This window comes from Frankia sp. CcI49, from assembly GCF_001983215.1.
Classification (GTDB): domain Bacteria; phylum Actinomycetota; class Actinomycetes; order Frankiales; family Frankiaceae; genus Parafrankia; species Parafrankia irregularis.
The window spans coordinates 1-57,671 of record NZ_MOWP01000007.1 but is presented as its reverse complement, the minus strand read 5'-3'; the positions used below and the strand labels follow the sequence as shown (position 1 = coordinate 57,671).

General features: G+C 72.5%; 47 protein-coding genes (1 of these 47 running past the window's edge). 28 read left to right on the top strand and 19 right to left on the bottom strand.

The window, feature by feature from the left end:
• Positions 1–810 carry the 3' portion of an anthranilate phosphoribosyltransferase gene (gene trpD, locus CcI49_RS06620; RefSeq protein WP_054566698.1) on the top strand. Its footprint begins 384 nt before the window's first position, so only the last 810 of its 1,194 coding nucleotides appear in the window; the start codon falls outside the window, past its left edge; the stop codon is at positions 808–810.
• Positions 811–1,154: 344 nt separating this feature from the next.
• On the opposite strand, the gene CcI49_RS06615 is transcribed toward trpD, so the two are convergent.
• From CcI49_RS06615 to coxB, 3 genes are read right to left on the bottom strand one after another with little or no spacing between them, the layout of a single operon-like run.
• Positions 1,155–1,556, bottom strand: coding sequence for a cytochrome c oxidase subunit 4 (locus CcI49_RS06615; RefSeq protein WP_054566697.1), 402 nt, complete (start codon positions 1,554–1,556; stop codon positions 1,155–1,157).
• Positions 1,553–3,250, bottom strand: coding sequence for a cytochrome c oxidase subunit I (gene ctaD / locus CcI49_RS06610; RefSeq protein WP_054566696.1), 1,698 nt, complete (start codon positions 3,248–3,250; stop codon positions 1,553–1,555). The genes CcI49_RS06615 and ctaD overlap by 4 nt, the downstream gene beginning before the upstream one ends.
• Complete coding sequence (gene coxB / locus CcI49_RS06605) at positions 3,247–4,164, bottom strand: cytochrome c oxidase subunit II (protein ID WP_035954322.1); 918 nt, start codon at positions 4,162–4,164, stop codon at positions 3,247–3,249. The genes ctaD and coxB overlap by 4 nt, the downstream gene beginning before the upstream one ends.
• A 426-nt stretch (positions 4,165–4,590) precedes the next feature.
• Here coxB and CcI49_RS06600 point away from each other — a divergent pair, with 426 nt between their 5' ends.
• Entirely contained in the window at positions 4,591–5,757 is a 1,167-nt protein-coding gene (locus CcI49_RS06600; RefSeq protein WP_076825053.1) for a cysteine desulfurase family protein, read from the top strand.
• Positions 5,757–6,017, top strand: a complete 261-nt coding sequence (locus CcI49_RS06595) for a sulfurtransferase TusA family protein (RefSeq protein ID WP_076825052.1) — start codon at positions 5,757–5,759, stop codon at positions 6,015–6,017. Before CcI49_RS06600 ends, CcI49_RS06595 begins: the two co-directional genes overlap by 1 nt.
• A gap of 99 nt (positions 6,018–6,116) precedes the next feature.
• Here the strand turns inward: CcI49_RS06595 and CcI49_RS06590 are convergent, their stop codons facing one another.
• Together CcI49_RS06590 and erpA are read right to left on the bottom strand one after the other, a co-directional pair.
• The gene (locus CcI49_RS06590; protein ID WP_054566693.1) at positions 6,117–7,097 is read right to left on the bottom strand and encodes a carbohydrate kinase family protein; all 981 of its coding nucleotides are present in this window, start codon (positions 7,095–7,097) and stop codon (positions 6,117–6,119) included.
• Between the two features lie 252 nt (positions 7,098–7,349).
• Positions 7,350–7,712, bottom strand: coding sequence for an iron-sulfur cluster insertion protein ErpA (gene erpA, locus CcI49_RS06585; RefSeq protein ID WP_054566692.1), 363 nt, complete (start codon positions 7,710–7,712; stop codon positions 7,350–7,352).
• Positions 7,713–8,382: 670 nt separating this feature from the next.
• Here erpA and nadA point away from each other — a divergent pair.
• The 3 genes from nadA (at position 8,383) to CcI49_RS06570 (ending at position 11,287) form a co-directional block, all read left to right on the top strand.
• On the top strand, positions 8,383–9,570 hold the full coding sequence (gene nadA / locus CcI49_RS06580) for a quinolinate synthase NadA (protein ID WP_076825283.1): 1,188 nt from the start codon (positions 8,383–8,385) through the stop codon (positions 9,568–9,570).
• The gene (locus CcI49_RS06575; protein ID WP_076825051.1) at positions 9,570–10,202 is read left to right on the top strand and encodes a DUF3043 domain-containing protein; all 633 of its coding nucleotides are present in this window, start codon (positions 9,570–9,572) and stop codon (positions 10,200–10,202) included. Before nadA ends, CcI49_RS06575 begins: the two co-directional genes overlap by 1 nt.
• Positions 10,203–10,309: 107 nt before the next feature.
• Positions 10,310–11,287 carry an aldo/keto reductase family protein gene (locus CcI49_RS06570; protein ID WP_054566691.1) on the top strand — a complete coding sequence of 326 codons (978 nt, stop codon included), beginning with the start codon at positions 10,310–10,312 and terminating at the stop codon, positions 11,285–11,287.
• A gap of 67 nt (positions 11,288–11,354) precedes the next feature.
• Here CcI49_RS06570 and CcI49_RS06565 read toward each other — a convergent pair whose 3' ends face one another.
• The 3 genes from CcI49_RS06565 to CcI49_RS06555 form a co-directional block, all read right to left on the bottom strand.
• Positions 11,355–11,906, bottom strand: a complete 552-nt coding sequence (locus tag CcI49_RS06565; RefSeq protein WP_054566690.1) for a TetR/AcrR family transcriptional regulator — start codon at positions 11,904–11,906, stop codon at positions 11,355–11,357.
• 137 nt (positions 11,907–12,043) lie between these two features.
• Complete coding sequence (locus tag CcI49_RS06560; protein ID WP_076825281.1) at positions 12,044–12,532, bottom strand: nitroreductase/quinone reductase family protein; 489 nt, start codon at positions 12,530–12,532, stop codon at positions 12,044–12,046.
• Between the two features lie 180 nt (positions 12,533–12,712).
• The gene (locus tag CcI49_RS06555; protein WP_054566689.1) at positions 12,713–12,925 is read right to left on the bottom strand and encodes a hypothetical protein; all 213 of its coding nucleotides are present in this window, start codon (positions 12,923–12,925) and stop codon (positions 12,713–12,715) included.
• Between the two features lie 339 nt (positions 12,926–13,264).
• Between CcI49_RS06555 and CcI49_RS42450 the strand changes: the two genes are divergently transcribed.
• Positions 13,265–13,441, top strand: a complete 177-nt coding sequence (locus CcI49_RS42450) for a hypothetical protein (protein ID WP_198955462.1) — start codon at positions 13,265–13,267, stop codon at positions 13,439–13,441.
• Between the two features lie 35 nt (positions 13,442–13,476).
• Positions 13,477–14,973 (top strand): bifunctional adenosylcobinamide kinase/adenosylcobinamide-phosphate guanylyltransferase, encoded by a 1,497-nt coding sequence (locus CcI49_RS06550; protein WP_076825050.1) that lies wholly within the window; start codon positions 13,477–13,479, stop codon positions 14,971–14,973.
• A 119-nt stretch (positions 14,974–15,092) separates the two neighbouring features.
• On the opposite strand, the gene CcI49_RS44085 is transcribed toward CcI49_RS06550, so the two are convergent.
• Complete coding sequence (locus tag CcI49_RS44085) at positions 15,093–17,450, bottom strand: WD40 repeat domain-containing protein (protein WP_076825049.1); 2,358 nt, start codon at positions 17,448–17,450, stop codon at positions 15,093–15,095.
• Positions 17,451–17,664: 214 nt separating this feature from the next.
• Between CcI49_RS44085 and cobT the strand changes: the two genes are divergently transcribed.
• Complete coding sequence (gene cobT, locus CcI49_RS06540) at positions 17,665–18,771, top strand: nicotinate-nucleotide--dimethylbenzimidazole phosphoribosyltransferase (protein ID WP_347280106.1); 1,107 nt, start codon at positions 17,665–17,667, stop codon at positions 18,769–18,771.
• Entirely contained in the window at positions 18,768–19,607 is an 840-nt protein-coding gene (gene cobS, locus CcI49_RS06535; protein ID WP_083473244.1) for an adenosylcobinamide-GDP ribazoletransferase, read from the top strand. The genes cobT and cobS overlap by 4 nt, the downstream gene beginning before the upstream one ends.
• 39 nt (positions 19,608–19,646) lie before the next feature.
• Here the strand turns inward: cobS and gcvT are convergent, their stop codons facing one another.
• Complete coding sequence (gene gcvT, locus CcI49_RS06530) at positions 19,647–20,759, bottom strand: glycine cleavage system aminomethyltransferase GcvT (RefSeq protein WP_076825279.1); 1,113 nt, start codon at positions 20,757–20,759, stop codon at positions 19,647–19,649.
• A gap of 239 nt (positions 20,760–20,998) precedes the next feature.
• Between gcvT and CcI49_RS06525 the strand changes: the two genes are divergently transcribed.
• The 4 genes from CcI49_RS06525 to CcI49_RS06510 all read left to right on the top strand — a co-directional run bounded on the left by CcI49_RS06525 (position 20,999) and on the right by CcI49_RS06510 (position 26,806).
• Positions 20,999–22,588 carry a leucyl aminopeptidase gene (locus CcI49_RS06525; RefSeq protein WP_076825047.1) on the top strand — a complete coding sequence of 530 codons (1,590 nt, stop codon included), beginning with the start codon at positions 20,999–21,001 and terminating at the stop codon, positions 22,586–22,588.
• A gap of 329 nt (positions 22,589–22,917) precedes the next feature.
• Complete coding sequence (lpdA, locus tag CcI49_RS06520) at positions 22,918–24,300, top strand: dihydrolipoyl dehydrogenase (protein ID WP_076825046.1); 1,383 nt, start codon at positions 22,918–22,920, stop codon at positions 24,298–24,300.
• Positions 24,301–24,384: 84 nt separating this feature from the next.
• Positions 24,385–25,803, top strand: a complete 1,419-nt coding sequence (sucB, locus tag CcI49_RS06515; protein WP_076825039.1) for a 2-oxoglutarate dehydrogenase, E2 component, dihydrolipoamide succinyltransferase — start codon at positions 24,385–24,387, stop codon at positions 25,801–25,803.
• Between the two features lie 91 nt (positions 25,804–25,894).
• Positions 25,895–26,806, top strand: a complete 912-nt coding sequence (locus tag CcI49_RS06510; RefSeq protein ID WP_076825037.1) for a TIGR01777 family oxidoreductase — start codon at positions 25,895–25,897, stop codon at positions 26,804–26,806.
• 10 nt (positions 26,807–26,816) lie between these two features.
• Here the strand turns inward: CcI49_RS06510 and CcI49_RS06505 are convergent, their stop codons facing one another.
• Positions 26,817–28,745 carry a protein kinase gene (locus CcI49_RS06505; RefSeq protein ID WP_083749348.1) on the bottom strand — a complete coding sequence of 643 codons (1,929 nt, stop codon included), beginning with the start codon at positions 28,743–28,745 and terminating at the stop codon, positions 26,817–26,819.
• Between the two features lie 136 nt (positions 28,746–28,881).
• Between CcI49_RS06505 and CcI49_RS06500 the strand changes: the two genes are divergently transcribed.
• The 5 genes from CcI49_RS06500 to CcI49_RS06480 all read left to right on the top strand — a co-directional run bounded on the left by CcI49_RS06500 (position 28,882) and on the right by CcI49_RS06480 (position 33,123).
• On the top strand, positions 28,882–29,604 hold the full coding sequence (locus CcI49_RS06500; RefSeq protein WP_076825035.1) for a peptidase E: 723 nt from the start codon (positions 28,882–28,884) through the stop codon (positions 29,602–29,604).
• Between the two features lie 96 nt (positions 29,605–29,700).
• A complete protein-coding gene (gene lipB, locus CcI49_RS06495) occupies positions 29,701–30,402 on the top strand; it encodes a lipoyl(octanoyl) transferase LipB (protein WP_076825274.1) in 702 nt (233 codons plus the stop codon).
• Positions 30,399–31,391, top strand: coding sequence for a lipoyl synthase (lipA, locus tag CcI49_RS06490; protein WP_076825033.1), 993 nt, complete (start codon positions 30,399–30,401; stop codon positions 31,389–31,391). Before lipB ends, lipA begins: the two co-directional genes overlap by 4 nt.
• 218 nt (positions 31,392–31,609) lie before the next feature.
• Positions 31,610–32,053 (top strand): hypothetical protein, encoded by a 444-nt coding sequence (locus CcI49_RS06485; protein ID WP_054566676.1) that lies wholly within the window; start codon positions 31,610–31,612, stop codon positions 32,051–32,053.
• 230 nt (positions 32,054–32,283) lie between these two features.
• A complete protein-coding gene (locus CcI49_RS06480; protein ID WP_076825031.1) occupies positions 32,284–33,123 on the top strand; it encodes a DUF4191 domain-containing protein in 840 nt (279 codons plus the stop codon).
• 138 nt (positions 33,124–33,261) lie between these two features.
• Here CcI49_RS06480 and CcI49_RS06475 read toward each other — a convergent pair whose 3' ends face one another.
• Positions 33,262–33,738: an RDD family protein gene (locus CcI49_RS06475; protein ID WP_235497891.1), complete on the bottom strand. Its 477-nt coding sequence runs from the start codon at positions 33,736–33,738 to the stop codon at positions 33,262–33,264.
• Positions 33,739–33,919: 181 nt separating this feature from the next.
• Between CcI49_RS06475 and glnA the strand changes: the two genes are divergently transcribed.
• Both glnA and glnII read left to right on the top strand, forming a co-directional pair.
• Positions 33,920–35,344 carry a type I glutamate--ammonia ligase gene (gene glnA, locus CcI49_RS06470; protein WP_006542203.1) on the top strand — a complete coding sequence of 475 codons (1,425 nt, stop codon included), beginning with the start codon at positions 33,920–33,922 and terminating at the stop codon, positions 35,342–35,344.
• Positions 35,345–35,863: 519 nt separating this feature from the next.
• Entirely contained in the window at positions 35,864–36,919 is a 1,056-nt protein-coding gene (gene glnII, locus CcI49_RS06465) for a glutamine synthetase GlnII (protein WP_054566673.1), read from the top strand.
• A gap of 149 nt (positions 36,920–37,068) precedes the next feature.
• Here the strand turns inward: glnII and CcI49_RS06460 are convergent, their stop codons facing one another.
• Together CcI49_RS06460 and CcI49_RS06455 are read right to left on the bottom strand one after the other, a co-directional pair.
• The gene (locus tag CcI49_RS06460; RefSeq protein WP_076825029.1) at positions 37,069–40,284 is read right to left on the bottom strand and encodes a bifunctional [glutamine synthetase] adenylyltransferase/[glutamine synthetase]-adenylyl-L-tyrosine phosphorylase; all 3,216 of its coding nucleotides are present in this window, start codon (positions 40,282–40,284) and stop codon (positions 37,069–37,071) included.
• Entirely contained in the window at positions 40,281–41,639 is a 1,359-nt protein-coding gene (locus CcI49_RS06455; protein ID WP_006542200.1) for a glutamine synthetase family protein, read from the bottom strand. Before CcI49_RS06455 ends, CcI49_RS06460 begins: the two co-directional genes overlap by 4 nt.
• A gap of 239 nt (positions 41,640–41,878) precedes the next feature.
• On the opposite strand from CcI49_RS06455, the gene CcI49_RS06450 reads away from it, so the two are divergent.
• Both CcI49_RS06450 and CcI49_RS06445 read left to right on the top strand, forming a co-directional pair.
• Positions 41,879–43,672, top strand: coding sequence for an NAD+ synthase (locus CcI49_RS06450; RefSeq protein ID WP_054566671.1), 1,794 nt, complete (start codon positions 41,879–41,881; stop codon positions 43,670–43,672).
• Between the two features lie 276 nt (positions 43,673–43,948).
• On the top strand, positions 43,949–44,710 hold the full coding sequence (locus CcI49_RS06445) for a hypothetical protein (protein ID WP_241839932.1): 762 nt from the start codon (positions 43,949–43,951) through the stop codon (positions 44,708–44,710).
• Between the two features lie 79 nt (positions 44,711–44,789).
• On the opposite strand, the gene thrS is transcribed toward CcI49_RS06445, so the two are convergent.
• Entirely contained in the window at positions 44,790–46,766 is a 1,977-nt protein-coding gene (gene thrS, locus CcI49_RS06440) for a threonine--tRNA ligase (RefSeq protein ID WP_076825269.1), read from the bottom strand.
• A gap of 263 nt (positions 46,767–47,029) precedes the next feature.
• A complete protein-coding gene (locus CcI49_RS06435) occupies positions 47,030–47,674 on the bottom strand; it encodes a TetR-like C-terminal domain-containing protein (RefSeq protein WP_054566668.1) in 645 nt (214 codons plus the stop codon).
• A gap of 501 nt (positions 47,675–48,175) precedes the next feature.
• On the opposite strand from CcI49_RS06435, the gene panB reads away from it, so the two are divergent.
• Complete coding sequence (gene panB / locus CcI49_RS06430) at positions 48,176–49,219, top strand: 3-methyl-2-oxobutanoate hydroxymethyltransferase (RefSeq protein ID WP_076825028.1); 1,044 nt, start codon at positions 48,176–48,178, stop codon at positions 49,217–49,219.
• 71 nt (positions 49,220–49,290) lie between these two features.
• Here panB and CcI49_RS06425 read toward each other — a convergent pair whose 3' ends face one another.
• Complete coding sequence (locus tag CcI49_RS06425) at positions 49,291–50,139, bottom strand: helical backbone metal receptor (protein ID WP_083749346.1); 849 nt, start codon at positions 50,137–50,139, stop codon at positions 49,291–49,293.
• A 77-nt stretch (positions 50,140–50,216) separates the two neighbouring features.
• Positions 50,217–50,900 carry an NADPH-dependent F420 reductase gene (npdG, locus tag CcI49_RS06420; RefSeq protein WP_076825027.1) on the bottom strand — a complete coding sequence of 228 codons (684 nt, stop codon included), beginning with the start codon at positions 50,898–50,900 and terminating at the stop codon, positions 50,217–50,219.
• 564 nt (positions 50,901–51,464) lie between these two features.
• Here npdG and CcI49_RS06415 point away from each other — a divergent pair.
• Positions 51,465–51,683, top strand: a complete 219-nt coding sequence (locus CcI49_RS06415; protein ID WP_076825025.1) for a hypothetical protein — start codon at positions 51,465–51,467, stop codon at positions 51,681–51,683.
• 35 nt (positions 51,684–51,718) lie between these two features.
• Here the strand turns inward: CcI49_RS06415 and CcI49_RS06410 are convergent, their stop codons facing one another.
• Positions 51,719–52,963 carry a tyrosine recombinase gene (locus CcI49_RS06410; protein WP_083749345.1) on the bottom strand — a complete coding sequence of 415 codons (1,245 nt, stop codon included), beginning with the start codon at positions 52,961–52,963 and terminating at the stop codon, positions 51,719–51,721.
• An 82-nt stretch (positions 52,964–53,045) separates the two neighbouring features.
• Here CcI49_RS06410 and CcI49_RS06405 point away from each other — a divergent pair, with 82 nt between their 5' ends.
• The 3 genes from CcI49_RS06405 to CcI49_RS06395 form a co-directional block, all read left to right on the top strand.
• A complete protein-coding gene (locus CcI49_RS06405; RefSeq protein ID WP_076825023.1) occupies positions 53,046–53,804 on the top strand; it encodes a hypothetical protein in 759 nt (252 codons plus the stop codon).
• The gene (locus CcI49_RS06400; RefSeq protein ID WP_076825020.1) at positions 53,801–54,715 is read left to right on the top strand and encodes a PKD domain-containing protein; all 915 of its coding nucleotides are present in this window, start codon (positions 53,801–53,803) and stop codon (positions 54,713–54,715) included. The genes CcI49_RS06405 and CcI49_RS06400 overlap by 4 nt, the downstream gene beginning before the upstream one ends.
• A gap of 114 nt (positions 54,716–54,829) precedes the next feature.
• The coding region (locus tag CcI49_RS06395; protein WP_158230718.1) for a TIR domain-containing protein at positions 54,830–57,671 on the top strand (2,842 nt) is incomplete at its 3' end.

The window sequence follows — 57,671 nt, the reverse complement described above, 5'->3', positions numbered from 1 at the left end:
AGCGGCTCGGCGGACGTCCTCGCCGAGCTCGGTGTGGTGATCGACCTGCCGCCGGCCGGCGTCGAGGCCTGCCTGGCCGCGGCGGGCATCGCGTTCTGCTTCGCCCCGGTCTTCCACCCGGCGATGCGGCACGTGGGGAGCATCCGCAAGGAGCTGGGGGTGCAGACGGCGTTCAACATCCTCGGGCCGCTGGCGAACCCGGGCCGGCCCGGCGCGCAGACGATCGGCGTCGCCGACGCGCGCCTCGCCCCGATCGTCGCGGACGTCCTGGCCGACCGGGGCACCCGGGGCCTCGTCTTCCGCGGCGACGACGGACTGGACGAGCTGACCACCGCCACCGCGTCCACCGTCTGGGTCGTAAACGCGCCCACGCCGGCCGCAGCCGGCACGGGCGGCTCCGGCCGGCCCGGGGAGCCCGGCGGACCCACCGGAGCCGGTGGCGCCGAGATCGGGGCCGAGATCGGGGCCGGGGCCGGGGTCCGGTCGCAGGTACGCCGCGACCGTTTCGACCCGCGCGACCTCGGCATCACTCCCCCGGACGCGACCGCCCTGCGCGGCGCCGACGCGACGTACAACGCGGCGGTGGTACACACCGTCCTCGGCGGGGAGACCGGGCCGGTGCGCGACGCCGTCCTGCTCGCCGCGGCGGCGGCGCTGGTCTCGGCGGCCGGCCCGACCGACGCGCCCATCACCGAGCAGATCGCCGCCCAGCTCGGCCGCGCCGCCGAGTCCATCGACTCGGGTGCCGCCGCCGAGACCCTGCGCCGCTGGGCCGAGGCGAGCCAGCAGGCGGCCAGGGCCCGGGGCTGACCGGGCCGCCCGGCAACGGGGCGTAGGGGCACTTGACGGTCCGCAGCGCTTGACGGTCGTCCGCAACGCCTGGCGGTCCGCAGCGCCTGGCGGTCCGCAGGAAGGGAGGATTTCGGTTGCTGCAGCAGCCAGAATCCTCCCTTCTTGCTCCGTGACAGCGGGGGCAGCGGCAGGGGAAGCCCGAAGCTCGGGATTTCTGCGGCGGGCTCCAGAACAACCAAGATCCTCCGCTCCTGCACGGAGTGGACGCGGTTTCGCATCTTCCGCGGTAAACGACAGGGGCCGCGGTCCCGGGATGGTCACCCCGGGACCGCGGCCCCTGCGCGGTCGACGATGGAGAAGGATCAGTCCTCAGGCAGCGGCGGGCGCCAGAAGTTCTCCATGACCAGGCAGACGGCGCTGACGAAGGTCATCACCGCGCCCAGGATGGTCATCCAGATGCCGAACGCCAAGCCCATTGCGGCCACGGACGCGCTCGCGGCGAGGAAGAACGGGTAGTAGCTGCCCGGGGTGAAGTGCCCGAGCTCGCCCGCCCCGTCAACGATCTCCGCATCGGGCAGGTCCTGCGGGCGCATGCCGATCCGGCGGCCGGTGAAGACCAGGTAGCCGCCGATCAGCAGGCCCATACCCGCGCACAGGGTGAGTGCGGCGGTCCCGGTCGGGTCCTTCGCCCAGAACCAGTAGACCAGCGCGGCCGCCCCGGCGAAGATGCCGAAGAAGTTGAAGATGAAGCCTTCTACCTTCATCGCGCGGCTCCCTGCCCGAGTTCCGGTGTGGCGTGCCCGACGACACCTGGGTGGTGCGCGTCGAAGGCCGGGCGCTCGGAGCGGATACGCGGCAGCGACCGGAAGTTGTGCCGAGGCGGCGGGCACGAGGTGGCCCACTCCAGCGAGTTCGCGTGCCCCCACGGGTCGTCAGCCGCGGCGATCGGACCCTTGCGGTAGGAGTACCACAGGTTGTAAAGCAGCGGCAACGTGGAGAGGCCCATCAGGAACGAGCCGGCCGTCGCGACGGTGTTCAGCGTGGTGAAGCCGTCATTCGGGCTGTAGTCGGCGAACCGCCGCGGCATGCCCTCGGTGCCCAGCCAGTGGAACACCAGGAAGGTCGCGTTGAAGCCCAGGAACAGCGACCAGAAGTGCAGCTTCGCCAGCTTCTCGTTCATCATCCGGCCGGTGACCTTCGGGAACCAGAAGTAGACGCCGGCGAAGGCGGCGAACATGAGGCCGGCCACGACATAGTGGAAGTGCCCGACCACGAAGTAGCTGTCGCTCACGTGGAAGTCGATCGGCGGGCTGGCCAGCAGCACACCGGTGAGACCACCGAACAGGAACGTCACGAGGAAGCCGACCGCGAAGAGCATCGGAGCCTCGAAGCTGAGCTGCCCACGCCACATCGTGCCGATCCAGTTGAAGAACTTGATGCCGGTCGGCACCGCGATCAGGAACGACAGGAAGGCGAAGAAGGGCAGCAGCACGGCGCCGGTGACGAACATGTGGTGCGCCCAGACCGCGACGGACAGGGCACCGATGCCGATGGTGGCGAACACCAGGCCCTTGTAGCCGAACAGCGGCTTGCGGGAGAACACCGGGATGATCTCACTGATAATCCCGAAGAACGGCAGCGCGATGATGTAGACCTCGGGATGCCCGAAGAACCAGAACAGGTGCTGCCACAGCATCGCGCCGCCGTTCTCGGCGTCGAAGATGTGGGCCCCGAACCTTCGATCCGCGGCCAGTGCCAGCAGCGCGGCCGCCAGCACCGGGAACGCCACCAGCACCAGGATCGAGGTGACCAGCAGGTTCCAGCAGAAGATCGGCATCCGGAACATCGTCATGCCCGGGGCGCGCAGGCACAGGATGGTGGTGATGAAGTTGACGGCACCGAGGATGGTGCCGAGACCCTGCACCGTCAGGCCGAGGACCCACAGGTCGGAGCCGACGCCGGGCGAGTACTGCGCGTTGCTCAGCGGCGCGTACGCGAACCAGCCGAACGACGCCGCGCCCCCGGGGGTCGCGAACCCGGCGAAGACGGTGAGGCTGCCGAACAGGAACAGCCAGTACGACAGCGCGTTCAGCCGCGGGAACGCGACGTCCGGCGAGCCGATCTGCAGCGGCACCAGGTAGTTGGCGAACGCGAACGCCAGCGGCGTCGCGAACATCAGCAGCATGAGCGTGCCGTGCATGGTGAAGTACTGGTTGTACTGCTCGTTCGAGAAGTACTGCAGGCCCGGGCGGGCAAGCTCCGCCCGGATGAAGATCGCGAGAATGCCGGCGATGACGAAGAACGCGAACGACGTCAGGAAGTACATGATCGCGATGTCTTTGTGGGACGTCGTCCGCAGGTAGCCGAGCAGGTTCGAGATCGGCGGCTTGTAGTTCGGGTCCGCCGAGTCGTGAGCGTGCCCGGCCGGCCCGGCGGGCGACTCGTGCAGAAGGGTCACTGGACACTCCCGGTGGTGGCGCCGGAGGACGGTGCCGCGCTGATCGCGGCGGTCTCCCGTTCCTCGATGAAGCGGTCGTACTCGGCACCGGGCACGACCTTGACGTAGAACGTCATCCGGTCATGGTCGGTACCGCACAGCTCGGCGCATCGACCGACAAAGGTTCCGGTCTTCGTCGCGGTGAGCTCGAACTGGTTGACGCGCCCGGGGACGACGTCCCGCTTGAACAGGAACTCGGGCACCCAGAACGAGTGGATCACGTCCGGCGACGTGAGCACGAACCGGACGGACCGGCCCTCGGGCAGCACCAGCACCGGGGCCTCACCGGGCCGGCCGGTGACCTCGACCTGGTTCGTGCCCGGCGTCTTGCCGGTGTCGAGGTACTGGAACTGCCAGTTCCACCGGAAACCGATCACGTTCACCGTGACGTCGGGGTCGTCCGAGAGCTTGGTGATCTCGGTCTCGTCACGGGCGGTGTAGTAGAAGAGGCCCGCCACGATCACAACTGGCACGACGGTGTACAGGATCTCGACGGGCAGGTTGTACCGGACCTGGCGCGGCAGGACATCACTGCGCTTCCGGAACACGATGACCGCGTAGAAGATCAGAGCCCATACGAACACACCGACGGCCAGGGCTGCGATCACCGAGCCCTGCCACATGTTCAGGATCCGCGGGGTGTGGTTGGTCACACCATCTGGGAATCCAAAGTTGGGAACGTCGCAGGCGGTCGCCAGCAGGCCTACGGCCGCCAGCGTGGCGCCCATGCGCGCTCCCGCGCGACGCCGGGCCGGCCGTCGGTGTCCAACCCGACGGCTCGCCGGCTCGTCCGCGTCAGCGGTGTCAGCCGGGGCCATCGGCGTGTCCTCGACATCCGCGAGCGACGGCCGGGTCCGACCGAAGGATCTCCTCACCAGGTCCTGCCTCCCACGACTAGCGGCCGCGTCGGCGATGGACGGATCGCAAGCTCCGCCATCGCCTCGCGACCGCATAGAAACGCTTCGCGGGCCGGCCGGTCCAACCGGCCTCGCTGCTTCGTCTTCCGACTGTCTTCGACACGCTGTAGATGGTGCGGCAGCAGCGTATCCCAGCAGCGGTCGAGCTTCTCGCCGCAGGCCCCGTCCGGAGCTGTGAGACGCGACCCGCGGGGCAACGTGGACAGGCCGGAGTGCCCTTGATCCGGACCGCCGGCGGGGCCCGACCGGACCCCCGGCGGTGCTTTCCGCCATCTGCTTTCTTCACGACACCCCGCAAAGCCTTTCCCGTTCCCTGCACGAATGCGGCGACACCGCTGTGCTGGGGGCACCCGGATGCCCCGCAACGGGCGTAGCGTCACTCTCGTGCCGGCATACCTCGACCACGCGTCGACCACGCCGCTGCATCCGGTCGCCCGGGAAGCGCTGCTCGCCGCGATGGACGACGGCTGGGCCGACCCGGCCCGGCTCCACCGCGAGGGGCGTCGCGCGCGGATGTTGCTCGATGCCGCCCGCGAGACCGTGGCCGGCGTGCTGGGTGCCCGCGCCCCCGAAATCAGCTTCACGGCCAGTGGCACCGCCGCGGCCCACCTGGCACTTCTCGGTACCGCGGCGGCTCGCCGCCGGGCCGGCGGGGTGGTCGTGGTCAGTGCCGTGGAACACTCCAGCGTCCTGCACGCCGCCCAGCGCCACGAAGGTGCCGGCGGCGAGGTCGTGACGATCGGGGTGGACCGGCTCGGCCGCGTCGATCCGGCCGCCTTCACCGCCGCGCTCGACGCCCGCCCGGACACGGCGGTGGCGGCACTGCAGCACGCCAACCACGAGGTCGGCACGGTCCAGCCGGTCGCCGAGGTGGCGCAGGCGCTACGGGCGCGGGGCGTGCCGCTGCTCACCGACGCCGCGATGACGCTGGGGCGGGTCCGGGTCGATCTGCCCGAGCTGGGTGCGGACCTGCTGACCGCGAGCGCGCACAAGTTCGGCGGGCCGCCCGGGGTGGGCCTCCTCGTGGTCCGCACGGGAACCAGGTGGGCCGCGCCGGGGCCGGCCGACGAGCGCGAGTACGGGCGGGTCCCCGGTTTCCCCAACGTTCCCGCCGTGGTGGCGACGGCGGCCGCGCTGGCCGTGCGCGCCACGGAGATCGACGCCGAGGCACCACGGCTGGCGTCCTACGCGAACCGGCTGCGCGAGCGCCTGCCGGAGCTGGTTGAGGACGTCGAGCTGCTCGGGCCGGGCGGCACCGATCCCACGGTCGCCCTGCCGAATGTGGTGGCCTTCTCGTGTCTGTACGTCGCGGGCGAGGCGCTGCTCGCCGAGCTCGACCAGGCCGGCATCGCGGTCAGCTCCGGATCGAGCTGCACCGCCGACACCCTGACGCCCAGCCACGTGCTGGTCGCGATGGGCGCGCTGACCCACGGCAACCTGCGGGTCTCCTTCGGCCGGGAGTCCACCGAGGCGGACGTCGACGCGCTGTTGGCCGCGCTGCCGGCCGCGGTGCGGGCCGTGCGTGAGCGCGCTGGCGCGGCGGGACTCTGATGAACGCCGAACCCGAGCCACCCGAGCCGCCCGCGCCCGAGCCGCCCGCGGTCGTCGTCGACGCCCTGGGGCGGCGGTGCCCGCTGCCGATCATCGAGCTGGCCCGGCGCATCCGCGACGTCGAGGTGGGCCAGCTCGTCGAGCTGCGGGCCGACGACCCGGCGGCCGCGGCGGACGTCGCCGCCTGGTGCCGGATGCGCGGCCACAAGCTGGTCGCCGCCCCCACCGCGGCCGTCTTCCTCATCCGCAGGCAGAGCTGAGCGCACCTGGTACCTGCCGGCAGGCACCGCAGGCACCAGGACGGCAGGCACCTCCGCCGGCAGGCACTCGCCCGCCGGCGGAGCCGAGCGCGGCTGTGCTCAGAGCGCGGGCAGGTGCCCGGCGATCTCGTCGGCGGCCGCTGCCCCGTACGCCTCGGTGAGCCGGTTCACGAACGTCTCGCGCTCCACCGTGTACTCCTGGGTGCCGACGGTCTCCAGCACCAGTGTCGCGAGCATGCACCCGGTCTGAGCGGCCCGCTCCAGCGACAGGCCCCAGGAGACACCGGAAAGGAAACCGGCCCGGAACGCGTCACCCACCCCGGTCGGATCGGCGGTGCTGAGCGCCGGAACAACCGAAACCTTGATCGCTTCTGCGCCGGCGGACTCGATGACGACACCGTCCTTGCCCAGTGTCGTCACCCGCACCTGGACGCGGCCGAGGATTTCCTCATCGGTCAGGCCGGTCTTGGAGGCCAGCAGCGCCTTCTCGTACTCGTTGCAGAACAGGTAGGCGGCACCGTCGATGAGCGAACGGATGCTCTCGCCGTCCATTGTCGCCAGCTGCTGGGACGGGTCCGCCGCGAAGGCGTAGCCACGCTCCCGGCACTCCTCGGTGTGGCGAATCATCGCCTGCGGGTCGTTGGGGCTGATCACCACGAGGTCGAGCCCACCGAAGCGCTCGGCGACGGGACGCAGCTCGATGCTCGACGCCTCGCTCATCGCGCCGGGGTAGAACGACGCGATCTGGCAGAGGTCGTTGTCCGTGGTGCACACGAACCGGGCGGTGTGCGCGATCTCGCTCACCCAGACCGAGGCGGTGTCGACGCCGTGCCGGTCGAGCCAGGAGCGGTAGTCGGCGAAGTCCTCACCGACCGCGCCGACCAGGATCGGATGAAGCCCCAGACGCCCCAGGCCGAAGCCGATGTTCGCCGCGACCCCACCGCGGCGGATCACCAGCTCGTCCACGAGGAAGGACAGCGAGACCCGCTCGAGCTGGTCCGCGAGCAGCTGCTCGGCGAACCGCCCCGGGAAACGCATGAGGTGGTCAGTGGCGATGGACCCAGTCACGGCGATACGCACGAGGACGCAGCCTACCGCCAGCGCTCACCCGGCCAGCAGGGACATCACCGCACCGTTCGGACGTGTGCCGAACATGCCCGCTTTCGTGCGTGTGTACCCGGAGAAATGACGGAACCCGGCGTGACAGACGGCGTCACGCCGGGTTCCGTTTCTGGCTGTGCTGAGCTACTGACTCCGACCGGAGCCGGCACGGTGCGGGGACCGCCGGGACGCCCCGACCACTCCGGTGCCGATCAGCCGATCATCGGCCGATCAGTGGAAGGAGTCTCCACACGCGCAGGAGCCCTGCGCGTTCGGGTTGTCGATCGTGAAGCCCTGCTTCTCGATGGTGTCGACGAAGTCGATCGTCGCGCCACCGAGGTACGGGAAGCTCATCCGGTCCACCGCGACCTTGACTCCGGAGAAGTCGAGGACGGTGTCACCGTCGAGCTGGCGCTCGTCGAAGAAGAGCTGGTACCGCATGCCCGAGCAGCCGCCTGGCTGCACGGCGATCCGGAGCTGGAGGTCGTCCCTCCCCTCCTGCTCGAGCAGGGTCCTCACCTTGCCGGCGGCCGTGTCGGTGAGAACGACGCTGCTCGGCCTGGTCTCGGTCTCGGTTGTGTCCTGCACGGTCATAGGGGCTGCTCCCTGCCCTTGTGGACGTGCCTGGTTCACCAGGCTTCCTGGTACCCAAGGCGGCCGTACGCGGGAAGTGGCGCCGGGCGACGCCTCCCCACGGGCGACACACCTGCCGTGCCGCCGTTCTTGCTCAACACCGCGAGCAAGGATCCGCTTCCCATCGTAGCCAGCGACCTGGACGTCGGCCACGACGCGCAAGTGACATGCGTCCTTGATCTCGGGGCCGACCGCCCCAAGTTCGCGCAGACCAGGCGATCCGGAGTTAGAGTCTGAACGACCATTAGCACCCGGAGCTGTTCGGCACACTGTTGTGACCGGCACGTTTTCGGCGTCCGGCACGTTTTCCGTGACCAGCCCGGCCCCTGTGGCTGGCCCGGTTCCCGGGCCGGCGTGGTTCCCGGGCCGGTCTCGCGGTCGGCACGGGTTTCGCGGCCCGCGAACAGCCGAGCGGCACGGTCCGGCGATGGCCCGCCAGGCCGGACCCGCCCCCGACCCGACCGACTCGACCGATCCGACCGACCGACCCAACCCGATCGACCCCCGCCACCGACCCACCACGACGAACCGGCCACCACGACGAACCGGCCACGACGAAGAACCGGCCACGACGAACCAGCCACGAGCAGCGAGCGGCGGCGGCCCACCGGGCCAGCCCGAAGGAGCGGACATGACTGTCAACCCAGCCCTGGAACGCCTGGGCGTCACCGCCTCACCGCTCGCGCTGCTGCTGCTCGGGCGGGACTCCGACCCCGGCAGCGAGCGGGGTGTGGAGTGCCCCGGCGATCTCCCGCCGGCGGCCGACCCCGKACTGGCCGAGCGGGCCCGGGAGGCCAAGGCGGCCCTCGGCGACGACGTGTTCGTCCTGGGGCACCACTACCAGCGCGACGACGTCATCGCGTTCGCCGACGTCACCGGGGACTCGTTCAAGCTCGCCCAGCAGGCGGCGGCGCGGCCGGCGGCCAGCTCGATCGTGTTCTGCGGCGTGCACTTCATGGCGGAGAGCGCGGACATCCTGACCGCGGACCACCAGCGGGTGATCCTTCCCGACCTCGCCGCCGGCTGCTCGATGGCCGACATGGCCACCGCCGAGCAGGTCGCGCAGGCCTGGGACGACCTGCTCGACGCGGGCGTCGCCGCGGACACCGTTCCGGTCAGCTACATGAACTCCTCCGCCGCGATCAAGGCCTTCACCGGGCGCCACGACGGGACGATCTGCACCTCGTCCAACGCCGAGCGGGCGCTGGGCTGGGCGTTCGGCGAGCGGCGCGGTCAGCGGGTGATCTTCCTGCCCGACCAGCACCTGGGGCGCAACACCGCCATCGACAAGCTGGGCATGTCCGAGGCCGACTGCGTGGTCTACGACCCGCGGCGGCCCGGCGGCGGGCTGACCCGCGCCCAGCTGCGGGACGCGCGGATGATCCTCTGGCGCGGCCACTGCTCGGTGCACGGCCGTTTCACCCGGGAGTGTGTGGACGAGGTACGCAACCGCGTTCCGGGGGTACAGGTCCTGGTGCACCCCGAGTGCCGGCGTGACGTCGTCGAGGCCGCCGACCTGGTCGGTTCCACCGAATACATCATCAAGGTGGTGGACGAGGCCCCGCCCGGGGCCATGTTCGCGGTGGGAACCGAGCTGAACCTGGTACAACGGCTGGCGAACCGTCATCCTGACAAGAAGATCGTCTTTCTCGACCGTACGGTGTGCTTCTGCTCCACGATGAACCGCATCGACATGCCGCACCTCGTGTGGACGCTCGAGGCACTCGCTCGTGGGGAGACCGTGAACCGCATCACCGTCGACCCCGAGGTCGCGACCTACGCCCGAAAGGCCCTTGACCAGATGTTGGCTCTGCCCTGATGGCCCTGCTGAAGAGGCGGAACACCGAGTCCGAGGCGGACTCGCCGGTCGGCGACGAGCCGGTGCCGGCGTCCGCCCGGGCCGGTGGTGACTCCGCCGAGAACGCCCGGGTCACCGCCGGGAAGGGGCGGCCGACCCCGAAGCGGTCGCAGGCGCGGGCCGCGCGGCCGCGCGGCGGCGCCGGGGCGGTGCGCGCCGCGACCGGCAAGGAGGGCCGGCGGCTGCAGCGCGCCGAGCGGCGCGAGCAGAGCCAGCAGTACCGCTCGGCGATGATGTCCGGGGACGTCAACAAGCTCCCGCCGCGTGAGCGGGCGCCCGAGCGGGTGATCGCCCGTGACTTCGTGGACACCCGGTTCAACATCGGGCCGATCTTCCTGGCCGTCGCCCTGGTCTACTTCATCGGCGGCCTGGTGCCGAACTCCTACGTCCGGCTGACCGCGACCTATCTGATGCTGGTCGGGATCATCGCCGTCGTCGTGGACTCGATCGTGCTGGCGCGGCAGGTGAGCCGGCGGGTGGCGGAGAAGTACCCGGACTCCCGGGTGAAGGTGCGGGCCTACTCGGCACAGCGTGCGCTGCTGCCGCGCCGCTGGCGGATGCCCCGTCCCCGGGTCTCCCGGTCGGACCGCTGACCCGCGCGCCCGCAGCCGCGCCGCTGCACTTGGCCCTGCTCCTGCTCGCAGGCAGAACGCGCCAGGAGACGGCGAGGCGGCGGGCGATCGTGTGAAAGGGTTCGGCTGTGAAGCATCGACGCCTCGGTAACAGCGGACTGTCGGTCAGCGAGATCTCCTACGGCAACTGGATCACCCATGGTGACCAGATCGAGGCCGACGCCGCGACCGCCTGCGTGCACGCGGCCCTCGACGCGGGGATCACCACCTTCGACACCGCGGACGTCTACGCCCAGACTCGCGCCGAATCCGTCCTCGGTGCGGCCCTCGCCGGTGTGCGGCGAGAGTCCTACGAGCTGTTCACCAAGGTCTTCTGGCCGACCGGGCCTGGTGAGAACGACAAGGGGCTGGGCCGCAAGCACATCATCGAGTCGGCGCACAACTCGCTGCGCCGGCTGGGAACCGACCACATCGATCTCTACCAGGCCCACCGCTACGACCCGACGGTGCCGTTGGAGGAGACGCTGCGCGCCTTCGACGACCTGGTACGCGCCGGCAAGGTGCTCTACGTCGGCGTCTCGGAGTGGACGGCGGCGCAGATCGCCGACGCGGTGCGGATCGCCGGTGAGCTGGGCCTGGACCGGATCATCTCCAACCAGCCGCAGTACTCGATGCTGTACCGGACCATCGAGGCCGAGGTCGTCCCCACCTCGCGGGAGCTGGGCATCTCGCAGATCGTCTGGTCGCCGATCGCCCAGGGTGTGCTGACCGGCAAGTACCTGCCGGGCAGCCCGCCACCGGCCGGCAGCCGTGCGACGGGCGGCACCGGAGCCGGCTTCATCGCCCGTTTCATGACGGACGAGGTCCTGACCGCGGTCCAGGACCTGCGCCCGATCGCGGCGGATGCCGGCCTGACGATGGCGCAGCTCGCGGTCGCCTGGGTCCTGCAGAACGACAACGTGGCCTCGGCCATCGTCGGGGCCACCCGGCCCGAGCAGGTCAAGGACAACGTCGGGGCCAGCGGGGTGGTCCTGGAACCGGCCCTGCTCGCCCGGATCGACAAGGCCCTCGCCTCGGTCGCGACCACGGGGCCCGAGGGCGCCTGAGCCGCGCGATGCCCGCCGCCCGGTGCGGGTGCCGGGTCCCGTCCGGTGCGGGTGTCTGAGGGCACCCTCACCGGGCGGTGAACGCCCTGGCCAGCGCCGCCCAGGTCCGGTCCAGATCCGACCCGGGCAGGAACCGGCCGGCGAGCTCCAGCAGCACCGTGCCGTGCGCCGCCGCCCACAGCGCCTGGGCCAGGTAGGGCTCTCCGGTGGCTCGGTAGAACGGCTCGCCCGACCAGTCCTCGAGCCCCGGTGTCAGGTCGGTCCGCCCGAGCGGGTCGACCGCCGTCAGCCGGTAGAGGTTCGGCCGTTCCAGCGCGTACCGGCGGTACTCGGCCAGCAGCCGGGCCACGACGTCGCCCGGCCCGGATGCGTCCACCACCCGGTGCATCGCGTCGCCGATCTCCCAGAGCGCGGTCTCGACCAGCGCGGCCTCGACCGCGGGCTTGCCGGGCAGGTGCTTGTACAGCGACGGCGCCCGGATGCCGAGCACCTCCCCGAGGCGGCGCATCGTGAGCGACTGCGCACCTTCGTCCTCCAGTAGTCGCAGTGCCGCCTGCAGGATCTCGGTGACCCGGGCGGAGCGGGCCGGTGGCACCGGCCGCGGCGCGATCCGCGCCACGGGAAGCGCCGCGCCCGCAGCCCCCGCGCCCGCAGCCCCCGCGCCCGCAGCCGCCGTGCTCGCAACGACAACGCCCACGGCATCTGTGCTCACCGCAGCCCCTTCCCTCGCCCGCCGTCCACAGACCGCCGCCCGGCTCACCGCAGCGGCGTGAGGGCGAACACCGGATGGCGCGGCGCGATGCGGGCGAGCTCCTCGTCCGAGGACTCCGGACCCACGCCTTCGAAGAACGCGCCGACCTCCGCCTTCCACTTCACCAGATAGGCGCGCAGCACCGGGACCTGCTCCGGGCCGGTCAGCTCGACCGCCCGGTAGCTCGACCGCCGGCGCCCCAGTACCAGCGCCAGCTCGCCGTCGGCGGCACGCACGTTGCGGACCCACTGGCCGTGGCCCCGCGCCGAGACGAGGTACTGACGCCCGTCCAGGGTCAGGAGGTTCACCGGCACCCGGCGGATCTGGCCCGAGGAACGGCCGCGAACCTCCAGCATCCGGCTGCCCCACACGCTCAGCCCGAGCCCGTTGACCAGCGCCACCGTACGGTTGGCCACGTTCCTGGTGAACCAGCCGGGCTGACGGTAGTGCCGGGCACCGCCCGCGTTCGCCGCACTGTCCGTGTTCGCACTCATGATCGACGCCTCGTTTCCGGGTGCTTCACCCATCGGTCAGCTAACACTGTTAGCCGATGTCTGAAGCTAACAGTGTTAGCCGACTGGGTGTCAACCCCTTCGGGCCCGATCGTTGTGACTTTCCCGGTGAGCTCTGCTACCTGCCGAGCCCGGGTCCGCGGGAGGCGGGGATACGGCCGCTCAGGTCACCGGCCGCAGGCTCATCGGCCCGTAGACGCGGGTGCCCGACTCCATCAGGCTCACCTGCGTCACCCCCTTGTCCAGCAGGTCGTGCCACAGCTCACCGATCCACGTCTCGGCGTCGCCCTGGCTCGTGAACGACTCCGATCCGTTCGCACCGTCCACCGCGACGACCGAGCCATCCTCTGCCTCGTACCGCCAAGTCCAGCTCACGGTCCACGTCCTTCCCGACGTCCGGCGGCGTCGACCGCCCGGCCGGGGCCACCACAGACCCCGGGAGATGCCCATTACCCCATCCAAGCGCGCGCGACCCGCGGATGAGTGCCACATGCCACGTGCACGCCACGGACGCTCCGTGCACCTCTCGGCCTGCGGCGACCGGTGCTCCTTCGGACAAGAGCGGCATCAGTGGCCCGCGGGTCGGTAACGTCGGTTCCGGCCGCGCCCCGACGCGCGCGGCCCCGGCCCGGTGCCGGCTCCACCGAGTGAGACCACACGGTTCGAGCCCGAAGCAGTTCCGCTCGTCAGAGATCGTCAGAGAGGATGGCAGCAGTGACTCCCGCCTACACCGCCGCGGCGGTACTCGCCGAGACAGCCGAGCACCACGAGGAGGGCATGGTGTGGTGGGCCGCCGCCCTGCTCACCTTCGGCGCGATCGCCGCGCTCGCCGTGGTCCTGACCCTGATGACGCTCTGGGAGCGCAAGCGCCACCCGCACGCCCACCACTGATCACTGCCGATCACCGACGAAGGGCCAGGGGCGCGGTGCGGCTCACCCTGCTGGGAACGGGTTCGGCCGACGGATGGCCGAACCCGTGGTGCGAGTGCGCCTCCTGTGTGTGGGCCCGCACGCATCAGCCACGTGGCCAGAGCGCCGTCCTCGTCGACGATCGTCTCCTGATCGACTTCGGGCCGGACGTCCCCCGCGCGGCGGCGCGGTTCGGGGTGAGCCTCGCGGGCCTGCGCCACCTCCTGGTGGGGCATGCCCATCCGGACCACCTCGGCCCGGAGGCGCTGATGTGGCGCTCCTGGTCCACCGTCGCGGACCAGCCGCTCGACGTGCTGGCTCCCCCCGCGGCGCTGGAGGTCTGCCGGGCCTTCATCCGCCGCTGGGAGGGCCGGGAACCCGGCGCGGACGGTTCGCCGCTGCGCCTGCTGACCGCCACCGCCGGCGAGCCCGTCGAACTCGGCCGGGGGGACGAGCCGCGCTACCTGGTGCGTCCGGTGGCCGCCCGGCACGGCGACGCCGACATCGGGCCGGCGGTGCTCTTCGACGTCACCACCCCGGACGGATCACGGCTGCTGTACGGCTGCGACACCGCCGCGCCGCTGCCGCCACAGACACTGACCGCACTCGCCGGCCGCGCGTTCGACGTCGTGCTGCTGGAGGAGAACAACGGCGACCGCCCCGGCTTCGGCGAGCACCTGGACCTGCCCTCGTTCGCCCGGCTCGTCGCCGAGCTGCGCGAGCTCGGGGCCGTCGTCGAGTCCACCAGGGTGCTCGCCGTCCATCTGAGCCACCGCAACCCGCCCGGCGACGAGCTGGCGCGGCGGCTGCACGACCTCGGTGCCGAGGCCCCACCCGACGGCACCATCCTGGACGTCCCACCACGCGCGCCCTCGAGGGCACCGTCGGTGGCACGGTCCGTGTCTCAGTCCGTGGCGCCGTCGGGATCGGACCCGGGGCGACCACCCGAACCGTCGAACCGGTCGGTGAGCCGGCCGGAGCCACCGACACCGCCGCGGCGGGTCCTGGTCACCGGCGGCACCCGGTCGGGCAAGTCCGCGCACGCCGAGCACCGGCTGCTCGCCGAGCCGGCCGTCCTCTATGTCGCCACCAGCCGGCCCGCGGACGGATCCGACCCCGACTGGGCGGCCCGGATCCAGGCCCACCGCGACCGCCGGCCGCCGGGCTGGAGCACCGTGGAGACCCTCGATCTCGAGCCGCTGCTGCGCTCGCCCGGCCCCGCGCTGCTCATCGACAGCGTCTCGCTGTGGGTCGCCGCGCGGCTGGATGAGGACGAACCGGACTTCGAAGCGTCCGTGCACGGCCTGGTCGAGGCCTGGCGTGACGCGCGGCGGCGGGTGGTGGCGGTGACGGACGAGGCCGGCTCGGGCCCGGTGGCGCCTACCGCGGTGGGGCGCCGGTTCGTCGACCGCCTCGGCGAGGTCAACTCCCGGCTCGCGGCCGAGGCGGACGAGGTCTGGCTGTCCGTGGCCGGCCTGCCCGTCCGGCTACGCCCCGCCGAACCCGCCAGCTGACCAGGCCGGTCGCAGGCAGGCAGGTCGGAGGCAGGCAGGCCGGCCGGCCGGCAGGTCGGCCGGCAGAGCACGCGGGCGCGGCCCGCGGGATCTCGGCGGCGTCCGTGGCGTCAGCGCCGTCAGTCGTGCAGGAACGAGTACAGGTACAGCCCGGACGAGCCGGCCACCACCAGGCCGGTGCCGTCGGGCAGCCAGGCGCAGCCGCGGGCCGTGCCCTCGAACCGCATCATCGCGCCGCAGGTCCACGTCCGCGGATCCCAGATCCGCACCGACCCGTCGCCACCCGCGCTGGCCAGCCAGGACCCGTCCGGCGCGAAGCTCACCTCCCGGACGGCCTGCGTGTGGCCCTCGAGCACGGTCAGCGTCCGGCCGGTCGCGACGTCCCAGATCCGCACGGTGTGGTCCTGCCCGGCGGAGGCCAGCAGCCGGCCGGCCGAATCGGTCGCGAGCCCGAGCACCGGCCCGTGGTGGCCACGCAGCACCGCCCGCTGCTCGAGGGTCACCACATCCCACACCCGCACGGTCGCGTCGTCGGCGCCGGAGGCGAGCCATGTCCCGTCCGGGCCGGCGACGCAGGCCGGCACCCGCGCGGTGTGGCCGGTGAAGGTCGCCATCCACTCGCCGGACTCGGCGTCCCACAGCCGCACCGAGTCGTCCTCGCAGCCGCCCGCGACCCAGGTTCCGTCCGCGGCCACGGCGAAGCCGAGGATCGCCACGTCCGCGGTGAGCACCGCCCGCACCGTCCCGGTGGCCGGCTCCCAGAGCCGCAGCGCGTTCGGCTGGGCCGGCACGACGGCCCAGCACCCGTCCGGGTCACTGCGGCATCCCCGGGCCGGGCCAGGCAGCCCCGTCATCGCCGCGCCTGGCTCACCGGTCACGAGGTCCCAGGCGGTGACGGTTCCGTCGTCGCTGGACGACACGACGTAGCCAGCCGCGCCCGCCGCGGCACCGCCGAGACAGCCCGCGGCACCGTCGAGGCCGGAACCGCCGTAACCACCGAAACCGCCGGCACCGCCGAAACCGCCGGCACCGCCGTGGCCAGCGCGGTCGCCGCCGGCCGCGGTGGCGCGCACGACGACGGCGCACCCCCGGGTGCCCTCGTTGCGTTCCGCGGTCGGCATCCGAGGCAGCTCCCCCCGGGTGCTCCAGAGCCGGATCGTGCCGTAACGGCCGCCTGAGGCGATCCAGGAGCCGTCCGGGGCGACGACGCAGGCCCTGGTACCGACCGCCCCGGTCAGTTCGGCCCACTGGGTACCGTCGCCGGGGTCGCGCACCGCGATCACATCCCCTTCCGGCGCGACGGCGAAGGCGCCGTCCGGGGCGAGGGCACAGGCGTGGACCGGGCGCCCGCCGTCGCTGATCGTGGCGACCTGTCGGCCGGTGACCGTGTCCCACCGGCGCAGCGTGCCGTCCTCCCCGGCCGAGACCAGCCAGGATCCGTCCGGGCCGTAGGCCAGCGCGAGCACCGGCCCGAGATGACCGGGCAGGCGGCTGCCGGCGGCGCCGGTGCGCAGGTCGACCGGCCAGATGGCTCCGTCGTCACCGGCGACGACGACCCTCGTCGGGTCCGGGCCGACCGCGCAGCAGCGCAACGGTCCCACCGCCACCGGCACGGTCAGCTTCGGGCTGCCCGTGGCGACATCCCAGGTCCGCAGCGTCCCGTCGGAGCCGACCGCCACCACCGAGCGGCCGTCGAGGCTCACCGCGACGCCGTTCACCGGGCCCCGGTGGCCGCGCAGGACGAGGCGGGCGGGGCACCCCGCACCGACCATCCCGTCCACCTCGGCCACCTCGGCCGCGCGGTGCGCGCCGGATGCCCGGGATCCCTCGTCCGGGACGTCCCAGATCCGCACGGTGCCGTCGAGGCCCGCGGAGGCCAGCCAGCCGCCGTCCGGGGCGATGGCACAGCTCAGCACGTTGCCGGTGTGCCCGGTGAACATCGACCGCGCGACGCCCGTGCCGACCGTCCAGGTCCGCAGCGTCCCGTCCGTCCCGGCGGAGGCCAGCCAGGAGCCGTCGGGTGCGACGGCCAGCGCGTGCACCTGCCCGCGGTGGCCGGCCAGCACCCGCCGCAGCGCCGGGTGTGGCTGGTCGGGCAGCGGCCACCGGTTGACCAGCCGCGGACCGGCGAGCTCACGGGCCAGCGCCGCCCGCGCCGGCTCCAGTGCGCGGACGCCGTCCAGCCGACTCAGCACAATCGCGCCGAGCGCTCCGGCCGGCGTGGTCGGGGCGAGCAGATGCGCGTTCTGCCCGAGCGCCCGGGCCAGCGCGGGGGCGAACTCCCGGCACAGCCCGTCGACCTCGTCGCGGTCCAGCTCACCGGTGGCGGACCAGTAGGCCGCCAGGACGTCCCGACCGATCGCGGCATCCTCGCCGACCACCGCACGCTCCAGGTACCGCCGCAGGTCCTCGCCGGTCAGCCGGCCGAGGCCCCCCGCCGAGACGGTCGGCTGACCGGGCGGCGGGGCGGCAGACACATCCGGCAAATTACCGGAACACCCTGCGCCCGGCGGGCCGGACGACACAGTGGGACCACCTGCTGACGCGGACCTGTCCCGGCACCTGGCCGAGGTCGGATGAAGGTGGTCCATCAGGTAATAAGGACCTGTGGACATCACCCCGGCCGGATCCGCCCCGCAGCCGCCGACCTCGACCACCTTTCCGGACGTACCGGAACTCGACCAGGAGGCCATGGCGGCCGCGCGCAGGCGCCACGGCATCCTCACCAAGCCGCCGGGCGCGCTCGGCCGCCTCGAGGACCTGTCGATCTGGCTCGCGGGCGTGCAGGGAACCTGCCCACCCCGGCCACCCGGCCGCATCCGGGTGATCGTCATCGCCGGTGATCACGGCATCGCGGCCGCCGGCGTGTCGGCGTTCCCGTCGGAGGTCACGGCGCAGATGGTGGCGAACTTCGCCGCCGGCGGCGCGGCCGTCAACGTGCTGGCGCGCCAGGTCGGCGCGTCGGTCCGGGTGGTGGACGTCGCCGTCGACACACCGGAGCCGACCGCCCCGGGCGGCGTCGACGGCACAGCACCACCCGAGCGGTACCGGATCCGCCGCGCGAGCGGGCGGATCGACCAGGATGACGCGCTCACCCCGGCCGAGGTCTCCGCGGCGTTCGCCGTGGGCCGGCTGATCGCGGACGAGGAGATCGACGCCGGCGCGGATCTGCTCATCCCCGGTGAGATGGGCATCGGCAACACCACCGCGGCGGCGGCGGTGATCGGCACCCTGCTCGACCTGGAGCCGGCCGAGGTGGTCGGGCGCGGCACCGGCATCGACGACCAGCGATGGATGATCAAGGTCGCCGCGATCCGGGACGCGATGCGGCGAGCCCGGCACGCCGGCAACGCGCTGTCGGTGCTGCGGGTCGCCGGTGGGGCGGATCTCGCCGCGCTCGCYGGCCTCCTCGTCCAGGCGGGGGTCCGGCGCACACCGGTCGTCCTCGACGGAGTGATCGTCTGCGCGGCGGCGCTGGCCGCCGAGACCATCGTTCCGGGCGCGCGGCAGTGGTGGATCGCCGGCAGCCGCTCCCCCGAGCCGGCGCAGCGGTTCGTCCTCGACCGGCTCGGGCTCGAGCCGCTCGTGGACGCCGGACTGCGCCTCGGCGAGGGCACCGGCGCCCTGCTGGCCGTGCCGATGCTGCTGGCGGCGCAGCGCACCCTCGCCGAGATGGCGACCTTCGACCAGGCCGGCGTCAGCAGCGGGAAGAGCGACCCGTCCGGCCCGGCCCCCAGCGAAAGCGAGGGCTCGGGCGACGGGCTGGCCGCCGACGGCACCAGCACCGACGCCCCGTGACCGCCCCGGTGATCGGGGTGCGTGCGGCCGTCACCCTGCTCACCGTGGTGCCGATCCGCGGCCCCGAGCGCCTGGACCGCACCACCGCCAGGCGCGCCATGCTGGCGGCTCCGGCGGTCGGGTTCGCGCTCGGCTTCGTCTGCGCCCTGGTGGTGCTGGGTCTGCGGGTCATGACGAAGCCACCGGGCGAACGCCCGCAGACGCTGCTTCCCGCTGTCGTCGGCCTCGCGCTGATCGCGCTGCTCACCCGCGGCCTGCATCTGGACGGGCTGGCGGACGTGGCCGACTCCTTCGGCGTCCGCGGCGGCCGTGACCGGATGCTCGCCGTCATGCGGGAGTCGACCATCGGTGCCTTCGGCGCGATCACCGTGCTGTTCGTGGTGCTCATCCAGGTCTCGGCGCTGAGCGTCGCGATCAGCGCGCACCGGGGCACCGTGTCGATCCTGGTCGCGGCGATGACCAGCCGGCTCGCCGCGACCTGGTCCTGCGTCGAGCGGACACCGGCAGCACGGCCGGACGGCCTCGGCGCGCTGGTCGCGGGCACGGTGCGCCGCCGCGACGCGACAGCGGCCACCGCAGGTGTGCTGCTGGTGGCCGCGCTGGCCGGGCGGTTCGACTTCCACGGTGGCGACGACGGCAGGGCCGTCCGCGCCGTGGTGGCCGTGGTGGTCGGGCTCGCCGCGGCGTTGCTGGTCCGCCACCGCCTCGTCCGCCGCTTCGGTGGCATCACCGGCGACACGCTCGGCGCGACGATCGAGATCACCCTCATGGTCTGCCTGCTGACGATGGCCATGACGATCCCGACGTCGATCCTGCGGTTCCTCGGCCTCGCCTAGCGTGCAGCGGCCACCCGTGGGTCGCCGCTGCCGCAACCGCTACCGCGGGGAGGCGGAGACGAACGGGGGGCGGACCACCGTCATCGACGAGACCCTGCCGCGGACGTCCACCGTCACGGTGTCGCCCGCGGTCACCGACTGGTCGAGCAGGGCGAGGCCGATGCCCTGACGCAGCGTCGGCGAGAACGTGCCGCTGGTGACCTCGCCGACCTCGGCGCCACCGGCACCGGTCACCCGCATGTGCGGGCGCGGGATGCCGCGGTCGTTCGAGCGCAGGCCCCACAGCGAGCGGGCCGCGCCGGCCGCGCGCTCGGCGAGCAGCGCCTCGCGGCCCCAGAAGGCCGGCTTGTCCCAGCCGACCGCCCAGCCGGAACGGGCCTGCACGGGCGAGATCGACAGCGACAGGTCCTGGCCGTGCAGCGGGTAGCCCATCTCGGTCCGCAGCGTGTCGCGGGCACCGAGGCCACACGCAAGACCACCGACGCCGGCCGCCGCCGCCAGCACCTCGTCCCACAGCGGCACCGCGTCCTCCCAACGAGGCAGCAGCTCGAAACCGATCTCGCCGGTGTAGCCCGAGCGGCAGACGACGACCGGACGGCCCTTCCAGTCGGCGTCGGCGAAGCTCATGTAGGCGCCGTCGGCCGGCAGCCCCAGCGCGGCGAGGACCTGGACCGAGGCCGGGCCCTGCACGGCGAGGACGCCGTGGTCGGTGTGCAGATCCGTCACCGCCACCCCTGACGGCGCGGCCGCGGCCAGCCGCCGGACGACCTCGGCGGTGTTCGCGGCGTTCGGGACCAGGAACACGTCGTCATCGGCGTAGAAGTAGGCGATGAGGTCGTCGACGACACCGCCGGTCTCGTCGCAGCACAACGTGTACTGCGCCTGACCGGGACCGATCCGGCGCAGGTCGTTGGTCAGGCACGAGTTGACGAAGTCGACCGCGCCGGCGCCGCGCACACGGGCCTTGCCCAGATGGCTGACGTCGAAGACACCGACGGCGGAACGCACGGCGGCGTGCTCGGCCAGCACCCCGCGGCCCGCGTACTCGATCGGCATCTCCCAGCCGCCGAAGCCGGCCATCTTCGCACCCAGCTCGACGTGCCGCTCGTACAGCGGCGACCGACGCAGCTCTGTTCTGGCGCCCTCTGTCATGGCGGCAGCGTAGCGGTCCGGCGGGCCGCGCCGTCGCCGACGGCGGATGTCCCGGTCGACCACCGACCCCCGACCCGATGCCCGTCACACCCCGACCCGATGCCCGTCACGCCCCGGCAACAGGCCTGTCACGGCCTGGCAACCGGCCTGTCACAGCCCGCGCAGAGGATCCCACCCGCCGCCACACGACGGCCACCGCCACCCGGGGCGCTGCCGGTCGGGCCCAATACGCTCAGGCCATGACCGTCACCTCTGTCGCCGCCACCGCGCTCACCGATCTCGACGTCGACGCGATCGTGGTCGGAATAGCCAAAGGCGCGGACGGCCCGGTGCCTCTCGGCGGGACCGGGCCGCTCGACTCCGCGCTCGGTGGCCGCCTCGCCCGGATCCTCGCCGATCTCGGGGCGACCGGCGCCGCGGGCGACACCGTGCGGTTCGCGACGCTGGGAACGCTGACGGCTCCGACCGTCCTCGCGGTCGGCCTCGGCGATCACAGCACGTTCCTGCGCGACGCGGAAACCGATCACGAGGCCCTGCGGCGCGCGGCCGGCGCGGCTGTCCGGGCACTCGCCGGAACGACCCGGGTCGCCACCACGCTGGCGCTCGCCGGCGGCGAGGCGAGCCCGTCGTCGCTGCGCGCGGCGGCCGAGGGATCGCTGCTGGGTGCCTATGCCTTCGACAGCCTGCGCGCCGCGTCGACCAGGCCGGCCCCCGTCCAGGAGATCGTCCTGGTGGTCGAGGAGCCGGCGGCCGTCGCCGCGGCCGAGGCCGCCCTGGCGCGGGCGGTGATCGTCAGCGAGTCCGTCGCGCTCGTCCGGGACCTGGTGAACACGCCGCCGAGCCACCTCTCCCCCGCCCGGCTGGCCGAGATCGCGGTCGAACGGGCTGGTGCCGTCGGTGTCGAGGTGACGGTCCTGGACGAGGATGCTCTCGCCGACGGGGCCTTCGGCGGCCTGCTCGGCGTCGGTCAGGGTTCGGTCAACCCGCCGCGGCTCATCCGCCTGCGCTACGCGGGCGCCGGCGAGAAGACCGCCGGCGAGGGCGACAGCGAGAGCACGGGCAGCGGTGACGGCGCCGCCGTCGCGGCCACCGGCCTCGCCCTGGTCGGCAAGGGCATCACCTTCGACTCCGGCGGCCTCTCGCTGAAGCCGCCGGTGGCCATGGAATGGATGAAGAGCGACATGGCCGGCGCGGCGTCCGTGCTCGCGTCGGTGATCGCCGCGGCCAGGCTGGGCCTTGCGATCAACCTGACCGGCTGGATGCCCTGCGCGGAGAACATGCCCTCCGGCGAGGCCATCCGGCCCTCCGACGTGATCACTCTGCGCGGCGGGAAGCGCGTCGAGGTGCTCAACACCGACGCCGAGGGACGGCTGGTTCTCGGTGATGCGCTCGCCCGCGCCAGCGAGGACCACCCGGCACTCATCGTGGACGTCGCCACGCTCACCGGCGCGCAGATCGTGGCCCTGGGCACCCGCACCAGCGGCGTCATGGGCCGCGGTGACGCACCGGACGCCGTCGTCACCGCCGCCGGGCGTGCGGGCGAGACGGTGTGGCCGATGCCGATGCCGGCGGAGCTGCGCAAGAGCCTCGACTCGGTGGTCGCCGACCTGACGAACGTCGCGCCCGGCGGCAACCGCGACGCCGGGATGCTGCTGGCCGCGCACTTCCTCGCCGCCTTCGTGCCCGAGGAGATCCCCTGGGCGCACGTCGACATCGCCGGCCCGTCCTGGAACGGCGGCGAGGCGTACGGCTACACGCCGAAGGGGGGCACGGGGGCGATCGTGCGCACCCTCGTCCAGCTGGCCGAGGACCGCGCGGCGACCTCCTGACCCCACCGGGTGGCGCTGTGTCACCCCGCCGGTCCGCGTGGTCACCCTGTGGGTTCGCGAGATCCGACCGGGCAGCCAGGTCGGGCCATCGGGGGTGAGCCGCGCCACATCTCGGTGGCGTGATGCGGCACAGTCGGCGTCGTGGAGCCCAGACAGGCCGCCTGCTCGTGAAAGACTGGACCCAGCCGGTACAGCTGTGCATGGGGGGCGTTCGTCCCCCCGATGCGCAGTCGTTCCGGCTGGGCTCACCGGCCATGACGACGGCCACGCTCCTGCCGCCGCCATGCCGGGACCCTGGCGTCCGCAAGTCGTCGAAGAAGGGACCTCGCGTGGCGGACACAGCGGCCGGTCCCGTCGATCTGGTCATCCTCGGTGGTGGCAGCGGCGGGTATGCCGCCGCGCTGCGGGCCGCGGAGCTGGGCCTGCGGGTCGTCCTGATCGAGAAGGACAAGCTCGGCGGCACCTGCCTGCACCGCGGCTGCATTCCGACCAAGGCGCTGCTGCACGCGGCCGAGGTGGCGGACACCGTCGCCGACAGCGCCGCCTTCGGGGTCCACGCGACACTGGGCGGTATCGACCCGGCCGGCGTGGCGCGATACCGCGACTCGGTCGTGGACGGTCTGTACAAGGGGCTCACCGGGCTGGTGCACTCCCGCGGCATCGAGGTCGTCGCCGGAGCCGGCCAGGTGGTGTCCCCGACGGCGGTGGCCGTCGGGGACCGGCTGATCGAAGGCCGACACCTTCTGCTCGCCACCGGTTCGGCGCCGCGGACCCTGCCCGGTCTCGAGATCGACCACCGCACGGTGATCGACAGCGACGACGCGCTGGCGCTGGGGCGGGTACCCGCGTCGGTGGTCGTCCTCGGTGGTGGCGCGATCGGGTGTGAGTTCGCATCGGTCTGGCGCTCGTTCGGCGCCGAGGTGACCATCGTCGAGGCCCTGCCCCATCTGGTGCCGGCCGAGGACGAGGCCAGCTCGAAGCTGCTCGAGCGCGCCTTCGGCCGGCGCGGCATCTCACTACGTCTCGGTGTGCCGTTCGCGGACGCGAAGACCACCGACCGGGGGGTCACGGTCGTCCTCGAGGACGGGGCGACCATCGACGCCGAGCTGCTCCTGGTGGCCGTGGGGCGCGGCCCGGTCTCCGCCGGGCTCGGCCTGGAGCGCATCGGCGTCACCACCGACCGCGGCCACGTCGTCGTCGACCCCCAGCTGCGGACGAACCTGCCGACGGTCTCCGCGCTCGGGGACCTTCGGCCGGGGCTCCAGCTCGCCCACGTGGCGTTCGCCGAGGGAATCCTGGTCGCGGAGCGGCTCGCGGGGCTCGACCCGGTGCCGGTCGACTACGTGAACGTTCCGCGGGTCACGTACTCACACCCCGAGGTGGCATCCGTCGGCCTGACCGTCGCCGCCGCGCGCAAGCGTTTCGGTGAAGTCGACACCGCCACCTATCACCTGGCAGGAAACGGCAAAGCACGGATCCTGCGCTCGTCGGGAGCGGTAACCGTGGTCTCGGCGCAGGACGGGCCCGTCCTCGGCGTCCACATGGTGGGCGACCGGGTGGGCGAGTTGATCGCCGAGGCCCAGCTCATCACCAACTGGGAGGYCTACCCGACCGACGTCGCCCAGCTGATCCACCCGCACCCGACCCTCTCCGAGGCGCTCGGTGAGGCGCACCTCGCTCTCGCCGGCAAGCCACTGCACGTCCACAGTTAGCCTGCGGTGCCCGCCGTTCGTCCCTGACAGCCCGACCGGGCAGCAGGGCACGACGTCGGGCGCGACGAAGGAGTCGTTGTCAGAATGTCAGTTTCCGTCACAATGCCCCGCCTCGGGGAGAGCGTCTCCGAGGGGACGGTCACCCGCTGGCTGAAGAAGGAAGGCGAGCGCGTCGAGGCCGACGAGCCGCTGCTGGAAGTGAGCACGGACAAGGTCGACACCGAGATCCCCGCGCCGGCCTCCGGCATCCTCGGTTCGATCAAGGTTGCCGAGGACGAGACCGTCGAGGTCGGCGTCGAACTGGCCGTGATCGAGGATGGGGCCGCTGCGGCTGCCGCCCCCAGCGCTCCGGCCGCGCAGCCCGCGCCCGCCCCCGAGCCGCCGAAGGCCGTCGCTCCCCCGCCGCCGCCCGCGCCCACCCCGGCTCCGCCGCCCCCGCCGGCCCCGGCACCGGCCCCCGCGCCGACCCCGCCACCGCCGCCGGCCCCCGCTCCGGTTCCGTCGCAGGCTCCGGTCGCGGCGAGCACCGCAGACGCCGGTGCCGACGGCCTCGGCCGGTACGTCACGCCGCTGGTCCGCAAGATGGCCGCCGAGCTGGGTGTCGACCTCGGCATCGTGACCGGCAGTGGGCCGGGGGGGCGCATCACCAAGCAGGACATCCAGGATGCGGCGAAGGCCGCGGCAGCCCCGCCGGCTCCCGCCGCGCACGTGCCCGCTCCCGTGCCCGCTGCCGCTCGCCCGGCGGCCGCGCCGGTGCCGGCCCCCGCGGCCGCCGCAGCCGCCCGTGGGCGCACCGAGAAACTCACCCGCCTGCGCTCGCTCGTCGCCCGCCGGATGGTCGAGTCGCTGCAGATCAGCGCGCAGCTCACGACCGTCGTGGAGGCCGACGTCACGCGCATCGCGAAGCTGCGCGACCGAGCCAAGGCCGCGTTCCTGGCCCGCGAGGGCGTGAAGCTCTCCTTCCTGCCGTTCTTCGCCGTGGCCGCCTGCGAGGCGCTGCGCGAGCACCCGGTGATCAACTCCAGCATCGATCTGGAGGGCGGCACGGTCACCTACCACGACGCGGAGAACCTGGGGATCGCGGTCGACACCGACCGCGGGCTGGTCGTCCCGGTCATCCACAACGCCAGCGACCTGAACCTCAGCGGCATGGCACGCAAGATCGACGAGCTCGCCGCCCGCACCCGCGCCAACCAGGTGTCTCCGGACGACCTGGGCGGTGGCACGTTCACGCTGACGAACACCGGCAGCCGGGGCGCGCTGTTCGACACCCCGATCCTCAACCAGCCTCAGGTGGCGATCCTGGGCACCGGGTCGGTCGTCAAGCGGCCGGCCGTCGTCACGGACCCGGAGCTCGGTGAGGTCATCGCGGTTCGGTCGAAGGTCTACCTGGCCCTGACCTACGACCACCGGATCGTCGACGGTGCCGACGCGGCCCGCTTCCTGACCGCGGTGGCGAGCCGGCTGGAGGAAGGTGCCTTCGAGGCCGAGCTCGGGCTGTAGCCGAGCGGTCAGGCCTGCACGTCAGGCCCGATGAGCAGGCCTGACGAGCAGGCCGAACAAGCAGGCCGAACGAGCCGAGGAGCCCGGACAGATGAAGGTGGCCGTCACCGGATCGTCCGGGCTCATTGGTTCCGCGTTGCTGCCAGCCCTGCGGGCTGACGGCCACGAGGTCGTCCGGATCGTCCGCCGGCCGCCACGGGGCCCGGGCGAGATCCGCTGGGATCCCCTGGCCGGCCAGTTGGATCCAGGCGAGCTCCAGGGCGTCGAAGCGGTGATCAACCTCGCCGGCGCAGGCCTCGGCGATCACCGCTGGACCGCGAGCTACAAGCAGGTCCTGTGCGCCAGCCGCATCGAGGGCACCCGGCTGCTCGCCGAGACGCTCGCCGGTCTCGCCGTACCGCCGCGCGTCCTGCTCTCCGGCAGCGCCATCGGCTGGTACGGCAGCCCCGCCGGGGCGACCGGACCAGCGCTGGACGAGTCCGCCGGTGCGGGCGTCGGATTCCTCGCCGACCTCGTCCGTGGCTGGGAGGGTGCCACCGCGGCGGCCGAGGCGGGCGGAATCCGGGTTGTGCGGTTGCGTACCGGCGTCGTGCTGTCCGGCCGCGGCGGAATGCTCGGCCGGCTGCTCCCGCTGTTCCGCCTGGGTGCCGGCGGCCAGCTCGGCCCGGGGCGGCAGTGGCTCAGCTGGATCAGCCTGCGCGACACCGTCACGGCGACGCTCTTCCTGCTCGACACCGACGGGGTACGCGGGCCGGTCAACCTCGTCGCCCCGCGGCCCGTGACCAACGCCGAGTTCACCGCCACCCTGGCCCGGGCGCTGCACCGCCCGGCGTTCGTCCGGGTTCCCCGCGCCGCCCTGCGGCTGGCGCTCGGCGAGTTCGCCGACGAGGGGGTGGTCGCCTCCCAGCGCCTCGCACCGGCCGCCCTGCTCGACGCGGGTTTCCGTTTCGCTCACCCGGACCTCGCCGCGGCGCTGGAGGACGCCCTGCACCACGGCGGCTGATCCGACCCGGTCAGCCAGGCGCAACCGACTCGCTGCCCGCGAGCCGCCAGCCTCCGCTGGTCCGCCAGAGCGTCAGGATCTTGATGCTCGCCGGCGAACTCGGTTCGCTTGCCAGGACCGCGCCGCCGGCGTTGATGAAGTTGTACGCCTCGACGCTCTCCGTCACGCGCAGCACGACCTGATCCGCGCGTTCCAGCTGGATCTCCAGGTCGATGATCTGAATCCGTACCGGCGACGAATGTGCGCCTTTCTCCAGCAGCGTGCGGACGGTTGCCTGGTCGGTGCGCAGCGCGGCACTGTCCGGTGCGTCCGCCGCGTCCAGTGCGGTGAGGTCGGCGCGTTCGAAGGCCCTGCTTCGCGCGACGTTCAGCTCCTCGAGGACCGCCCGCCACGCCTGCTCCGGTGACCGCCCGTTCACCGGTGTCGCGCTCGGGTCCTGCCCTCCCCCGCCGCCGGCCGCCGCGGCCTGGCGGGTCTCGGCCCGGTCGGAGCCGCCGTTCATCAGCACGACAGCGATGACGACCGCCACGAGCCCGACACAGCCGATCGCCGGTAGCAGCAGGCGGTTCCGCCCACCACGGCCGGACCGCCCCGAACGCCCCGCCGGGCCCCCACGGGTGCCACCACGGACCCGCCCGGACGCCCGGCCCGCCCGCCGTGCCGCCGACGGTGCCGGGGCCGCCGACCGCCCGCCACGACGCACCGCCTTGCCGCCGCGGCGATCACGGCCCACCGGGTGCAGCGAGCCCACCAGCTCRGACGGATCGGAGGGTGCGGTCCGGCCGTCTCTCGGCTGGGTTCGACCGCTCGCCGCGCCCGCGCCGGGGCCGGCGGGCGTACCCGCGGGTTCGCCCGCCGCCGTGCCCGCCGCGATGCCCTCCGACGGCGGCGAAGCGGGCTCGCCGGGCTCCTGCCAGGCCGCGTCGGCCCCGCCGCCCGCCCAGACGTCCGGAACAGCGACCTCGGAAGGATCGCCGCCGGGGGGTGGCAGCAGCCGCCCGCCGGCCCCGTCCCCACCGACGACCTCGCCGTCGCCACCCTGGGCACGCGCGGTGTGGCGATGGCCGGCCTGCCACTCCGGCCCCGTGGCCCACGGGTCGCGGTCGCGGTCGCGGTCACCATCGAGATCATCACCGGCGTCTGCCGCCGGCTCCGCCTCGTCGATCCACGCGTCGGAGGCGAGCTCGATCTCGCTGCCCACGGAGCCACCGGGCGAGACGCCCGTCATGCGGATCGGCAGGGGCGTGGCACTGCGTGCGAGGCCGGCGGCCAGCTCGGCCGCGGACGGCCGGCGCAGCGGATCGTCGATCAGCGCCATCGCGACCGCCACCGCGACCGCGGCCGCGTCGGGGCCGGTGGCCTGGCTCATGGCCCCGAGCAGAAGCTCCGCGAGATCATGCACGTCGTCCGCGGGAGACCCGCCGGGGCTGGTCAGGGCGGCGATGCCGATGCCGGCGAGCACCGGCCGGCCGTTCGGTTCCAGCAGGATGTCCAGCGCGGTCAGCTCGCCGTGGACCAGCCCGGCGCCATGTGCCGCCGCGAGTGCCTGCGCCACGGGCAGGCCGATCGTCACGACCTCGCCCGGCTCCAGCCGACCCCGGGCGGCGAGCAGCCGGGACAGGCTGACGGTCTCGGGCACCGGCTCGGCCACGACGGCCAGCCCGTCCGCCGTCCGGATCGCGTCGGTCACCGAGACCAGGTGCGGATGGCGGACGTCGAGCTGGCGCCGGATCTCCCCCAGCGCTTCGGCACGCACCAGCGGATCCGCCGGCAGCCGCACGTACCGAACCGTGACGTCCGCGCCGAGCTGCTCGACACGACCGGCCCAGACCTCACCGGCCCCGGCGTCGTAGCGCCGGTGGCGCAGGATAATGCCCGGCACCGTGGGATCACCGCCGTGCCGGCCCGGCCGATCGCCGGAATCGTCCGTGAAGGTCACGATCGTCGACGCTAGGCCGAACCGGCAACCCTCGCAGGACACTTTTCGCTGTTGTGGATAACTTCGTTCCGAACGGTGGGAGCGAGCCGGCCGGGCACTCGTCCGACCAGGAGCCGAACTCAACCAGGAGTCAGCTGTGCAGATCCTCGCGACAAGCGGTGGCTTCCAGCCCGACGGCAGGTGGGGGGCCAAGGTCGGGCCGCTGCTGGATCACGCGATCGCCCTCGCGGAGCCGACCGGCCGGCCCCGGCTGTGCCTGCTGCAGACAGCTCTCGGCGACGACCAGTCCGCCTACGCCCGCGGCTACGCGGCGCTGAACCGGGACCGGCCGGACGTCGCCGTCTCCCACCTGGCGCTGTTCCCGATGCCGAACGTCGCCGACCCGCGGGCCCACCTGCTCGCCCAGGACGTCATCTGGGTCGGCGGCGGCAGCGTGGCGAACCTGCTCGCGCTCTGGCGGGTGCACGGCCTCGACGAGATCCTGCGTGAGGCCTGGGAGGCCGGCGTGGTGCTCGGCGGTGTCTCGGCCGGGTCGCTGTGCTGGCATGTCGGCGGCACCACCGACTCCTTCGGCCCGGACCTGCGCCCGGTCACGAACGGCCTGGGCCTGCTGCCACACAGCAACACCCCGCACTACGACTCCGAGAGCGCCCGCCGCCCGCTCTACCAGCGGCTCGTGGCCGACGGGACGCTCCCCGCCGGCTGGGCCACCGACGACGGCGTCGGCCTGCACTTCCGCGGCACCGAGCTGGTCGAGGCCGTCTCGGACCGGCCGGACGTCCACGCCTGGCGGGTCGAGCCGGGCCCGGGCGCGTCCGCGGTCGAGACGCGCGTCTCACCGCGGCGGCTGCCGGACTGACATCCTCCCTGGCCTGAGACCGATCCGAAGGCGGTGGGACGAGCCACTCGTCCGTTGCCGGCCGGGCCGGTCGTCCCACCGGCGTACCCTCGGGACGTGGATGTCCTGCAGTTGGGTGTCGTTCCCTATCACGAAGCCTGGGGCAGGCAGCGCGCGCTGGCCGAGGAGCGCCGTCACGGGCGCGGCGAGGACGCGCTGATCCTCCTCGAGCATCCCGAGGTCTACACGGCGGGCCGGCGCACCGACCCCGCCGACCGCCCGGTGGACGGGGCGGAGGTCGTCGACGTCGACCGCGGCGGCAGCATCACCTGGCATGGTCCCGGGCAGCTCGTGGGCTACCCGATCGTCCGGCTCCCGATGCCGCTGGACGTCGTCGCCTACGTCCGGATGCTGGAAGCCGGCCTGATCGCGGTCTGCGCCGAGTTCGGCGTGGCGACCCGCCGGGTCGAGGGCCGCACCGGGGTCTGGACGGTCGACGGCAMCCGCAAGCTCGCCGCCATCGGTGTCCGGGTGAGCTGGAAGGTCACCACACACGGCTTCGCGCTCAACTGCGACCCCGCCCTGGGCTCGTTCGGCCGGATCGTGCCGTGCGGTATCTCCGACGCGGGCGTGACCAGCCTCAGCCTGGAGCTGGGGCGCACGGTGACGGTGGCGGACGCCCGCCCGGTGGTGGAGCGCCACCTGACCGGCGCCATCACCGACTACCTGGCTGCCGGCCGCGAGGCGCAGGCCCGTCGGCAGCCGAAGGCCGACGCACTGGTCGGCGCCGGGAACATCGAAGGAGGAGCAGCCGGATGACGGCCACGCCAGTCGTGCCGGAGGGCCGGCCGCTGCTACGCCTCGAGGTCCGCAACGCCCAGACCCCGATCGAGCGCAAACCCCCCTGGATCCGCACCCGCCTGCGCACCGGCCCCGAATACACCGACGTCCGCAGCCTCGTCCACGGCGCCGGCCTGCACACCGTCTGCGAAGAAGCCGGCTGCCCCAACATCTACGAATGCTGGGAAGACCGCGAAGCCACCTTCCTCATCGGCGGCGACACCTGCACCCGCCGCTGCGACTTCTGCCAGATCGACACCGGCCGCCCCACCCCGCTGGACACCGACGAACCACGCCGCGTCGCCGAATCCGTCACCACCATGGGCCTGCGCTACGCCACCGTCACCGGCGTCGCCCGCGACGATCTCCCCGACGGCGGCGCCTGGCTCTACGCCGAAACCGTCCGACAGATCCACACCCACTCCCCCGGCACCGGCGTCGAGGTCCTCATCCCCGACTTCGCCGGCAACCCCGACCAGCTCGACGAGGTCTTCACCGCCACCCCCGAGGTCCTCGCCCACAACCTCGAGACCGTCCCCAGGATCTTCCGCCGCATCCGGCCCGGTTTCCGCTACGAACGTTCCCTCGACGTCCTCACCCGCGCCCGCGCCGCGGGCCTCGTCACCAAGTCCAACCTCATCCTCGGCCTCGGCGAGACCGACGACGAGGTCGAGGACGCGATGACCGCGCTGCACACCGCCGGCTGCGACCTGCTCACCATCACCCAGTACCTGCGCCCCACCCCCCGCCACCACCCCGTCGAACGCTGGGTACACCCCGACGAGTTCATCGCCTGGCAGCAACGCGGCACCGAGATCGGCTTCGCCGGCGTCCTGTCCGGCCCCCTCGTCCGCTCCTCCTACCGCGCCGGCCGCCTCTACCAGCAGGCGATTACATTCCGTAGTGAAACTGCCCGGGGTGAGGCGGTTACCTCCCAAAGTGTGTCGCACGACTCTCACACCGGGTGACGAGTGCGCTGGTGATGACTACCCCGGACGACTAGGCTCGTGCCTGCGTCACGCGGCGGTCACAAGACACGGGGCTCGCCGTGGCGTGGGCACCCCCGTCATCTCCGCCAACTGCGGGAGTGATCGGCGGCGCTCGCGCCCTTCACAGTCAGTGCTGTTCCGGCGGGGCACCGGTCCCGCCTCGGGCTCCACGACCGCGTCGGGAGGTCGTCGACACCGTGTTCCGCTCACTCCTCACCGCCCTTGAGGAACTGACTCTTCTCGTCCTGCCGCACGGCGGCCAGCGCACAGCTCGCCACAACGCCTGGCGGGCCGCCACCGACCTGCACGTCACGACCGGCTACCGCTGGGTTGACCAGATCTCCGTATCCGCCTTCGGCCTGGTTCCCGCCCCGGCGAACGCGTCCGTCCCGTCGCCGGCGGTCCCGCCGGCGACGACCGCCCACGCAGGCATACCCGCGGAGGCGAGGACGGGTGCGCCGCTGGTCACCCGCCCGGTGGCAGCCGCCGCCGGGGGCGACTTCCCGGCGCCGCGCGAGCGGGAGTCGGCGCCGCGGCCAGCGGCCGCCAGGGCCCCGGGAACCCGCGGCTCCACCGGGCGCGCCCCCAAGCCTCGGGTCTCCCCGCCGCGCGCCCGCGCCGCCGCCGCCGCACGTTCCTGACCCGCAGGCGCCGACCGGGCACCAGCCGGGCCCGCGAAGGCCGTAGGCTCGCGCCTATGGCGCTGCGGAGGAAGCCGACCGGTGCCGGCGGGGAGCCGGCGCTCGCGGCCGTGGGTGGGAACGGAACAAGTGGCGGCGGGTCGTCCCGCCGGTCGGGCAAGGCCAGCGCCGCGGGGCGGAACGGACCGGGCGCGGCTGGCGATGGCCCACGTGGCCCGGAGCGGAGCACCATGGCTGGCAGGAGTGACGGGGCTGGCAGGAGCGGCGGGGCCGCCAAGAACGGTGGGGCCGGCAACGGCGGTGCGAAGTCCGGTGCCAAGACGGGCTCGAAGGCCGGGTCGGGCAAGGCCGACCAGCCGGAGAAGGCCGGCCGGGCCAGYGGTCCCGCGTCCGGCGGCGATGCCGCGGGCGCCGGTGCGCCGGGCAGGCTCGCCCAGATCCGGATGGTCTACAAGATCACCCGGCAGCGCGATCCGCAGGTGCTCTGGCTGAGCCTGCTCGGGCTGGCCGTGCCGGTGGTGATCGGCGTGCTGCTCGGAGTCTTCGTCGGCCCCCTGTATGTCTGGCTGCCGATCGCGATCCTGCTGGGCATCGTGGTGGCCCTCAACGTCTTCAGCCGCCGGGTCCAGAAGACCGCCTACGCGGAGATGGAAGGCAAGCCCGGCGCGGCGGCCGGCGTGGTGGAGCGCATGCGCGGTGACTGGCGCCTCACCCCCGCCGTCGGGGTCAACCGGCACCAGGATGTGGTCCATCGCGTGGTCTGCCGAGCCGGCGTGGTGCTCATCGCGGAGGGCCGCGGGCGCGGGCCTCGGGAGCTGCTCGCCGCCGAGAAGCGACGCATTCGCAAGATCGTCGGCGAGGCGCCGATGGTCGACTACATCGTCGGCAACGGCGAGGGCGAGATCCCGTTGCCGAAGCTGCAGAGCACCCTCATGCGGCTGCGCCGTGAGCTGCGCAAGCGCGACGTGGACGCCCTCGAGCGCCGGCTGCGGGCCGTGAGCAGCCCCGTCCTGCCGATTCCGAAAGGCCCGATCCCGCGCAACATCCCCCGCGGCGGCCGCCCGCGCTGAACCTGCCCGCCACGCCGCGGCGGCGGCCAGCGGTCGCGGCGGCCCATCAACGTCATGACGCCCACGTCCCCACTCGGGGACGTGGGCGTCGGTGTCTCGCCGTCCGCTCAGGCCGCGGCTGTCTCCACGGCCTGTCAGTCAGGCCTTCGACGGGACGATCTCGTCCCGCACGACGACCGTGCCCGCGGCGCGGTCGTGCGTGCCGCGAAGGTCACGGTCCCAGATGAACGCCGGGACCAGCAGGGCCAACAGCAGCGTCCGGACCAGGATCCACGGCCAGCTCTGCCGTCCGAAGTCCCGCACCCGGATCACCCTGATCCCCGCGAGCCGCATGCCGATCGTCTGCCCGGCCACCGTGACCAGCACCAGTTCCTCCAGGAGGAAGGCACCGTAGATCGCCAGGCCACGGATGTCCGCAGCCGCGTCGACCCCGACCACGAACAGCAGGCCGACCAGCAGGTTCGCCAGCACGCCGTCGACGATGTACGCAATGATCCGGGGCCCGAAGCCCACCACTGAACCGGGCCCGTCCGCCGGAAGCCCGAGCCGGGCTCCGGGCGGCGTGTCCCGGGGCAGACCGGGGCCCTCCAGCCAACCTCCGAGTGCGCGTCCCACCGCGCAAGCCTATGTCGCCCGCTCGCGCCACCAGGGCCATGACAGAACGTCACCAACGCCGTTAACGTAACATCCACGAAACAGTGCGTTGATTCCCTCGACGCGCCACGCGGTGACGCCACGCAACCGATCAGAGCGTACTCTGTCAGTCATTGGAAGCCTGAAGAACGCTGGAGGGTGGATGTTCACGAACGCCGACGACGTACTCCGCTATATCCGTGACGAAAAAGTTCTGTTCATTGATGTACGGTTCTGCGACCTGCCCGGCGTCATGCAGCACTTCACGATCCCGGCGGAGGTCTTCTCCGAGTCGGTCTTCAGTGACGGTCTCATGTTCGACGGGTCGTCGATCCGCGGTTTCCAGGCGATCCACGAATCGGACATGCTGCTGCTGCCGGACCCGCGGACGGCCTTCGTCGACCCCTTCCGCGAGCACTCCACCCTCGCGATGACCTTCTTCATCCACGACCCGATCACCAAGGAACAGTACTCGCGGGATCCCCGCAACATCGCGCGGAAGGCCGAGGAGTACCTGCGCGGCACCGGCATCGCCGACACCGCGTACTTCGGGCCCGAGGCCGAGTTCTACATCTTCGACGACGTGCGGTACGACTACACCCCGTACGGTTCCATGCACGCCGTTGACTCGGTCGAGGCCGCCTGGAACACCGCACGCAAGGAGGAGGGCGGCAACCTCGGTTACAAGCCCCGCTTCAAGGGCGGCTACTTCCCGGTGCCGCCGACGGACCACTTCACCGACCTGCGCTCGGAGATGAGCCGGGTGCTCTTCGACGTCGGTATCACCGTCGAGATGCAGCACCACGAGGTCGGCACCGCCGGCCAGGCCGAGATCGACATCAGGTTCGACACGCTGCTCAAGACGGCCGACAACCTGATGCTCTACAAGTACGTGATCCGCAACGTGGCCCGTGCCCGGGGCAAGACGGTGACCTTCATGCCCAAGCCGCTGTTCGAGGACAACGGCTCCGGCATGCACACCCACCAGAGCCTCTGGAAGGACGGCGAGCCGCTCTTCTACAGCCCCAACGGCTACGGCGGGCTTTCCGACACCGCCCGGCACTACATCGGCGGGCTGCTGCACCACGCGCCGGCCCTGCTCGCTTTCACCAACCCCACCACGAACTCCTACCGGCGGCTGGTGCCCGGCTACGAGGCCCCGGTCAACCTCGTCTACTCGGCRCGCAACCGGTCGGCCTGCTGCCGGATCCCGCTCGGCGGTGACTCGCCGAAGGCGAAGCGGGTCGAGTTCCGCGTGCCCGACCCGAGCTGCAACCCGTACCTCGCGTTCGCGGCGATGCTGATGGCCGGTCTCGACGGGGTCAAGAACAAGATCGACCCGCCGGACCCCATCGACAAGGACCTCTACGAGCTCCCGCCGGACGAGCTGGCCGCCGTCCCGCAGGTGCCCGGCTCCCTGGAGAAGGTCCTGGAGGCGCTGGAGGCCGACAACGACTTCCTCCGCGAGGGGAACGTGTTCACCGGCGATCTCATCGAGACCTGGATCGACTACAAGCGGGTGAACGAGGTCGACGCCATCCGGCTGCGGCCCCACCCCTACGAGTTCAGCCTCTACTACGACATCTGAGTCTCGATTCCGTCCCGGTCCTCCACCGGCGTCACCAATGAGGTTCCGCGGCCTCTCGGCACACCGAGCACGGTGGCCCACGGTGGCTTTCGGCGCCTTTCGGCATGACCTAGGACTGCTCCGCGCCGGACCTCCGCTCCGCACCCGTGGTCCGGACCTCCGACTGGTCGGCGAAGACCTGTGGTCAGACCCGCCGGAATATCCTCGGCAAGGCCGTGGCGGGATCAGCCGATGAGGCGGGGCCCGTGTCCATGAACCCCTGGACACGGGCCTTCTCTCGTTACAGCCGCTTTTCCGTTCCGCATCTGTCGCGGCTCGACCGGTATTCGCTTCGAGGCACGGCTTTGGCCGCCCGGCAACAACCGAGTGACCGAGAATTAACAAGACGGGAACTGATTGGAAACCGGGCCCGACCAAGCTCCGGACGAACCCTCCCGTCAGTCGCGGCCGGGGTCGGCCCTCCCCCGGCCGATCACACAGTCGCTCCGTCACGTGACACGTCAACCACGGGGAGTACTAGTGAGCTATCAGGCCGAATACATCTGGATCGACGGCACCGAGCCGGAGCCGTTGATGCGGAGCAAGACCCGCATCGTCAAGAGCGGCAAGGAGCCGGAGATCTGGGGCTTCGACGGCTCCAGCACCAACCAGGCCCCGGGTTCGAACTCGGACTGCGTGCTGCAGCCCGTCGTCACCGTTCCGGACCCGCTGCGCGGTGGCGACAACGTGCTCGTCCTGTGCGAGGTGCAGCTGACCGACTTCACCCCGCACCCGACGAACACCCGTGCCATCGCCCGCACGGTGGCCGACAAGTACGCCGACATGAAGCCGATGTTCGGCATCGAGCAGGAGTACACGTTCTTCCAGAACGGCCGGCCGCTCGGCTGGCCGGCGGTCGGCTTCCCCGAGCCGCAGGGCCCGTACTACTGCGGCGTCGGCGGCGAGAAGATGCCCGGCCGGGCCATCGTCGAGCGCCACACCCAGGCCTGCCTGGACGCCGGCCTCGCGATCGAGGGCACCAACGCCGAGGTCATGATGGGCCAGTGGGAGTTCCAGATCGGCGTGCTGCCGGCGCCGACCATCGGCGACCACATCTGGCTGGGCCGCTGGCTGCTGCACCGCATCGCCGAGGACTTCAACACCACGGTGTCCTTCGCCGCGAAGCCCGTTCTCGGTGACTGGAACGGCGCCGGCGCGCACACCAACTTCTCCACCAAGCAGACCATGGAGAGCTGGGACGCGATCGTCACCGTCTGCGAGTCGCTCGCGCCCCGCGTCATGGAGCACGTCACCCACTACGGGACGGGCATCCAGGACCGCCTCACCGGCAAGCACGAGACCGCCCCGTGGAACAAGTTCTCCTGGGGTGCCTCGGACCGCGGCGCGTCCATCCGGATCCCGTGGGCCGTCGAGAAGGCCAAGAAGGGCTGGATCGAGGACCGCCGTCCGAACGCGAACATGGACCCGTACGTGGTCTCCGCGCTCATGATCGACACCTGCTGCAGCGCGCTGGCCGGCGACAAGCCGACCCTGTTCGTGCCGTCGCAGGGCGCCGAGGCCACCGTCACGGTCTGACGTCAGATCCCGCGGGCGGATACTCGCGGGCGGGTCTCGCCGCCCGCGGGACCGCTCGTCCATCATCGGCTCCGGTTCGGCGCATCCCGTACCGGAGCCGGTGAACCGTCCGTCGGGTGTGCACCGGCCCCGGATGTGATGGAAAAGGCTCACTGCTCGCGGCCGAGCACCTCCAGGGCGACCGCATGCGCACGTGCCGCTGCCCGGCGGTAGTCACCGGGCAGCTGGTCCACCTCGTCGGCGGGGTAGCCGAGCGCGCGGGCGACCCGTTCCAGGCCGGGCGCCACGCCCGGAAGAAGATCACCGCGCTGGCCGGACGTCAGCATGACGCCGTTGCGCACCCGGGAGGCCAGGGTCCAGGCCGCATCCAGCGCGGACAGCTGCGCGGGCGCGAGCAGGCCGGCCGTCGCGGCCGCGCGCAGACAGGCGCGGGTCGCGGTCGTGCGCAGCGCCGGGACGCGGTGGGCGTGCCGAAGCTGGAGCACCTGCACGGTCCACTCGACGTCCGTCAGCCCGCCGGGACCGAACTTCACGTGCATCGCCCGGTCGACCCCGCGCGGGACACGCTCACGCTCCATCCGCCCGCGCAACCGCAGGATCTCGGTGATCGTGCCCGCCGGCAGCGCGGACGGGTAGCGGATCCGGTCCGCGAGCGCGCAGAACCGGGCGCCGAGCTCGGCGTCGCCGGCCAGCGGCTCGGCGCGCAGCAGCGCCTGCGCCTCCCACCCCAGTGACCACCGGTCGTAGTACGCCGCGTAGCCCTCGACCGTCCGCGACAGCGGGCCGCCGCGGCCCTCGGGGCGCAGCCCGGCGTCCAGGGTGAGGGGCGGGTCGGGCCCGGGTAGTGCAAGCAGGCGGTGCAGCTCACCGATGACGTCGGCGGCGAGCCGGGCGGCCAGTGGCTGCGGGGTTCCCGGCAGCGCCTCGTGGACGAACAGCACATCGGCGTCACTGCCATAGGACAGCTCTCGGCCGCCCAGACGTCCCATCGCGATCACTGCGAGCCGCACCGGCAGCGCCCCATCGCCCCCGCTGGCGTCGTCCCCGCCGGCGACGCGGCGGCGCGCGACGAGCAGCGCCGCCTCCACGGTCGCGGCGGCCGCGTCGGACAGCGCCTGCCCGACGGCGCCGACGTCCAGCAGACCGAGCAGGTCCGCGCAGGCGATCCGGACCAGCTCCACCCGCCGCACCGCCCGCGCCCGGCCGACCGCGTCCGCGGCCTCGGGGTTGCGTCGCGACACCGCGAGCAGGGTGCGCACCATCGCCTCGCGGGAGGTCGGCCGCAGCTCCTCCTCGGTGCGCAGCAGCCGCACCGACTCCGGCGCGCGGGTCATCAGGTCGGCGACGTACCGGCTCGTCGCGAGCACCCGGGCGAGGCGGTCCGCGGCCCCGGCAGAGTCCCGCAGCAGGCGCAGGTACCACGGCGTGCGCCCCAGCGCCTCGCTCACCTGCCGGTAGGCGAGCAGCCCGGCGTCCGGCTCGGGTGCGTCCGCGAACGCGGGCAGCATGGCGGGCAGCAGGCGCCGTTGGATGACGGCGGTGCGGCTCACCCCGTTGGTCAGCGCCTCGATGTGGCGCAGGCAGCGCGCCGGCTGGGCGAAACCGAGCGCGGCGAGCCGGTCCGCGGCCTCCTGCGGGGTCAGCCGCATCTCCTCCGCCGACAGCCGCGCCACCGCCTCCAGCAGCGGCTGGTAGAAGAGCTTCTCGTGCAGGGAGCGGACGGTGCGGGTCACCCGCCGGTGCTCCTCCGCAAGCTCCGCGGCCCCCGGCAGCCCCATGCAGCGCGCCAGCCAGCGCAGCTCGCCGGGATCCCGGGGCAGGGTGTGCAGCCGGCGCAGCCGCTGCAGCTGCAGCCGGTGCTCGGCGACCCGCAGGAACCGGTAGGCGTCGGCGAACCCGGCCGCGTCGCGGCGGCCGACGTAGCCGCCGCGCCGCAGTCCGTCCAGGGCGTCCAGGGTGGCGGCCACCTGCAGCTTGGCGTCCGCCCGGCCGTGGACGAGCTGCAGCAGCTGCACGGCGAACTCGACGTCACGCAGCCCGCCGGGGCCGAGTTTGAGGTTGCGGTCGGCCTCGAAACGGGACAGCGACCGCTCCACCCGGCGCCGCATGGCCCGGACGTCCGTGACGAAGTCGGGGCGCGACGCCGCCGTCCACACCAGCGGTGCGATCATCTCGCCGAAGCGCGCCCCCAGCTCGAGGTCGCCGGCCACCGGGCGGGCCTTGAGCAGCGCCTGGAACTCCCAGGTCCGTGCCCAGCGCCGGTAGTAGGCGCGATGGCTGTCCAGGGTGCGCACGAGCGCGCCGTGCCGGCCTTCGGGCCGCAGGTTGACGTCCACCGGGAACAGCTCGCCGGCCGCGGTGGGCGTGCCGCACACCCGCACGACACCCTCGGCCAGCCTGGTGGCGGCACGCAGCGTCGCCTCCAGGTCGGGCGGGGCGTCGGCGCAGGGAAGGTCTCCCGACTCTCGCGGCTCTCGCGGCTCTCCGGGCTCTCCTGGCTCTCCTGGCTTCCCCGGCTCTCCTGGCTTCCTCGGTGCCCCCGGCCCGTGGTCGGCGACCGGTTCGGCGACGAACAGCACGTCCACGTCGCTGACGTAGTTCAGCTCACGCCCACCGCACTTGCCCATGCCGATGATCGCCAGGCGGACGGGCACATCCGCCGGGCCCGCTCCGGCCCGGGCGACCGCGAGCGCGGCGTCGAGCGCCGCCCCGGCCAGGTCCGCGAGCTCCGCGGTGGCGTCGTCCAGCGACACGGTGCCGGTGAGGTCCCGCGCGGCGAGCACCAGCAGCGCACGCCGGTAGGCCAGCCGCAGCGCGTCGAGGACCGCCACCCCGTCACCGCGGGCCCGGGGCACCGCGGCAGCCGGATCGGCGCCGACCGCACGCAGCAGGCCGCGCCGGGTGACCGCCGGGTCCGACGGCCCCGCGGTGGCCCCGTCCGGGGCGAGGATCAGCCAGTCCAGCGGATGGGCGACGAGGTGGTCCCCCAGCGCCGAGCTCGCGCCCAGCACGGCGATCAGCCGGCGGCGCAGACCGGGGTTGTCGGCCAGCGCCGGCAACAGCAGTGGTTGCGCCCCGGCGGGCTGGGCCTCGACCAGCCGTTCGAGGCAGCGCAGGGCGAGATCGGCGTCCGCCGAGGCGGCGAGCTCGCCGATGATGACATTCACCGCGAGCCCGGCGGCAGGCCCGGCAGGCTCCGCGGCCCCCGAAGGCCCCGCGGGCGCGGCCCCGTCCGGCGGGGGCAGCAGCCCGAGCCGGCGCATCGTGGCGGCGACCCGCTCGACGTCGGAGAAGCCCAGCCGGGCGAGCTGGGCGCCGACGGTGTTCCGGCGGGGGTCGACGCCCCTGGCCGGCCGGTCACTCACAACGTCGGAAGGTACCGGTCGATCTCGAAGGGCGTGACCTGGCGGCGGTACTCGATCCATTCGGACCGCTTGTTCCGCAGGAAGAAGTCGAACAACTCGTCGCCAAGCGTCTCACGGACCAGCGACGAGTTCTCCATCGCGGTGATCGCCTCGGCGAGCGATCCGGGCAGCTCGGTGATGCCACGCTCGCGGCGCTGGGAGTCGGTGAGCGTCCACACGTCGTCCGCCGCGGGCGCCGGCAGCTCGTAACCGCCCTGGACGCCGCGCAGGCCGGCGGCGAGCATCAGCGCGAAGGTCAGGTACGGGTTGCAGGCGCTGTCCGGGGAGCGGAACTCGACCCGGGCCGTGTTCGCCTTGTTCAGCTTGTACAGCGGTACCCGAACCAGGGCCGACCGGTTGTTGTGGCCCCAGCAGACGTAGGCGGGCGCCTCCCGCAGCTCGCCGGCGCGCCCCTCGCCCACCAGCCGCTTGTACGAGTTCACCCACTGGTTCGTCACCGCGGTGATCTCCGCGGCGTGCGTCAGCACCCCGGCGATGAAGGCCTTCCCCACCTTCGACAGCTGGTACTCGTCGGTCGGGTCGTGGAAGGCGTTGCGGTCACCCTCGAACAGGCTCATGTGGGTGTGCATGCCCGAGCCGGCCTGATCGCTGAACGGCTTGGGCATGAACGTCGCGTAGATGCCCTGCCGCAGCGCCACCTCCTTCACCACCTGGCGGAAGGTCATGATGTTGTCGGCGATGGTGAGCGCGTCGGCGTACCGCAGGTCGATCTCCTGCTGGCCCGGCGCGACCTCGTGGTGGCTGAACTCCACCGAGATGCCGAGGCGCTCGAGCACGCTGATGGCCTGCTGGCGGAAGTCATGGCTGATGTCGTTCGGGGTCAGGTCGAAGTAGCCCGACTCGTCCACCGGCGGCGGCACCGGGCCGCCGCGGGTCGGCGGATGCTTGAGCAGGAAGAACTCGATCTCGGGGTGGGTGTAGAAGGTGAAGCCGGCGTCGGCGGCCTTCGCCAGGGTGCGGCGCAGCACCCAGCGGGAGTCCGCGGCGGCCGGCGTGCCGTCCGGCATGATCAGGTCGCAGAACATCCGGGCGGTCATCGGGTGCTCACCGCGCCACGGCAGCACCTGGAAGGTGGACGGGTCGGGCCGGACCAGCATGTCCGCCTCGTGCACCCGGGCGAAGCCCTCGATCGCCGAGCCGTCGAACCCGATGCCCTCCGCCAGCGCGCCCTCCAGCTCGGCGGGCGCGATCTCGACGGACTTCAGCACGCCGAGCACATCCGTGAACCAGAGCCGGACGAACCGGATGTCGCGTTCCTCGAGGGTGCGGAGAACGAATTCCTGCTGCTTGTCCACGGGCCCTCCGCGCGTGAGTGCGGACTCGTCTGCACGGCGAGCCGAGTCGTCTTCCGATGGTGCTGTTCCCCGTCGGGACACGGTGCCACCGGGTGCTTCGACCCGAGAGTAGCGACTGATCGCGCCACAGGTTCCGCACGTTACAGCGAAGTTGCGCCACCGCAATCCCCGGTGTCACCTGCGCCCCAGCAACACACCACCGGCCGCCGGCAGGGCAAACCCGGCCTACGCTTCGGTGTATGGCCCAGCTTCGGATCGCCCTCGCCCAGGTGGACACCACCGTCGGAGATCTGGACGCCAACGCCGACCTGGTGAGCTCCTGGACCAAGCAGGCACTGGCCCAGGGCGCTCATCTGGTCGCCTTCGGCGAGATGACCCTGACCGGCTACCCGGCCGAGGACCTCGTCCTGCGCCGCTCCTTCGTGGCGGCCTCCGCGGCGACACTGGAACGGCTCGCGGCCCGCCTCCACGAGGAGGGAGCGGGCTCCATCGCCGTCGTCGTCGGGTACCTCGACGCCTCCGCCACCCCGGCGCCGGCGGTCGGCCGCCCCGCCGGCGAGCCGCAGAACTGCGTCGCCGTCCTGTGGCAGGGCCGCGTCGCCGCCCGCTCGGCCAAGCACCACCTGCCCAACTACGGCGTCTTCGACGAGTTCCGCTACTTCGTGCCCGGCACGACCTTCCCGGTCTTCCGCCTGCACGGCGTGGACGTCGGCCTCACCGTCTGCGAGGACCTCTGGCAGGCCGGCGGCCCCGTCGCCGTGGCCCGCAAGGTCGGGGTCGGGCTGCTGCTGTGCATCAACGGCTCGCCCTACGAGCAGGGCAAGTCCTTCCACCGGGACGAGCTGTGCGCACGCCGGGCCCGCGAGGCGGACGCCACCCTCGCCTACATCAACCTGGTCGGCGGCCAGGACGAGCTGGTCTTCGACGGCGACTCGCTCGTCGTCGACCCGGCCGGGGCGGTCCTCGCCAGGGCACCGGTCTTCGAGGAGACCCTGCTCACCGTCGATCTCGACCTGCCCGCCAGCAACACCCCGGGAACGGCCACCGGGATGACCGGGCAGGTCGCCGCCGGCGACGGCACCATGATGGAGGTCAGCCACATCGTGCTGGCCGGCGAGCCGCTGCCGGCCTGGGAGCCGCGGCCGCACCAGATCGCGCAGCGCCCCGACCCCACCGGTGAGCTGTACGCCGCGGTGGTCACGGGCACCCGCGACTACGTCCGCAAGAACGGCTTCCGCTCGGTGGCGCTCGGCCTGTCCGGTGGCATCGACTCGGCCCTGGTCGCCACGATCGCGGTGGACGCCCTCGGCGGCGACGCCGTGCACACGGTCGCGATGCCCTCGGCCCACTCCTCCCAGGGATCGCTGGACGACGCCGCGGAGCTGGCCCGCCGCCAGGGCACCCGGCACAGCGTCGTCCCGATCGAGCCGACCGTCACGGCCTTTCACGCGGCGCTCGCCGCCGCCGGCGGCCTGCACGGCCTGGCCGCGGAGAACCTGCAGGCACGGGTGCGCGGAACACTGCTGATGGCGCTGTCGAACGAGCACGGCCACCTCGTGCTGACCACCGGCAACAAGAGTGAGCTGGCCACCGGCTTCTCCACCCTGTACGGCGACAGCGCCGGCGGCTTCGCCCCGATCAAGGACGTCTCGAAGACGATGGTGTGGGCGCTCTCCCGCTGGCGCAACGCGCAGGCGACGGCCCGCGGGGAGGTCCCGCCGATCCCGGAGGAGATCATCGTCAAGCCGCCGTCGGCCGAGCTCGCCCCGGGGCAGCTCGACTCCGACCGGCTGCCCGACTACACCGAACTCGACGCCGTCCTCGACGACTATGTCAGCCACGACCTCGGCCGGGCCGAGCTGACCGCCGCCGGCCACGATCCGGCCACGGTCGACCGGGTGATCCGGCTCGTCGACCTCGCCGAGTACAAGCGGCGGCAGAACCCGCCCGGCCCCAAGGTGACGTCCAAGGCCTTCGGCCGCGACCGCCGCCTGCCGATCACCTCCCGCTGGCGCGAGCGCGAGCGGGATTGAGCCCTTCCCCGTCGGCCTGATCCCCCAGTCGCCGCCGCTACGGGAGGAGTTGCCCCTGGCCCTCCGTCCCGACAAGATCGAGACGGGTACCGCTGCCCACTGGTGGCAGCCGGCGGCGTTCGCGGGGTCGGGGAGGTTCGGTTGCGCATCGGGTGTACCCGTGGGTCGACGGAACAGCACTCGTCGCGAGTCGACCGCGCAGGCGTTCGGAGATGGTGGCGATCCGCCGGCATCGCCGCTGCGGCCGTCGTCGCACTGGCCGCATGCAGCGATGCAATGAGCGGGGCGGCACCAGCCGCGACACCGGCCCCGCCTTCCGGCACGTCCGGACCCCCGCCTGTCATGCTCCCCGCCGGGCCGGGGGGCGAGCCGGTCACGCTCCGCTTCGTCGGGACCCGGCGGCTGCTCGACCTCGACGCCGCCGCCAAGGCAGCCGTCGTCCACCGCTGCGCCCCGGGAAACATCCGCGGCCCGGTGGCGCCGGGCGGCAGCGCACCGGGCGGCAGCGCACCGGACGCCGGCGCACCGGACGCCGGCGCGCCGGACGCCGGCGCGCCGGACAGCAGTGGCCGGCTGCTCGTCGCGGTCGACGGACCTCTCGTGCTCGTCCAGAACAGCCAGGGTCTGGCCGCCTGCCTGGTCAGCCTGGTCAGCCGCGACGGCCCACCGGACTTCTCCCGGTCCGACGAGCCCATGCTCCGGTGGTGGGCCTCGGACCGCGACCCCGACTTCTCCCGGCCGCCAGTGACACCGATCGAGGTCTTCAGCACGAGCACCAGTGCGGACGGCGCGGTCGACTGGGAGCGCCCGACCTGGTTCTGGCAGGCCTTCGGGCGGGTGTCCCCCGAGGTGAAGGAACTGTTCGCCGTGATCCCGGACGGCGAGGCAGTCAACGTCGCCATCGGCGACACAGGCGCGTTCGCCCTCTACTGGAACAAGACGGTCGACAGCCCGGAGCAGGTGGAGGCCAGACCCCCGCTGTCACTGTTCGCCCGTGACGGCGCAGGTCGGGTGCTGCACTCGATCGCCCTTCCCTGACCGGACGGTCGGCCACGAGGGTGGTCGCTGTTCCGTGGACCCGGTGCGCGGTCGCCGGGTCCACGTTCACCTGCGCGGCTCAGACCTGGGCGCGGCGCTCCACGACGTCGAGGATCTCGGCGACGGCCTCGTCGACCGGCACGCCGTTGCGCTGCGTCCCGTCGCGGAACCGGAAGGAGACCGCGCCCTTCGAGACGTCCTCGTCGCCGGCCAGCAGCATGAAGGGCACCTTCTGCTTCTGCGCGGTGCGGATCTTCTTCTGCATCCGGTCGTCGGAGGAGTCGACCTCCACCCGGATGCCGCGCTCCCGCAGCTTCGCCGCGACGTCGTCCAGGTAGGGCACGTGCTCGTCGGTGATCGGGATGCCGACGACCTGCACCGGGGCCAGCCACGGCGGCAGCGCGCCGGCGTAGTGCTCCAGCAGAATCGCGAAGAAGCGCTCGATCGTGCCGAACAGCGCCCGGTGGATCATGAAGGGACGCTGGCGGGTGCCGTCGGCCGCCTGGTAGGTCATGTCGAACCGCTGCGGGAGCTGGAAGTCCACCTGGATGGTGGACAGCTGCCAGGTCCGCCCGATCGCGTCCTTGGCCTGCACCGAGATCTTCGGGCCGTAGAAGGCGCCGCCACCCTCGTCCATCACCAGTTCGAGGTCCTGCTTGGAGGCGGCCTCGCGCAGCAGCTCGGTGGCCTGGGCCCACTCCTCGTCCGAGCCGATCGCCTTGCCCTCGGGACGGGTCGACAGCTCCAGGTAGAAGTCCTCCAGGCCGTAGTCGCGCAGGAGCCCGAGGACGAACTTCAGGACGGAGTCGAGCTCTTCCGGAAGCTGCTCACGGGCGCAGAACAGGTGCGCGTCGTCCTGGGTGAGCCCGCGCACCCGGGTCAGGCCGTGCACCACGCCGGACTTCTCGTACCGGTAGACGGTGCCGAACTCGAACAGCCGCAGCGGCAGCTCCCGGTACGACCGGCCGCGTGACCGGAAGATCAGGATGTGCATCGGGCAGTTCATCGGCTTGAGGTAGTAGTCCGCCCCGCCGTCGAGCTGCATGGGCGGGTACATGCCGTCGGCGAACCAGTCCAGGTGCCCGGAGATCTCGTACAGGTCGGACTTGGTGATGTGCGGGGTGTTCACGAACTCGTACCCGGCCTCGATGTGCCGGCGGCGCGAGTAGTCCTCCATGACGGTGCGGATCGCGCCGCCCTTGGGGTGGAACACGGCCAGCCCCGGGCCGATCTCGGACGGGAACGAGAACAGGTCCAGCTCGGCGCCCAGTTTGCGGTGGTCACGCTTCTCCGCCTCGGCGAGGCGGTGCTGGTACTCCTTCAGCGCCTCCCGCGACTCCCAGGCGGTGCCGTAGATGCGCTGCAGCTGCGGGTTGCGCTCGCTGCCCCGCCAGTAGGCCGCCGCGGAGCGCTGCACCGCGAAGGCGGGGATGTGCCGGGTGGTGGGCACGTGCGGCCCGCGACACAGGTCCTTCCAGCACAGCTCGCCCGACTTCGGGTCGAGGTTGTCGTAGATGGTGAGCTCGCCCGCGCCCACCTCGACCGAGGCCTCGGCGTCGTCACCCGCGCTCGATTTCAGCCCGATCAGCTCGATCTTGTACGGCTCGTCGGCGAGCTCGGCGCGGGCCTCGTCGTCGGTGACGACCCGGCGGGAGAACCGCTGGCCCGCCTTGATGATCTCCTGGGCGCGCTTCTCGACAGCCTTGAGGTCCTCCGGGGTGAAGGGGCGCTCAACGTCGAAGTCGTAGTAGAAGCCGTCCTGGATCGGCGGGCCGATCCCGAGCTTCGCCTTGGGGAACAGGTCCTGCACGGCCTGGGCGACCACGTGCGCGCACGAGTGGCGCACGATCGCCCGCCCGTCCGGCGAGTCGACGGTGATCGGCTCGACGACGTCCCCTTCAGCCAGTGGATGGGCCAGGTCACGCTGGYGGCCACCGACCCGGGCGGCGATCACCGACCGCTCGCCGTCGAAGAGCTCGGCGGCCGTCGTACCCGCCCGCACCACCCGCTCCTCGGCCTGCTGACCTCGCTGAACGGTAACGCGGACGTCGGACACCGGATTCTCCTGCGGCAGTGAACGGATGGCCGGGCGCACCCACGCGCGCCCTGACCATGGCTGGTGATGAACTCTGGAGGCTGTTCATTTGTCGGGACGACAGCCCACGCCGGCACCTGATGCCCGGCACCCGACGCCGGCCGGAGCCGGGCGGGGCCACGCACGCGCGGCGGGGTGCCTCCCCGATCGCGATGCTACTCGTGCGCACACAGCGTCCCCACGCGATTTTCCGGCGGCGTCGGCCAGCCCGATCGCCCGGCGCGTCAGTCGGCGCGGATGCCACCCAGAACGGTGTCGACGATCTGACTGATCCGCGTCCCGCTCACCTCGTTGCTGCCGGCGGTGTACTGCCGGTACGAGACCGGGCCGACCAGCATGTCCGTCGCCAGGTCGATGTCGAGGTCCGCCTTGAGCTCACCGCTGGCAACCCCGCGGCGCAGCACGTTCGCGACCTGTTCCCGGGCCGGGACGATCACCTGCTGGCGGTAGGTGTCGAACAGGTCGGGGTGGGACTCCTTCTCCGCCAGCACCCGGGGCATGATCCGCCCCGACAGCGTCTGGATGCCGTGCCGGCGCACCGCGTTCACCGCCGCGACCAGGTCGTCGCGCAGGGATCCGGTGTCATGCGGCTCGTGCGAGGTGGCCAGGGTCGCGAGCGCCTCGGCGACCAGGGCGCCCTTCGTCGGCCACCGCCGGTAGACGGTGGCCTTGCCCACGCCCGCCGCGGCCGCGACCGCCTCCATGGACAGGCCCCCGAAGCCGTTGGCCGCGAGCTCCGTCAGGGTGGCCTCGATGATCAGTGGGTCGCGCCGGGTGTCACGGGGCCGCCCCGGTGGGCGGGCCACACCTGACGGTGGCCGGGACGAGTGTTCACGCGGGTCCGTCCCGTTGGCATGCGCCACCGACATCAGACCGCCTTGCCGGGTCGCCCGTGGAAGGCGTCGCGCCTGCGCCGGTCGCCCGGCCGATCCGTCCACATGCCCGCCGCCACCCGCGCCTTCTTCGCACCGTTCACGCGGCCGTGGAGCACGGCCGCGAATGCCTGGCCCGGTCGACACCGGGCTCATCGTGCCGGTGTTTCCCGGCCCCGCGCATTTGTCAAGATCGGAGAGTACGTGCGTTCGACGCCACACGCATCTGATTGCGCGAACAACACGCCTGGGTAACGTCCCTGCGACGGCCGGCCACACCGCACCCGACCGATTCCGCCAGACGTGCATCCGCCAGGGCGTGCATCCGCCAGAACACCGCCCGCAGCCGTTCCGGCGCAGCTGGCGACATCACCGGCACGAATGATGGCCCGGTACGGGCGGGCCCGCGCCAGACCTGTCAGCGACAGCCCTCTCGGTGGCAGCATGGAGACACGCCGGGACGCGATCCCGCGCCCGGACGGCTTACCGGGAGTTTGCATGAACTCGTCGATCGGCAATCCCACCTCCTCCGCCGCGGGCGGCCCCAGCTCCACCCCAGCCAGCGCCGCCGACGGCAGCGACGAGGCGGCGACGCTCTACGGCGCGCCGACCACCGCCGCGGCCGCCACCGCACCCGCCGCGGCCGATGCATCCGGCACCACCGGCGCCAGCGGCGCGCCCGCCGCGACCGCCGCGCCCGGCGCCCGGAGCACGACCCGCTCGACCCGTTCGATCCGCCTGGGCCGCAGCGGCCGGACGACGGTGCGCGACATCCGCGCCGCCAAGGAGCGGGGCGAGAAGTGGGCCATGCTCACCTCCTACGACGTCCTCTCGGCCGGAATCTTCGACGAGGTCGGCATCCCGGTCCTGCTCGTCGGTGACTCCGCCGCGAACACGGTCTACGGCTACGAGACCACCGTTCCGATCACGGTCGACGAGATGATCCCGCTGGTGCAGGCGGTGGTGCGCGGCGCGTCGAACGCGATGGTCGTCGCCGACCTGCCCTTCGGCTCCTACCAGTCGAGCCCGCAGCAGGCGCTGGAGACGGCCGCCAGGTTCCTCAAGGAGGGCGGCGCCCAGGCGGTCAAGCTCGAGGGCGGCGCGCGGGTGCTGCCACAGGTCGAGGCGCTCGTCGCCGCCGGCGTCCCGGTCGTCGGCCACCTGGGCCTCACCCCGCAGAGTGTCCACACGCTGGGCGGCTACCGCGTCCAGGGGCGTGACCGCGCCGGTGACGTGCTGCTCGCCGACGCGCTGGGCCTGCAGGAGGCCGGCGCGTTCGCGGTCGTGCTGGAGGTCGTGCCCGCCGATCTGGCCGCCCGGGTTACCAAGGAGCTGACGATCTCCACCGTGGGCATCGGCGCGGGCGCGGACTGCGACGCGCAGGTGCTCGTCTGGCAGGACATGGCCGGGCTCAGCGGCGGCCAGGCACCGCGCTTCGTCAAGCGCTTCGCCGAGCTGCGGACGGCGCTGGCCGACGCGGCCGCGGCGTACAGCGACGAGGTCTCCCGCGGGGTGTACCCGACGGTGGAGCACAGCTACTGACCGCCGGCCATGAGCCGCCGGCGGTTGAGCCGTTGACCGGCGACCCTGCCAGCGACTACTGAGACCAGCGACTACTGAGACGCCAGCGCGTTCGCGAGGTCGGCCCGTGCCTGCACCAGGGACGGGCCGTACCACGTCAGCAGCCGGCCGGACACGCAGACCGCCCGGGCCTCGAACGACTCCGGGCCGTCGGACGGGCTGAACGCGTACGGCTCATCCGGCAGCACCACCAGGTCGTGCGGCGGCAGCGCGGCGATGTCCACCCGCGGATAGCGCTGCTCGGATCCGGCCAGCGCGTTGTCCACTCCGAGCCGGGCCAGCACGTCGCCGGTGAAGGTGTCCCGCCCGACCGCCATCCAGGGCCGCCGCCAGATCGGGATGATCGCGCGGCGGCGCTCGCCGCGGAACGGTTCCGCCCACACCTGCTCCGCGGCGTCCAGCCAGTCCGGGCGCGCCAGGCCGCAGCCCAGCCGCAGCAGCCGGTCGAGGCTGCGCAGCGCCGCGGGGACGGTGGTCGGCGCGGTGACCCAGACCGCGAGACCCGCCGCGCGCAACGCGGCCAGATCCTCCGCGCGGTTCTCCTCCGCGTTGGCGCAGACCAGGTCGGGCGCCAGCGCCCCGATGGCGGCCAGATCCGGGTTCTTCGTCCCACGCACCCGGCGCACCGCGAGGCCTGGCGGGTGGGAGCACCAGTCGGTGGCACCCACCAGCAGCTCCGGCGCGCTCGCCGCGACGGACTCCGTCAGGCTCGGCACCAGGGAGACCACCCGCCGGACCACCGCCGGCACGGGCACCAGATCACCCAGGTCGTCACGGGCACCCGAGTCAGTAGGGGCGCTCGAGTCACTACGGGCGCCCAGGTCGTCACGGGCGGGCCCACGGGACGAGCCCGGGAACGGTACCGCCGGCGGGGAGGTCATACCGCCAGTCTCACCCGAGCCCGCGCCGGGACGCGCTTCGGACGTCTCCGCGGACGTCCCAGACGTCCGCGGACGCCTCAGACGTCGGTGACCCGCAGGCCGGCGTGCGCCTTGTAGCGGCGGTTGACGGAGATGAGGTTCGCGGTGAGCGCCTCGACCTGACCGGCGTTGCGCAGCTTGCCGGCGTAGATGCCCCGCATCCCGGGGATCCGGTTCGCGAGCGCGATCACCGTGTCGGTCGCCGGGCGGTCGTCGCCGACGACCAGGATGTCGGTGTCGATGGACGCGACCGACTCATCCATGAGCAGGACCGCGGAGACGTGGTGGAAGGCACCGACGACGGTGCTGTCCGGCAGCACGGCCGCGGCCTGCTGCGCGGCGCTGCCCTCCTCGACCGGCAGCGCGAAGGCGCCGCCCTTGTCGAAGCCCATCGGGTTGACACAGTCGATGACGATCTTGCCCGTCAGCTGCTTGCGCAGGTCGGCGAGCAGTTCGCCGTGGCCCTCCCAGGGCACCGCGACGATGACCACGTCCGCCTGCTCGGCGACGTCGGCGTTGTCCCCGCCCTCGACGAGCCGCCCGGGCCCGGAGAGCTTGGCGGCGGCCTCCCGACCGCGCTCCGCCGAGCGCGAGCCGACGAGCACCCGGTGCCCGGCCAGCGCGAAACGGACCGCGAGCCCGCCACCCTGGGGCCCGGAACCACCCAGGATGCCGATCGCGAGGGAGGAGACGTCAGGAAGAGAGGGCGCGGCTGAGGTCACGAGCCCATCCTGCCCGAATCGGCCCGCAGGTGCTGGTGTGCGTCACAGCCTGTGCTGACTGTGACGCCTGTGACTCCGCTCCCAGTTGCCCGGGTCATCCGGCGGGCCCCGGGGCACTCACGTGGACTGGGCGTCAGATCCGACGAAGGCCCACGGCCAGCACAGATGCCACAACGGGAGACGACAGGACATTTTTCCCCACCCCGCCGACGCGGACACTCACCCGATAGTGGACTATGAGGGAACAACGGGGCAGCTACGATCGCGACCGCGACTCCCGGGCCGGCCTGCACCCCAGGCCCGACGAACAGCAGCGCGGACCTCAGGAAAAGCGTCGCGACCGGCGAAGGAGCAGGACCAGTGGCGGATCCGCACAGAACTCTGACCGCGACATGGAGCGCCAACGATCTGACACACCGTGAGGGGCGGCCTGCTTCAGGGAACCCCGAGCGTGCGTTCGTCCGAGATGGGCCGTACCGTTCCCAGTCACACGTACCCCAGTCATACGCACCAGACAGATCTTCGGTAGGTAGACCTTCCGAGTCAGGCGAGAGAGGTCGAGCAATGGCGGACGTATCGGTTCGCTTCGCGATGACGAACGACAGCGAAGTGGTGCTGAACCTGTCGCTGCCGCAGGCACTGCGCCTGATGGAAGCGATCGCGCGCAAGGTGGGCGAAACCCTCGCCGAGYGCAGCAACCAGTCGGTTGGCGGTGTCGGCGGAGTTCCCTCGCCCGCGCCCTCCAACGGCATGCCGAGCCTCGGGCCGTACACCCCGTCCTGAGCCGGCCTCACGGTCATCCGTCCTGAGGCGGGCGGCTACGCTCCCGCCTCGGGCGACCGGGCACCATCACGATCACCTGCGCCGATCGGATCACCATCACCGATCGGCCGCTCTCCGACCGGCGCCGGCACGGGCAGTCTCGTCACCGCCGGCGCTGTCACTGTCGCAGTCGCGCCCGGGCATGGGCATGGCACCGCCCGCGGATGCGACGACGTGTACACCTCGCGAAGATGGTCCATGGTCGTCAGGTCCGTGTTCGTCAGGGTGTAGATCTGGGTCGTGCTGACCGACGCGTGACCCAGCAGCTCCTGGACGACCCGTACGTCCGCGCCGCGATCGAGCAGGTGCGCCGCGAACGAGTGCCGCAGCACATGCGGTGACGCCCCGGTCACACCGGCCGCGTCCGCCGCCGCCCGCAACGCCGACCAGGCGCTCTGGCGGGACAGCCGGGTACCCCGCCGCGAGACGAACACCGCCGGGCCAGCGCCTCCGACGCCGGCCACCAGCAGCGGTCGGCCGCCGCGCAGATACCGTTCCAGCGCGATCACCGCGTAGCGCCCCAGCGGAACCACCCGGCCCCRCCCGCCCTTGCCGCGCAGCCGGACCACGGATCCGTCCAGGTCGAGATCGTCGAGGTCGAGCCCGACCGCCTCCGAGATCCGCGCGCCGGTCCCGTACAGCAGCTCGAGCAGGGCCGCGGAGCGCAGCCGGCGGGCCAGGCCGGTCTGGTCCTCCCCCGTGGCCGCCCCGGCCTGCAGGATGAGCGCCGTCACCTGGTCGACCGTCAGCGCCCGGGGTGGACGCCGCGGCGGAGCCGCCGGCCGGACCAGCCCGGACACGTCCGCGCTCACATCCCCCTCGCGGGCCGCGTAGCGATGCAGCGACCGCACCGCGACCAGCATCCGGGCGACCGACGCCGCCGCGAGCGGCGGATGCGACTCGTCGCCGGTACGCAACGTGATGGCGAACTGCGCGATCTGCGCCTCGCCGACCGCGCCGAGCGACCTGATTCCCCGCCCCGACAGGTGCTCCTGGTAGCGGCGCAGATCCCGGCGGTAGGCGAGCACCGAGTTACGCGCCAGCCCGCGCTCACCGTCCACATGATCGAGGTACCGGGCGATGACCTGGCCCGCGTCGGCCCCCTCACCTGCCCCATCGCCCAGCAGGCCACCGCTGGCGGCATCGGCCGAATCATCAGCCGGATCTCCGGCCGCGGTCGGGGTGTAGCCGTGCTCGGGCCCACCGCGGCGGGCGTCGCCGCCTTCCGCCGTGGTCATCATCGAACTGATATTAGGGCGCGACGACGCCGGTTCGTTGATGCCCGTTCCCGACGGCGCCAGCGAACGTCTATCGTGACACCCTGTGCGGACTGACGCTGGATCGTCACGTTTCGCCGCATGCCGGAGGCTTGTCATCGCCACTGTCTCGGCCGGCGCTGTCCCGGTCGCCGCTGTCTCGGTCGTCCTCACCCTCTGCGCGGGCGTGTTGCTCGCCGGGTGCGGCGACGCGCAGGGCCGGTCGGCCGGCGCCCCGCCCCCGGCCCGCCCCGGCTCCGCCACCCCTTCGGCGGCATCGGCCGGCGCTGGCGCCAGGGCCGGAACCGAGGCACCGGCAACCACCACCGCCGCCGGGCCCGCCGCCACGGGCGCGGCAGGTCCCGCGGGCACGGGAGGCACAGGCGGCACGGGCGGAGCCGCCGGTGGGCCCGCGGCCAGGGACGACTCCCCCGCCGGCGCCGGCCGGGTCGTCTCCGCCTACTACGGCGAGATCAACGCGGCCGCGCAGGCCGGCCGGGTCGCCGACATCTCCGCGACCGCGCTGCCCGGCTGCCAGACCTGCGCGCTCGACGTCGGCATGACCCGCTACCTCGACCAGACCGGCGCCCGGGCCGCCCAGGCACCCTACGAGATCACCGGCCTGGCCGCGGGAGCACGCCGCGGCACCGTCGTCGACGTCCGGTTCGCCGCGACCACCCGCGCGGTCGGGCTCCTCGACCCGGCCGGGCGCGACGCCGGGCAGGTGCCCGCGGTCCCGACCCGCTCCGCCGTCGCACGGCTCGTCCTGACCGGCCCGGGCTGGCGCATCCAGAACATCACCTACGCGGCGGGACGGCCGTCATGAGCGGCAGCCGCCCCCATCCCCGTCCCCGTCCTCGCCCGCCGACCTCGGCCCGCGCGGCCACCCGCACCATGCTGGTGGGGGCGGCGGTGATCGCCGCGATACTGGCGCCCGGCGGCGGACCGCTGCCCGGCGCCACCCGGCCGGCCCTCGCCGCACCAACCCCGCAGGGCGCCTGCACGGGAGCCGTCTGGGGCAGCTGCGACACCCGCGCCACGGACAACGGCTTCCAGTACCACTACCGCGGCGGCTACCTCACCAAGGTCCCGCTCGATGACGGCACCGGCACCGGCGGTGGCTGCGGCGACGACTGCCCACCCGACCCGGACGCGAGATGTGCGGCGCTGACCGGTGTCGGCGCCCCCCCGGAGATGACGCCGGCGGAACGCGCCGAGTACGACGCCCTGATCGCCGACTGCGGGCCGGTCCTCTACGACCCCGACGGCATCGCCGTCGACGACCTCGCCGCACAGTTCGCCGACTACCTGCGCGAGGAGCTGCTGCCCACCCCGAAGGTCGTCGTCCAGCCGATCGGGAACAGCTTCGCGAACCTCCCGACGATCATGTASACCGGCGTGCCCGCAGCGTTCACCTTCGACGTCACCCAACCGGTGCTGGCGACGATCAGCGCGGTCCCGCACTACTCCTGGCAGTTCGGCGACGGCGAGACCGGCCCGGACGCCCCAGGCCGCCCCTACGACCCGGCGATCTCCCCCCGCGACCACCCGGACGCCTACGTCACCCACCAGTACCACCGCCCCGGGACGTACCAGGTGACCCTCACCGTGACCTGGGACGGCTACTTCACCGTCCCCGGCGTCGCCCAGGCCTTTCCCCTCGACGCCGTCACCCTCACCGCCACCACCCCGATCACGATCGAGGAAGCCGGCGGCGTCCTCGTCGGCAACGACTGACCCCACCCCCGACGGATGTCGGGATCGACGGAGGGGGCGTCCGGTCTGTGACGGTACGTGGCAGGCTTGGCACTTATGACGGGGGTCATGGGGGGCCAGAACAGCGACACAGTCATGTCGACGGATCACCGCACGGTCTTCATCAGCTACGCGGCGGCGGACGAGCCCTGGGCGGTCTGGGTCGCCTGGCAGCTGGAACAGGCCGGGTACCAGCCCCGGCTGCAGGCCTGGCATGTGGCTCCCGGGCACAACCACGTCGGGTGGACCATTCAGGAGCTGACGGCGGCGTCCTCCGTGGTGGTGATCCTCTCCCCTGCCTATCTCAGATCCGAATTGCCCAGGGCTGAGTTGACCGCGGCGCTGGTGGACGCGGTCTCCGGACGCCAGTTACTCGTTCCCGTACGGGTGGCGGCATGCGAGTCACCGCCGCTGCTGCGTGAGATCGCCCGGATCAGCCTGGTCGACCGTGGCGAGGCCGACGCCCACCGCGTCCTGATCGAGGGGATGCGTGCGGCTGTCGGGGGTGAGCCGATACCGCCCACGGTCGCACCGGTCTTTCCGGGAGGCAACGGCCAGGTCAGGGGCCAGCTGGCACCGCCGTTCCCGGGGCCGGACCGAGAAGCGTTGACCGCCCAGCTGCTGGGGCTGGCCGAGGAAGCCTGCCAACTACGCCACCCCGAGGCGACGATCCGCCGGGGCCGGTTGCGTGGGCCGTTCGGCTACCTCAACGTGGCCGGGCAACGCGACGGTGAACGGCAGCGGTGGCCGGTCGGGGTCAGCATCGACTCCCCCGACGTCGCCGCGGTCGAGGCCTTCTACGAGGCGGTGGTGGAGCCGGTCTTCCTGCCGGTCGACGAGTTCGTGGGTTCCGAGCTGGTCCATCTCGGGAGGCCCGCCGACGAGGAGGCCCACCGACAGGCTCGGCGGCGCCGCATCCGGCTGTTCACCCTGGCCGAGTACGAAGGCCGTTGGGATCCGCGCCGGTATGTGTCCCGGCAGACACAGCGCCTCACCGATGATCCCGCCTACCCACCCGGGTTGTACGTGCCGCAACGTTTCACCGTGGCCGGCAGCGGTACCGACAGCCTCATCGCCGTCCGGGGTGACCAGCCTGACGTGCAGGATGACGTGTTCGCCGCGATGCGCGACTGGCTTGATGTCGAGGAGGCCCGCTTCCTGCTGGTGCTGGGCGCCTTCGGGCACGGCAAGAGCTTCCTGCTCAGGGAGCTTGCCCGGCGGATCCCGAAAGAGCTGCCCCAGGTCGTGCCGATGCTGGTCGAGCTGCGGACCCTGGAAAAGACACATTCGATCGACGAGCTGCTGGCTCTGCACCTGAGCAAGGAGGGCGAGCACGGGGTCGATGTCCGTAAGGTGCGCCGCAGGGTGGAGCAGGGCCAGGTCGTGCTGCTCTTCGACGGGTTCGACGAGCTCGCGCTGCGCGTGACCTACGACAACGCGGCCGAATACCTACGTATGGTCCTGTCGGCGGTCACCGGCCGGGCGAAGGTCGTCCTGACCAGCCGGACCCAGCATTTCCTCACCGACAGCCAGCACCRCACCGAGCTCGGTGCGGCGGTGCGGCTTGGGGCAGGCAGCCGGGAGATCCACCTCGCCGACTTCGACCGCGCCCAGATCCGCCAGTTCCTCATCCGGCTGTTCCGCCGGCAGGTCGCCGCGGAAACCGAGGGCGGCGGGGCCGTCCGCACCGAGGAGGAGACCTGGGCGGAAGCGACCCGGCGTGCCGAGAGCCGACTCGCCCTCATCGGTTCCATCGATGACCTGCTGGGCCTGTCCGCCAATCCCCGCATGCTCGGCTTCATCGCCGACCTCGACGAGCAGGATCTGCTGAACGCCCACGCGGCGGATGGCACCATCACCTCCGCCGATCTGTACGCCAAGCTGTTGGAGCGCTGGCTCCGGCACGAGGTGGCTCGCCGGCGACCGACCCGCGGCGCGCACCAGGCCCTGGACGCCGACCAACTGCGCCTGGCCGTGGACGCGCTCGCGGTCTTCCTGTGGGAAAGCAGGCAGGACACCACCGATCTCGCCGGCCTGTCGATGACCGTGCAGGCGACCCTGACCGGCCTCGGGGCAGCCAAGATCGAAACGGGGCAAGCGGTATTCATGGTCGGCTCCGGCAGCCTGCTCATGCGCACTAACGACAACACATTCAGCTTCGTGCATCGCTCGATCATGGAGTACCTCGTCGCCGCGCAGGCCGCCGCCCAGCTCGCCCGGGCTGACAACGAACCCGATCCGGAGCTGCTCGCCGGCCGGGAGATGTCCGAGCTGATGATCGACTTTCTGCACGGGGTAGCCTCACACACCCCGCTCCAGCGGTGGGCACGTTCCATTCTGGCCGACGGCAGCGATGCCACCGACGCGGCTCGCAACAACGCCCTGCGTATCGCCCGCAGGACGAATCTGACCATCGACGGCGTTCAGCTGGCCGGTCAGGACCTGCGCGGCAAGGACCTGACCGGCCAGAACCTGCGGTTCGCAGACCTGAGCCGGGCGAACCTGAGCGGCACCCGGCTCCACGACTCCGACCTGACCGGCGCCAACCTCACCGGCGCCAACCTCACCGGCGCACTCCTCATCCGGCCCACACTCATCGGAGCACGGCTGACCCGCAGCCTTTGGACGGGCTCCGCCCTCCTCGACCCGCTCCTCGACCCCGAGGCCGAACAGTGCCCCGAACTGGCCCCGGCCGCGATCACGGGACGCGACTCCGTCGACCTCATGGTTCTTCCCGCCTCCCCCGCCATCACCTGTGCCGCAGTCACCCACGACGGTCTCCTCGCCGTCGGTTGGGGCCAGACCGTGGCACTCGTGGAGATGGCGACCCTGCGCCCGCTACGCCTTCTGACCGGCCACCGCGGCGGGGTGCTGACACTGGTGTTCTCCCCAGACGGCGCCACCCTCGCCACCAGCGACCGCGACAGCGGAGTGGTGC

Bases quoted from the DNA above. Each gene is read 5' to 3' on its own strand.
- CcI49_RS06615 (WP_054566697.1), bottom strand. From the start codon at position 1,556: ATGAAGGTAGAAGGCTTCATCTTCAACTTCTTCGGCATCTTCGCCGGG.
- CcI49_RS06595 (WP_076825052.1), top strand. From the start codon at position 5,757: ATGAACGCCGAACCCGAGCCACCCGAGCCGCCCGCGCCCGAGCCGCCC.
- erpA (WP_054566692.1), bottom strand. From the start codon at position 7,712: ATGACCGTGCAGGACACAACCGAGACCGAGACCAGGCCGAGCAGCGTC.
- CcI49_RS06575 (WP_076825051.1), top strand. From the start codon at position 9,570: ATGGCCCTGCTGAAGAGGCGGAACACCGAGTCCGAGGCGGACTCGCCG.
- CcI49_RS06560 (WP_076825281.1), bottom strand. From the start codon at position 12,532: ATGAGTGCGAACACGGACAGTGCGGCGAACGCGGGCGGTGCCCGGCAC.
- gcvT (WP_076825279.1), bottom strand. From the start codon at position 20,759: ATGACAGAGGGCGCCAGAACAGAGCTGCGTCGGTCGCCGCTGTACGAG.
- CcI49_RS06525 (WP_076825047.1), top strand. From the start codon at position 20,999: ATGACCGTCACCTCTGTCGCCGCCACCGCGCTCACCGATCTCGACGTC.
- sucB (WP_076825039.1), top strand. From the start codon at position 24,385: ATGTCAGTTTCCGTCACAATGCCCCGCCTCGGGGAGAGCGTCTCCGAG.
- CcI49_RS06510 (WP_076825037.1), top strand. From the start codon at position 25,895: ATGAAGGTGGCCGTCACCGGATCGTCCGGGCTCATTGGTTCCGCGTTG.
- lipA (WP_076825033.1), top strand. From the start codon at position 30,399: ATGACGGCCACGCCAGTCGTGCCGGAGGGCCGGCCGCTGCTACGCCTC.
- CcI49_RS06450 (WP_054566671.1), top strand. From the start codon at position 41,879: ATGGCCCAGCTTCGGATCGCCCTCGCCCAGGTGGACACCACCGTCGGA.
- CcI49_RS06445 (WP_241839932.1), top strand. From the start codon at position 43,949: ATGAGCGGGGCGGCACCAGCCGCGACACCGGCCCCGCCTTCCGGCACG.
- CcI49_RS06435 (WP_054566668.1), bottom strand. From the start codon at position 47,674: ATGTCGGTGGCGCATGCCAACGGGACGGACCCGCGTGAACACTCGTCC.
- panB (WP_076825028.1), top strand. From the start codon at position 48,176: ATGAACTCGTCGATCGGCAATCCCACCTCCTCCGCCGCGGGCGGCCCC.
- CcI49_RS06425 (WP_083749346.1), bottom strand. From the start codon at position 50,139: ATGACCTCCCCGCCGGCGGTACCGTTCCCGGGCTCGTCCCGTGGGCCC.